This is a genomic window from Streptomyces sp. NPDC048751 (assembly GCF_043198595.1).
In the GTDB taxonomy this organism is placed as follows: Bacteria; Actinomycetota; Actinomycetes; order Streptomycetales; family Streptomycetaceae; genus Streptomyces.
The window spans coordinates 1-54,666 of record NZ_JBICUX010000020.1 but is presented as its reverse complement, the minus strand read 5'-3'; the positions used below and the strand labels follow the sequence as shown (position 1 = coordinate 54,666).

At 70.2% G+C, this 54,666-nt stretch carries 54 protein-coding genes, 2 tRNA genes and 2 pseudogenes (1 of these 58 only partly in view); 27 read left to right on the top strand and 31 right to left on the bottom strand.

Features of this window, described 5'->3' with window-relative positions; translation table 11 throughout:
• Both ACGFNV_RS41100 and ACGFNV_RS41095 read left to right on the top strand, forming a co-directional pair.
• Window positions 1–74, top strand: partial view of a hypothetical protein gene (locus ACGFNV_RS41100; RefSeq protein WP_393630047.1) — the end only. The gene continues 376 nt to the left of window position 1, outside the view; 74 of the gene's 450 nt are visible here — the last part of the coding sequence; its start codon lies off the left edge, out of view; it ends in the stop codon at window positions 72–74.
• A gap of 219 nt (window positions 75–293) precedes the next feature.
• Complete coding sequence (locus ACGFNV_RS41095) at window positions 294–1,745, top strand: alginate lyase family protein (protein WP_393630045.1); 1,452 nt, start codon at window positions 294–296, stop codon at window positions 1,743–1,745.
• Window positions 1,746–1,908: 163 nt separating this feature from the next.
• On the opposite strand, the gene ACGFNV_RS41090 is transcribed toward ACGFNV_RS41095, so the two are convergent.
• Together ACGFNV_RS41090 and ACGFNV_RS41085 are read right to left on the bottom strand one after the other, a co-directional pair.
• The gene (locus ACGFNV_RS41090; protein ID WP_393630044.1) at window positions 1,909–3,453 is read right to left on the bottom strand and encodes an MFS transporter; all 1,545 of its coding nucleotides are present in this window, start codon (window positions 3,451–3,453) and stop codon (window positions 1,909–1,911) included.
• 52 nt (window positions 3,454–3,505) lie between these two features.
• Window positions 3,506–4,837, bottom strand: coding sequence for a DUF445 domain-containing protein (locus ACGFNV_RS41085; RefSeq protein ID WP_393630042.1), 1,332 nt, complete (start codon window positions 4,835–4,837; stop codon window positions 3,506–3,508).
• Between the two features lie 196 nt (window positions 4,838–5,033).
• Between ACGFNV_RS41085 and ACGFNV_RS41080 the strand changes: the two genes are divergently transcribed.
• Window positions 5,034–6,368 (top strand): SGNH/GDSL hydrolase family protein, encoded by a 1,335-nt coding sequence (locus ACGFNV_RS41080; protein ID WP_393630040.1) that lies wholly within the window; start codon window positions 5,034–5,036, stop codon window positions 6,366–6,368.
• Window positions 6,369–6,465: 97 nt separating this feature from the next.
• Here ACGFNV_RS41080 and bcp read toward each other — a convergent pair whose 3' ends face one another.
• Entirely contained in the window at window positions 6,466–6,933 is a 468-nt protein-coding gene (gene bcp / locus ACGFNV_RS41075; RefSeq protein WP_393630039.1) for a thioredoxin-dependent thiol peroxidase, read from the bottom strand.
• A 130-nt stretch (window positions 6,934–7,063) separates the two neighbouring features.
• Between bcp and ACGFNV_RS41070 the strand changes: the two genes are divergently transcribed.
• Window positions 7,064–7,393: a DUF3618 domain-containing protein gene (locus tag ACGFNV_RS41070; protein WP_393630037.1), complete on the top strand. Its 330-nt coding sequence runs from the start codon at window positions 7,064–7,066 to the stop codon at window positions 7,391–7,393.
• Between the two features lie 44 nt (window positions 7,394–7,437).
• Window positions 7,438–7,794 carry a GroES family chaperonin gene (locus tag ACGFNV_RS41065; protein ID WP_393630035.1) on the top strand — a complete coding sequence of 119 codons (357 nt, stop codon included), beginning with the start codon at window positions 7,438–7,440 and terminating at the stop codon, window positions 7,792–7,794.
• A 104-nt stretch (window positions 7,795–7,898) separates the two neighbouring features.
• Here ACGFNV_RS41065 and ACGFNV_RS41060 read toward each other — a convergent pair whose 3' ends face one another.
• On the bottom strand, window positions 7,899–10,283 hold the full coding sequence (locus tag ACGFNV_RS41060) for a transglycosylase domain-containing protein (protein ID WP_393630034.1): 2,385 nt from the start codon (window positions 10,281–10,283) through the stop codon (window positions 7,899–7,901).
• Between the two features lie 227 nt (window positions 10,284–10,510).
• Between ACGFNV_RS41060 and ACGFNV_RS41055 the strand changes: the two genes are divergently transcribed.
• The 5 genes from ACGFNV_RS41055 to ACGFNV_RS41035 all read left to right on the top strand — a co-directional run bounded on the left by ACGFNV_RS41055 (window position 10,511) and on the right by ACGFNV_RS41035 (window position 14,223).
• The gene (locus tag ACGFNV_RS41055; protein WP_393630032.1) at window positions 10,511–11,311 is read left to right on the top strand and encodes an ABC transporter permease; all 801 of its coding nucleotides are present in this window, start codon (window positions 10,511–10,513) and stop codon (window positions 11,309–11,311) included.
• A 49-nt stretch (window positions 11,312–11,360) separates the two neighbouring features.
• Window positions 11,361–12,125, top strand: coding sequence for an ABC transporter permease (locus tag ACGFNV_RS41050; RefSeq protein ID WP_393630206.1), 765 nt, complete (start codon window positions 11,361–11,363; stop codon window positions 12,123–12,125).
• 26 nt (window positions 12,126–12,151) lie between these two features.
• Window positions 12,152–13,129 carry an ATP-binding cassette domain-containing protein gene (locus ACGFNV_RS41045; RefSeq protein WP_393630204.1) on the top strand — a complete coding sequence of 326 codons (978 nt, stop codon included), beginning with the start codon at window positions 12,152–12,154 and terminating at the stop codon, window positions 13,127–13,129.
• Between the two features lie 33 nt (window positions 13,130–13,162).
• Window positions 13,163–13,945 (top strand): DUF1707 domain-containing protein, encoded by a 783-nt coding sequence (locus tag ACGFNV_RS41040; RefSeq protein ID WP_393630030.1) that lies wholly within the window; start codon window positions 13,163–13,165, stop codon window positions 13,943–13,945.
• A 195-nt stretch (window positions 13,946–14,140) separates the two neighbouring features.
• Window positions 14,141–14,223, top strand: a tRNA-Leu gene (locus tag ACGFNV_RS41035).
• Between the two features lie 41 nt (window positions 14,224–14,264).
• Here ACGFNV_RS41035 and rdgB read toward each other — a convergent pair.
• The 4 genes from rdgB to ACGFNV_RS41015 form a co-directional block, all read right to left on the bottom strand.
• Window positions 14,265–14,867, bottom strand: a complete 603-nt coding sequence (rdgB, locus tag ACGFNV_RS41030) for an RdgB/HAM1 family non-canonical purine NTP pyrophosphatase (RefSeq protein ID WP_393630028.1) — start codon at window positions 14,865–14,867, stop codon at window positions 14,265–14,267.
• A 46-nt stretch (window positions 14,868–14,913) separates the two neighbouring features.
• Window positions 14,914–15,318 (bottom strand): hypothetical protein, encoded by a 405-nt coding sequence (locus tag ACGFNV_RS41025; RefSeq protein WP_393630026.1) that lies wholly within the window; start codon window positions 15,316–15,318, stop codon window positions 14,914–14,916.
• 143 nt (window positions 15,319–15,461) lie between these two features.
• Entirely contained in the window at window positions 15,462–16,199 is a 738-nt protein-coding gene (gene rph, locus ACGFNV_RS41020; protein WP_393630024.1) for a ribonuclease PH, read from the bottom strand.
• Between the two features lie 86 nt (window positions 16,200–16,285).
• Window positions 16,286–16,519, bottom strand: coding sequence for a glucose PTS transporter subunit EIIB (locus tag ACGFNV_RS41015; protein ID WP_393630022.1), 234 nt, complete (start codon window positions 16,517–16,519; stop codon window positions 16,286–16,288).
• Between the two features lie 243 nt (window positions 16,520–16,762).
• Between ACGFNV_RS41015 and ACGFNV_RS41010 the strand changes: the two genes are divergently transcribed.
• Window positions 16,763–18,013, top strand: a complete 1,251-nt coding sequence (locus tag ACGFNV_RS41010; RefSeq protein WP_393630021.1) for a PTS transporter subunit EIIC — start codon at window positions 16,763–16,765, stop codon at window positions 18,011–18,013.
• A gap of 74 nt (window positions 18,014–18,087) precedes the next feature.
• On the opposite strand, the gene ACGFNV_RS41005 is transcribed toward ACGFNV_RS41010, so the two are convergent.
• Entirely contained in the window at window positions 18,088–18,840 is a 753-nt protein-coding gene (locus ACGFNV_RS41005) for an MBL fold metallo-hydrolase (protein ID WP_393630019.1), read from the bottom strand.
• A 214-nt stretch (window positions 18,841–19,054) separates the two neighbouring features.
• On the opposite strand from ACGFNV_RS41005, the gene ACGFNV_RS41000 reads away from it, so the two are divergent.
• Entirely contained in the window at window positions 19,055–19,579 is a 525-nt protein-coding gene (locus ACGFNV_RS41000; protein WP_393630017.1) for a type II toxin-antitoxin system PemK/MazF family toxin, read from the top strand.
• Between the two features lie 13 nt (window positions 19,580–19,592).
• On the opposite strand, the gene ACGFNV_RS40995 is transcribed toward ACGFNV_RS41000, so the two are convergent.
• From ACGFNV_RS40995 to ACGFNV_RS40970, 6 genes are all read right to left on the bottom strand, one after another.
• Window positions 19,593–20,543 carry a cysteine synthase gene (locus tag ACGFNV_RS40995; RefSeq protein ID WP_133931365.1) on the bottom strand — a complete coding sequence of 317 codons (951 nt, stop codon included), beginning with the start codon at window positions 20,541–20,543 and terminating at the stop codon, window positions 19,593–19,595.
• A 5-nt stretch (window positions 20,544–20,548) separates the two neighbouring features.
• Entirely contained in the window at window positions 20,549–20,827 is a 279-nt protein-coding gene (locus ACGFNV_RS40990; protein WP_393630014.1) for a MoaD/ThiS family protein, read from the bottom strand.
• Between the two features lie 127 nt (window positions 20,828–20,954).
• Complete coding sequence (locus ACGFNV_RS40985) at window positions 20,955–21,050, bottom strand: putative leader peptide (protein ID WP_324606136.1); 96 nt, start codon at window positions 21,048–21,050, stop codon at window positions 20,955–20,957.
• A 113-nt stretch (window positions 21,051–21,163) separates the two neighbouring features.
• The gene (locus ACGFNV_RS40980) at window positions 21,164–22,207 is read right to left on the bottom strand and encodes a LacI family DNA-binding transcriptional regulator (RefSeq protein WP_393630012.1); all 1,044 of its coding nucleotides are present in this window, start codon (window positions 22,205–22,207) and stop codon (window positions 21,164–21,166) included.
• 36 nt (window positions 22,208–22,243) lie between these two features.
• Window positions 22,244–22,666: a M67 family metallopeptidase gene (locus ACGFNV_RS40975; protein WP_133931368.1), complete on the bottom strand. Its 423-nt coding sequence runs from the start codon at window positions 22,664–22,666 to the stop codon at window positions 22,244–22,246.
• Between the two features lie 136 nt (window positions 22,667–22,802).
• Entirely contained in the window at window positions 22,803–24,227 is a 1,425-nt protein-coding gene (locus ACGFNV_RS40970) for an amino acid permease (RefSeq protein ID WP_393630010.1), read from the bottom strand.
• Between the two features lie 70 nt (window positions 24,228–24,297).
• Here ACGFNV_RS40970 and ACGFNV_RS40965 point away from each other — a divergent pair, with 70 nt between their 5' ends.
• A complete protein-coding gene (locus tag ACGFNV_RS40965) occupies window positions 24,298–24,450 on the top strand; it encodes a hypothetical protein (protein WP_393630008.1) in 153 nt (50 codons plus the stop codon).
• Between the two features lie 118 nt (window positions 24,451–24,568).
• Here the strand turns inward: ACGFNV_RS40965 and ACGFNV_RS40960 are convergent, their stop codons facing one another.
• Together ACGFNV_RS40960 and clpS are read right to left on the bottom strand one after the other, a co-directional pair.
• Entirely contained in the window at window positions 24,569–25,171 is a 603-nt protein-coding gene (locus ACGFNV_RS40960; RefSeq protein WP_393630006.1) for a DUF2017 domain-containing protein, read from the bottom strand.
• Window positions 25,172–25,212: 41 nt separating this feature from the next.
• The gene (gene clpS / locus ACGFNV_RS40955) at window positions 25,213–25,530 is read right to left on the bottom strand and encodes an ATP-dependent Clp protease adapter ClpS (RefSeq protein WP_393630203.1); all 318 of its coding nucleotides are present in this window, start codon (window positions 25,528–25,530) and stop codon (window positions 25,213–25,215) included.
• A gap of 56 nt (window positions 25,531–25,586) precedes the next feature.
• Between clpS and ACGFNV_RS40950 the strand changes: the two genes are divergently transcribed.
• The gene (locus ACGFNV_RS40950; RefSeq protein WP_393630004.1) at window positions 25,587–26,933 is read left to right on the top strand and encodes a nicotinate phosphoribosyltransferase; all 1,347 of its coding nucleotides are present in this window, start codon (window positions 25,587–25,589) and stop codon (window positions 26,931–26,933) included.
• Between the two features lie 126 nt (window positions 26,934–27,059).
• On the top strand, window positions 27,060–27,644 hold the full coding sequence (locus ACGFNV_RS40945) for an isochorismatase family protein (protein ID WP_393630002.1): 585 nt from the start codon (window positions 27,060–27,062) through the stop codon (window positions 27,642–27,644).
• Between the two features lie 292 nt (window positions 27,645–27,936).
• Here the strand turns inward: ACGFNV_RS40945 and ACGFNV_RS40940 are convergent, their stop codons facing one another.
• Together ACGFNV_RS40940 and ACGFNV_RS40935 are read right to left on the bottom strand one after the other, a co-directional pair.
• A complete protein-coding gene (locus tag ACGFNV_RS40940) occupies window positions 27,937–28,284 on the bottom strand; it encodes a hypothetical protein (protein WP_393630000.1) in 348 nt (115 codons plus the stop codon).
• Window positions 28,285–28,405: 121 nt separating this feature from the next.
• On the bottom strand, window positions 28,406–30,757 hold the full coding sequence (locus tag ACGFNV_RS40935) for an immune inhibitor A domain-containing protein (protein ID WP_393629998.1): 2,352 nt from the start codon (window positions 30,755–30,757) through the stop codon (window positions 28,406–28,408).
• Window positions 30,758–31,057: 300 nt separating this feature from the next.
• Here ACGFNV_RS40935 and ACGFNV_RS40930 point away from each other — a divergent pair, with 300 nt between their 5' ends.
• Entirely contained in the window at window positions 31,058–31,345 is a 288-nt protein-coding gene (locus tag ACGFNV_RS40930; protein WP_393629996.1) for a hypothetical protein, read from the top strand.
• A gap of 2 nt (window positions 31,346–31,347) precedes the next feature.
• Here ACGFNV_RS40930 and ACGFNV_RS40925 read toward each other — a convergent pair.
• The 3 genes and pseudogenes from ACGFNV_RS40925 to ACGFNV_RS40915 all read right to left on the bottom strand — a co-directional run.
• A pseudogene (locus ACGFNV_RS40925) lies at window positions 31,348–32,579 on the bottom strand (RNA-guided endonuclease InsQ/TnpB family protein); the annotation flags it as partial.
• A 116-nt stretch (window positions 32,580–32,695) separates the two neighbouring features.
• Window positions 32,696–33,355, bottom strand: coding sequence for an RDD family protein (locus ACGFNV_RS40920; RefSeq protein WP_393629994.1), 660 nt, complete (start codon window positions 33,353–33,355; stop codon window positions 32,696–32,698).
• Between the two features lie 67 nt (window positions 33,356–33,422).
• The gene (locus ACGFNV_RS40915; RefSeq protein ID WP_393629992.1) at window positions 33,423–34,976 is read right to left on the bottom strand and encodes an RDD family protein; all 1,554 of its coding nucleotides are present in this window, start codon (window positions 34,974–34,976) and stop codon (window positions 33,423–33,425) included.
• Window positions 34,977–35,253: 277 nt separating this feature from the next.
• Between ACGFNV_RS40915 and ACGFNV_RS40910 the strand changes: the two genes are divergently transcribed.
• Window positions 35,254–35,667, top strand: a complete 414-nt coding sequence (locus tag ACGFNV_RS40910; protein ID WP_393629990.1) for an SsgA family sporulation/cell division regulator — start codon at window positions 35,254–35,256, stop codon at window positions 35,665–35,667.
• Window position 35,668: 1 nt separating this feature from the next.
• Here ACGFNV_RS40910 and ACGFNV_RS40905 read toward each other — a convergent pair whose 3' ends face one another.
• Window positions 35,669–37,084: an FAD-binding oxidoreductase gene (locus tag ACGFNV_RS40905; protein ID WP_393629988.1), complete on the bottom strand. Its 1,416-nt coding sequence runs from the start codon at window positions 37,082–37,084 to the stop codon at window positions 35,669–35,671.
• Window positions 37,085–37,176: 92 nt separating this feature from the next.
• Between ACGFNV_RS40905 and ACGFNV_RS40900 the strand changes: the two genes are divergently transcribed.
• On the top strand, window positions 37,177–38,610 hold the full coding sequence (locus tag ACGFNV_RS40900) for a tetratricopeptide repeat protein (protein WP_393629986.1): 1,434 nt from the start codon (window positions 37,177–37,179) through the stop codon (window positions 38,608–38,610).
• 12 nt (window positions 38,611–38,622) lie between these two features.
• Here ACGFNV_RS40900 and hppD read toward each other — a convergent pair whose 3' ends face one another.
• The gene (gene hppD / locus ACGFNV_RS40895; RefSeq protein ID WP_393629984.1) at window positions 38,623–39,768 is read right to left on the bottom strand and encodes a 4-hydroxyphenylpyruvate dioxygenase; all 1,146 of its coding nucleotides are present in this window, start codon (window positions 39,766–39,768) and stop codon (window positions 38,623–38,625) included.
• Window positions 39,769–39,891: 123 nt separating this feature from the next.
• On the opposite strand from hppD, the gene ACGFNV_RS40890 reads away from it, so the two are divergent.
• The 5 genes from ACGFNV_RS40890 (at window position 39,892) to ACGFNV_RS40870 (ending at window position 44,070) form a co-directional block, all read left to right on the top strand.
• Window positions 39,892–40,371 (top strand): Lrp/AsnC family transcriptional regulator, encoded by a 480-nt coding sequence (locus ACGFNV_RS40890; protein WP_393629982.1) that lies wholly within the window; start codon window positions 39,892–39,894, stop codon window positions 40,369–40,371.
• A gap of 31 nt (window positions 40,372–40,402) precedes the next feature.
• Complete coding sequence (locus ACGFNV_RS40885; RefSeq protein WP_393629980.1) at window positions 40,403–41,050, top strand: ABC transporter permease; 648 nt, start codon at window positions 40,403–40,405, stop codon at window positions 41,048–41,050.
• Window positions 41,043–42,290 (top strand): betaine/proline/choline family ABC transporter ATP-binding protein, encoded by a 1,248-nt coding sequence (locus tag ACGFNV_RS40880; RefSeq protein ID WP_393629978.1) that lies wholly within the window; start codon window positions 41,043–41,045, stop codon window positions 42,288–42,290. The genes ACGFNV_RS40885 and ACGFNV_RS40880 overlap by 8 nt, the downstream gene beginning before the upstream one ends.
• A complete protein-coding gene (locus tag ACGFNV_RS40875; RefSeq protein WP_393629976.1) occupies window positions 42,287–43,114 on the top strand; it encodes an ABC transporter permease in 828 nt (275 codons plus the stop codon). Before ACGFNV_RS40880 ends, ACGFNV_RS40875 begins: the two co-directional genes overlap by 4 nt.
• A 74-nt stretch (window positions 43,115–43,188) precedes the next feature.
• On the top strand, window positions 43,189–44,070 hold the full coding sequence (locus tag ACGFNV_RS40870) for a glycine betaine ABC transporter substrate-binding protein (RefSeq protein ID WP_393630201.1): 882 nt from the start codon (window positions 43,189–43,191) through the stop codon (window positions 44,068–44,070).
• A 24-nt stretch (window positions 44,071–44,094) separates the two neighbouring features.
• Here ACGFNV_RS40870 and ACGFNV_RS40865 read toward each other — a convergent pair whose 3' ends face one another.
• From ACGFNV_RS40865 to ACGFNV_RS40855, 3 genes are all read right to left on the bottom strand, one after another.
• Entirely contained in the window at window positions 44,095–44,886 is a 792-nt protein-coding gene (locus ACGFNV_RS40865) for a PDZ domain-containing protein (RefSeq protein WP_393629974.1), read from the bottom strand.
• A gap of 166 nt (window positions 44,887–45,052) precedes the next feature.
• Window positions 45,053–45,694, bottom strand: coding sequence for a helix-turn-helix domain-containing protein (locus ACGFNV_RS40860; protein WP_133931387.1), 642 nt, complete (start codon window positions 45,692–45,694; stop codon window positions 45,053–45,055).
• Between the two features lie 338 nt (window positions 45,695–46,032).
• Entirely contained in the window at window positions 46,033–47,835 is a 1,803-nt protein-coding gene (locus ACGFNV_RS40855; RefSeq protein WP_393629971.1) for a DEAD/DEAH box helicase, read from the bottom strand.
• Between the two features lie 222 nt (window positions 47,836–48,057).
• Between ACGFNV_RS40855 and ACGFNV_RS40850 the strand changes: the two genes are divergently transcribed.
• Window positions 48,058–49,365 carry an MFS transporter gene (locus tag ACGFNV_RS40850; protein WP_393629969.1) on the top strand — a complete coding sequence of 436 codons (1,308 nt, stop codon included), beginning with the start codon at window positions 48,058–48,060 and terminating at the stop codon, window positions 49,363–49,365.
• Here ACGFNV_RS40850 and ACGFNV_RS40845 read toward each other — a convergent pair.
• Window positions 49,309–50,751, bottom strand: coding sequence for an MFS transporter (locus ACGFNV_RS40845; RefSeq protein WP_393629967.1), 1,443 nt, complete (start codon window positions 50,749–50,751; stop codon window positions 49,309–49,311). The genes ACGFNV_RS40850 and ACGFNV_RS40845 overlap by 57 nt on opposite strands.
• Window positions 50,752–51,004: 253 nt before the next feature.
• Here ACGFNV_RS40845 and ACGFNV_RS40840 point away from each other — a divergent pair.
• Window positions 51,005–51,076: transfer RNA gene (locus ACGFNV_RS40840), tRNA-Cys, on the top strand.
• Between the two features lie 140 nt (window positions 51,077–51,216).
• On the opposite strand, the gene ACGFNV_RS40835 is transcribed toward ACGFNV_RS40840, so the two are convergent.
• Window positions 51,217–52,191, bottom strand: a complete 975-nt coding sequence (locus ACGFNV_RS40835) for an LLM class flavin-dependent oxidoreductase (protein WP_393630199.1) — start codon at window positions 52,189–52,191, stop codon at window positions 51,217–51,219.
• A gap of 86 nt (window positions 52,192–52,277) precedes the next feature.
• Here ACGFNV_RS40835 and ACGFNV_RS40830 point away from each other — a divergent pair, with 86 nt between their 5' ends.
• Window positions 52,278–53,042 carry a helix-turn-helix domain-containing protein gene (locus ACGFNV_RS40830; RefSeq protein ID WP_393629965.1) on the top strand — a complete coding sequence of 255 codons (765 nt, stop codon included), beginning with the start codon at window positions 52,278–52,280 and terminating at the stop codon, window positions 53,040–53,042.
• Between the two features lie 156 nt (window positions 53,043–53,198).
• On the opposite strand, the pseudogene ACGFNV_RS40825 reads toward ACGFNV_RS40830, so the two are convergent.
• Window positions 53,199–53,501: pseudogene (locus ACGFNV_RS40825) on the bottom strand (leucine zipper domain-containing protein); the annotation flags it as partial.
• Window positions 53,498–54,130, bottom strand: a complete 633-nt coding sequence (locus ACGFNV_RS40820) for an NAD(P)-dependent oxidoreductase (protein WP_393629963.1) — start codon at window positions 54,128–54,130, stop codon at window positions 53,498–53,500. The pseudogene ACGFNV_RS40825 and the gene ACGFNV_RS40820, both read right to left, overlap by 4 nt.
• A gap of 54 nt (window positions 54,131–54,184) precedes the next feature.
• Between ACGFNV_RS40820 and ACGFNV_RS40815 the strand changes: the two genes are divergently transcribed.
• The gene (locus ACGFNV_RS40815; RefSeq protein ID WP_393629961.1) at window positions 54,185–54,565 is read left to right on the top strand and encodes a winged helix-turn-helix transcriptional regulator; all 381 of its coding nucleotides are present in this window, start codon (window positions 54,185–54,187) and stop codon (window positions 54,563–54,565) included.
• Window positions 54,566–54,666: the final 101 nt, after the last annotated feature.

The window sequence follows — 54,666 nt, the reverse complement described above, 5'->3', positions numbered from 1 at the left end:
GTGTGTTCAACCTGCTGTGGGCCACGGTGACGGTCCTGATGATCATCCGGCCGGGGTCCACCACCGGGGCGTGAGATGCCCCAGCACGTTCACCACCTTCCCGTTCGGGGCCCGCACGAAGAAGCGCCGTACGCGCCTTCGACGGGCACCGAACTCGACGGGCCTCGGTCTCGGCGAGCATCGGTCTCGGCGGGCACCGGTCTCGGCGGACCCCAGTTTTCGTTATCCTCGCCCGCCCCGTCCGTCTCCCAGGCATGCACCTGACTCGACCTGGACAGATCAGCCGCCGCGGCATGCTGAAGGCCGCGGGCGTGGCGGCCGGGGCCACCGCCATCGGTGCCGCCGCCGCCCCGTCCGCGTCCGCCGCCGGCTACGCGCACCCCGGCCTGCTGCACACCGGCGACGACCTGGCCCGTATGGCCGCCAAGGTGAAGGCCGGCGCCGCCCCCTACACGGCCGGGTTCGCCAAGCTGACCGCCAACCGGCACGCGCAGAGCGGGTGGACGCCCAATCCGCAGGCGATCGTGTACCGAGGTGCGGGCAGTCCGCAGAACTACGCGATCCTCTACAACGACGTCCACGCGGCCTACCAGAACGCCCTGCGCTTCCACGTCAGCGGCGACACCGCGCACGCCGACACCGCCGTCGCGATCCTCAACGCCTGGTCGGCGAAGCTCACCTCGGTCCAGGGCTCCGCCGACCGGTTCCTCGCGGCCGGGCTGTACGGCTACCAGTTCGCGAACGCCGCCGAACTCGTCCGCGACCACGACGGCTTCGACCTCGCCCGCGCCCAGAAGGTGCTGCGGGACGTCTTCGCCCCGGTCAGCGAGTCCTTCCTCAAGGACCACAACGGCGCCGTCGTCACCAACTACTGGCCCAACTGGGACCTGGCCGCCCTCGCCTGCGTCCTCGCCGTCGGCATCTTCTGCGACGACAGCACCAGGGTCGGCCGGGCCGTGCAGTACTTCAAGCACGGCGCCGGGCTCGGCTCCGTCAAGAACGCGATCCCCGTCGTGCACGACGACGGGCTCGGCGAGTGGCTCGAGGCCGGCCGTGACCAGGGCCACGCGCTGCTCGGCGTGGGCCTCATGGGCACCGTCTGCGAGATGGCCTGGAACCAGGGCATCGACCTCTACGGCTACGACGACAGCCGCTTCCTCAAGGGCGCCCAGTACGTCGCCAAGTGGAGCCTCGGCGGAGCCGTGTCGTACACCGCCAACACGCGCCGGAAGGGCGCGATCGGTGGCTGGTCGGGGACGGAGACCGCCGCCGACGCCGCCGGTGTCGATCCGGCCATGGTCCGCCCCATCTGGGCCATGATCGCCAACCACTACGCCAAGCGCCGTGGCCTGTCGGCGACGTACCTGACCCGTGCCGCCGCCAAGGCCGCGCCCGAGGGCGGCGGCGGGGACTACGGGCCCAACAGCGGCGGCTACGACCAGCTCGGGTTCGGGACGTTGGCGTACACGCGGGACAAGGCGAAGGACCCGTCGGCGGCGCCGCGCCCGGCGGCCTCGGCCTCCGCACCCGCCGCCCCGGGACCGCGGCCGCAGAGCGCGTCCACACCGTCCGCGAGCGCGTCGACTGCCACCGCCGCGGCCACCGGCGCGAAGAACGGTGACCTCGCGGCCACCGGCTCCGCCGACCTCGTCGGCTGGACCGCCGCCACGGGGATCACCGCCCTCGCCGGGGGGCTGCTGTTGCTGCGGCGGCGGGGCAAGGTCCGGGGAGAGTCCCCCCAGTAGACGGCGAGGGGTGCCGCCGAACCCCAGGGGGCACCCCTTGCTTCGTCACACCGCCCCCGGTAGACGGCGAGGGGCGCCCCCACCGCCCAGGGGGCGCCCCTTGCTCAGTCGCACGGCGCTGCGACGCCGCACGCGACGCCCTGCGCCTCGCCCCGTCGCGCCGCTACACCGTCCGGGTCGCTCGCGAGTCCTGCTGGTCGCCCCGCGTCGCCGACTGCGAACCCGACTTGGACTTCGACTTCGACCTCGCCTTGGTCGCCGCCGCCGTCAGCGGCTTGGCGATGTCCTCCAGGGAGCGTCGCTCGGCGTTCACGGCCAGCAGCGCGGCCACCACGCCGGCGACGCACATCAGTGCCGCGCCGATCTGGAAGGCGAGGACCGTGTCGCCGACCTTGCCCGTGCCGGTGAGGTCGGCGAACAGCAGGGGGCCGCTGATGCCGCCGGCGGCGGTGCCGAGGGCGTAGAAGAAGGCGATGGACATCGCGCGGGTCTCCATCGGGAAGACCTCGGAGACGGTCAGGTACGCGCTGGACGCGCCCGCGGAGGCGAAGAACAGCACCGCGCACCAGCAGGCCGTCAGTGTCCCGGCGCTCAGGGAGCCGCGGTCGAACAGCCAGGCCGTGGCGAAGAGCAGCAGGCCGGAGAGGAGGTACGTGGACGAGATCATCACCCGGCGGCCCACCGTGTCGAAGAGCTTGCCGAGCAGCAGCGGGCCGAAGAAGTTGCCGACGGCGATGACGGCGAAGTAGTAGCCGGTGTTGCCGCTCGGCACGTCGAAGAACGTGGTGAGGATCGCGCCGAAGCCGAAGGTGATCGCGTTGTAGAGGAACGCCTGGCCGATGAAGAGGGCGAAGCCGAGGGTGGCCCGCTTGCGGTAGTCGGAGAAGACCGTGCGGGCGATCTCGAGGAACGTGACGCTGCGGCGCTGGTGGATGGTGATCTCGCCCTCGGCGGGCGGCAGCTCCTCGCCCTTCTCCTCCGCCACCCTCCGCTCGATCGAGGACACGATCCGTTCGGCCTCGCCGTCACGGCCGTGGATCATCAGCCAGCGCGGACTCTCGGGGACGTGCCGTCGTACGAGGAGGATCACCAGGGCCAGTACGGCGCCCAGGGCGAACGTCAGCCGCCAGCCCACATTGGCCGCGAAGATGTCCGTGTTCAGCGCGAGGATCGACAGCAGGGAGCCGCCGACCGCGCCCAGCCAGAAGCTGCCGTTGATCATCAGGTCGACGCGGCCGCGGTAATGGGCGGGGATCAGCTCGTCGATGGCGGAGTTGATGGCCGCGTACTCGCCGCCGATGCCGAAGCCGGTGAGGAAGCGGAAGAGCAGGAACCACCAGGTGTCGAAGGAGACCGCGGTCAGGGCGGTGGCCGCGAGGTACACCGCGAGGGTGACCATGAAGAGCTTCTTGCGGCCCCAGATGTCGGTCAGGCGGCCCCAGAAGAGGGCGCCGACGCAGGCACCCGCCACGTAGAGCGCGGCCGCGATGCCGGTGACCTCCCCGGACGTGATCGGCAGTCCGCTGTCGGGTTCCGACAGACGGCTCGCGATGTTGCCGACGACCGTGACTTCCAGGCCGTCGAGGATCCATACGGTGCCGAGTCCGATGACGATCGTCCAGTGCCAGCGGGACCAGGGCAGGCGGTCCAGGCGGGCGGGAATGTTCGTGGTCACGGTACGGCCGGTCGCGGCTTGCGCGGTGGTCATGGGCTCCCTCCCCATCGAGCGAACCCCGGTCGAGTGCCCTGCGGCGGCGGGACTACGCCCCCAGCACCCGCGACACCGTGTAGATCACCAAGCCGGCCAGCGAGCCCACGACCGTGCCGTTGATGCGGATGAACTGCAGGTCGCGGCCGATGTGGGCCTCGATCTTGCGGGTGGTGTGCTGGGCGTCCCACCCGGCGACCGTGTCGGTGATCAGGGAGGTGATTTCCTTGCGGTAGGTCGTCACGACGTGGACGGCGGCGTCCTCGACCCAGCTGTCGACCTTGTTCTGCACCTTGGGTTCGGTGGCCATGCGGGTGCCGAGGGAGAGGAACGAGGCGCGGGCGCGCAGGCGGAGTTCGCTGCGCTCGTCGTCGGCGGCCGACACGATCATGGCCCGTACGGCGGTCCAGGCGGAGGCGATGAGGTCCTGGACCTCGCCGCGGCCGAGCACCTCGCCCTTGAGCCGCTCCACCCGCGCGCGGGTGTCCGTGTCGGACTGCAGGTCGGAGGCGAAGTCGGTGAGGAAGCGGTCGAGGGCGCCGCGGGCGGGGTGGGAGGGCATGTCGCGCATCTCGGCGCAGAAGCGCAGCAGCTCCTTGTAGACGCGCTCGCCGACCTTCTTGTCGACGAAGCGCGGGGTCCAGCCGGGCGCGCCGCCCTGCACGGCGTCCATCACGGAGTCGCCGTGCAGCACCAGCCAGTCGTGCGCGCGGGAGACGATCAGGTCGACGGCGCGCCGGTGGCCGCCGTCGAGGACGATCCCCTCCAGCATCTTGCCGATGCCGGGCCCGATCTCCTTGGCGTTGGCCCGGCGGGTGATCGCCTCACCGACCACGGCCTGGACGTCCGAGTCGCGCAGGACCTTCAGCGCGCCCCTGAGGGCGGTCGACAGCTCCGCGGTCACCCGGTCCGCGTGCTCCGGTTCCGCGAGCCAGGCGCCGAGGCGGCTGCCGATGCCGACGGCGCGCAGCCGCTGTCGTACGACGTCCTCGGAGAGGAAGTTCTCACCGACGAACTCGCCGAGGGAGACGCCCAGCTGGTCCTTCTTGTTCGGGATGATCGCGGTGTGCGGGATGGGCAGGCCGAGCGGGTGACGGAAGAGGGCGGTGACGGCGAACCAGTCGGCGAGCGCGCCGACCATGCCGGCCTCGGCGGCCGCGGCGACGTATCCCGCCCAGGGCCCGGCGCCCTGGTTCCTGGCCCATTCCGCGAGGACGTACACCAGCGCCACCAGGAGCAGCATGCCGGTGGCGGTCAGCTTCATCTGGCGCACACCGCGCCGCTTCTCCTCGTCGGCGGCGCTGAAAACGGTCATCGCGCGGGCGGGCGGCGTCGCCCTGCCCGCTCCCACAGCGTCCGTTTCACCTGGATTCGTACGCTTCATCCGCTCCACCCGTCACGTGTTACCGCACACATTGTCCCTTCCTGCCTTACTCCTGGAACAGATCGAGAGTTCCCTGCGTCTGATAACGGGGGCCCAATGGGGGGTCCTGCTCAATCCTCCCCCTACCTCATGTCGCATCATGAGGTGATCATTTTCGGAGCCCTGGGCTCCCCTCCTCTAGGAGACGCACACCCGCATGACCAAGCGTCACGGTTATGCCCTGCTGTCCGCGATCGTCGCCGCGATCGTGGCCATCTCCGCCGCGATATACGTCGGGGTCGCAGCGGACAACGGCACTGGCGAGGACACTCTCGCCGCACCCCGCACCATCCACAACTCCGCCGCCCCCGCCTCCACAGGCGTCTGGGTCGGCACCTGGGCCGCCTCCCCCGTGGGGGCCGAACCCGGCACCGAGGTGAACGGCCTCGCGGGCCGCTCGGTCCGCAACGTCGTCCACACGAGCGTCGGCGGTACGAGTGCCCGCATCACGCTGTCCAACCTCTACGGCACCCAGCCGCTGACCATCACCCACGCCTCCGTCGCCGTCGCCGCCGTCGACAACAGCGCCGCGGCGGCCGCTGCGACCATGCGGCGCCTCACCTTCAACGGCGGCAACCCCGCGGTCGTCATCCCGGCCGGCGACCAGGTGATCAGCGACGCCGTCGCCGTGCTGATCCCGCGCGACACCGACGTGCTGGTGACGACCTACTCCCCCACGCCGTCCGGCCCGGTGACCTACCACCCGCACGCCCGCCAGCTGTCCTACCTGGCCGAGGGCGACCGTACGGAGGACGCCGACGCGGGCGCGTTCACCGCGCACGCCGAGTACTGGCGCTACCTCACCGCGCTGGACGTGCTGAGCAACGAGTCCGACGGCACGGTCGTCGTCTTCGGCGACTCCATCACCGACGGCGTGACCTCCACGCTCGGCACCAACCGCCGCTGGCCCGACGTCCTCGCGGACCGGCTGCGCTCGGCGGTCGAGCAGCGGGAGGACGCGCCGCGCTACAGCGTCGTCAACGAGGGCATCAGCGGCAACCAGGTCCTCGCCGACGGACGGGGGCGACCGGCCGAGAACCCCAGCGGTCTGAAGCGCTTCAGCCGCGACGTCCTCGCCCGGACCAACGTCAAGGTCGTCGTCATCGACCTCGGCGTCAACGACATCCTGCGCAACCCGCGTCTCGCCGACCCCGACCGGATCCTCACCGGCCTGCGTCACCTGGTCGGCCAGGCTCACGCCCGCGGCATCAAGGTCGTCGGCGCGACCCTCATGCCCTTCCAGGGCCACCGCGGCTACACCCCGGCCCGCGAGGCCGTCCGCCAGGAGATCAACGCCGAGATCCGCTCCGGCGACGTCTTCGACGCGGTCGCCGACTTCGACAAGGCGCTCCGCGACCCCTACGACCCCCGCCGCTTCCGCCCCGAGTACGACTCGGGCGACCACCTCCACCCCAGCGACAGGGGCTACGCCCGGATGGCGGAGGTCTTCAACCTGACCGCGCTGAAGGGGGCGGCTCCGGCGGAGCTGTAGGGCACGGCGCCGATGCCGACAGTGGGCGGCGGCCTGCTACGAGCGATCCCCAGCGACGAGGCCACCGTTGCAGGCCGCTGCCTGCCGCGACGCGTCCTCAGACCCCCAGGTCCTTGATGATCTTCGCCACGTGGCCCGTCGCGCGGACGTTGTACAGGGCGCGTTCGACCTTGCCCGCCTCGTCGACCACGATGGTGGAGCGGATGACGCCCATGTACTTCTTGCCGTAGTTCATCTTCTCGCCGAAGGCGCCGTAGGCCTGGAGGACCTGCTTGTCGGGGTCGGCGAGGAGGGTGACCTTGAGGGATTCCTTCTCGCGGAACTTGGCGAGCTTCTCGGGCTTGTCGGGGGAGATGCCGAGGACGTCGTAGCCGGCGCCGGCGAGGAGGTCGAGGTTGTCGGTGAAGTCGCAGGCCTGCTTGGTGCAGCCGGGGGTCAGGGCGGCCGGGTAGAAGTAGACGATGACCTTGCGGCCCTTGTGGTCGGACAGGGACACCTCGTTGCCGTCGGCGTCGGACAGGGTGAACGCGGGGGCCTCGTCCCCGGGCTGAAGTCGCTCGGACATCGGTGTCATCTCCTCGTAAGCGCGGCTGTGCGGTGTCGGTCCGAGCCTAACGGGGGGTCCTGACGGTGCGATGGGGTACAGAGCTGACAGACTGTCCCGAACAGCATCAGCAGACTTCGGAGGCCGTACGGTGGCGGACACGTCGGACACCAGAACCCCGGCGCAGATCGAGGCGGACATCAAGCGTCGCCGCGAGGTGCTGGCCGAGACGCTCGACGAGATCGGGGTGCGGGTGCATCCGAAGACCATCGTCGGGGACGCGAAGGCCAAGGTCGCGGCCAACATCGATCACACGGTCGGGCGGGCCTATGTGCAGGTCAACCGTGCCGTGACGCAGGCGAGGGCGCAGTTCGTGGACGAGAACGGCGCGACGCGGCTCGACCGGGTCCTGCCCGTCGCGCTCGCCGTGGTCGGCGTCGTGGGGCTGCTCGCGCTGAGCACGCGGCGGCGCAAGGGCTGACCCGGCGGCGTACGGATCCGTTTCAGGCAGATAGGTTCTAAGGCGTGAGCGCCAACAGAAACGAGCAGAGCACCCACCAGGACAAGCTGCCCATCCGCATGCTGCACGACCGTGTACTCGTGCGGCAGGACACCAGCGAGGGCGAGCGGCGTTCCGGCGGCGGCATCCTGATCCCCGCCACGGCGGCCGTGGGCCGTCGGCTGGCCTGGGCGGAGGTCGTGGCGGTGGGACAGAACGTACGCACCGTGGAGCCGGGCGACCGGGTCCTCTACGACCCGGAGGACCGCGCCGAGGTCGAGGTGCGCGGGGTCGCGTACGTGCTCATGCGTGAGCGTGATCTGCACGCCGTGGCCGCCGACCGCTTCGAGGGGTCGGAGGACTCGACCGGGTTGTACCTGTAGAGCGACCAGAGCGACGCACGTCGTACCTGTGAACAAGGAGAAGGGCTGGTGGCCATCGCCACCAGCCCTTTCTCATGCGCCTGCCGTCGCTCCAGCCGACCGCGCTAACCGCGTGTCGGCGGGAATCCCGGGCCGCTCGTCGTCCCCGTGGTGGTGCCGGTGCCCGCGGTGGTTCCCTCCGTCGTGCCGTCGTTGGTTCCGCCGTCGGCCGTGCCCTCGGTGGTGCCGCCGTCCTCGGTGCCGCCCGTGGTGGGCGTGCCGGCCGTGGAGCCGCCGTCCTGCGTGCCGCCGCCGGTCGTGGGCGATTCGGGCGTGGTGGCGCCGGTGGTGCCGCCGTCGGTCTGGCCCTGGGTCTGGCCCTGCGTGCGGCCCTTGTCGGGGTCCTCGCTGCTGGGGGTCTTCTCCTCGTCCTCGTCCTCGCCGGCGCTCGGGTCGGGGCTGGACTGGGCCGGGGGCTCCTGGATCTGCGCGGCGCCGTCCTCCAGGACCAGGTCGAAGTCCTTCACCGGCTTGCCCTTGAGGGCGTCCTTGGTGAACTGGGCCCAGATGTCCGCGGGCGGGCCGCCGCCGTTCATGCGGGCCACGCCCAGCGCGTTGTACAGCGGCTTGTGGGCGGCCGTGACCGGGTCCTGGCCCATGACGGCGACGACGGTGGCCAGGTCGGGCGTGTAGCCGGCGAACCAGGCCGCGGTGTCCTCCTCGGCGGTGCCGGTCTTGCCGGCCGCGGGGCGGCCGGCGGCCAGTGCGCCGGTCGCGGTGCCGTTCTGGACGACGCTCTGCAGGATCGAGGTGGTGGTGTCGGCGGCCTCGCGGGGGACGGCCTGGCGGGTGCTGCGCTTGGGCAGCTCCACCACTTCCTTGCCCTCCTTGGTGATCTTCTCGATCAGGGTGTACGTGCCGTGCTTGCCGTGGTTGGCGAGGGTCGCGTACGCCTCCGCCATGTCGAGGACGCTGGCGGTGGCGGTGCCCAGGGCGATGGAGGGGTAGGGGTTGAGGTCCTTGGTGTTCGCGGGGATGCCGAGGTCGATCGCGGTCTCGCGGACCTTCTCGGCGCCGACGTCGACCGCCATCTGCGCGTACACCGAGTTGACGGACTTGTCGGTGGCGGTGCGCACCGTGATGTCGCCGTAGGAGCGCTGGTCCTCGTTCTCGGGGTCGTAGGTGCCGCCGCTCCAGCCCTGGACGGGGCGCTTGTTGGTGCCGTCGTAGATCGTGTTCGGGGTGATGGTGCGGCCGTCCTGGGTGACGGAGCCGTTCTGGACGGCGGAGGTGAACACGAAGGGCTTGAAGGTGGAGCCGACCTGGAAGTCACCGCGGGTGGCGTTGTTCGTGTACTGCTTGACGTAGTCGACGCCGCCGTACATGGCGACGACCTTGCCGGTCTTGGGGTCCACGGAGGCGCCGCCCGCACGGACGTAGTTGTCGACCTTGCGGTTCTTCTTGTCCAGCTTGGACATCAGCTGGTCGTTGACGGCGTCGACGAAGGCGTCCTGCTTCTTCTTCTGGATGCTGGTGGTGATGCGGTAGCCGCCCGCGGTCAGCTCGTCGGTGGTGAGGATCTTGTTCTTGCTCAGGTCCTCCTTGATCGCCTCGACGAGGTAGCCGCGCTGGCCGGACAGGCCGGTGGAGACGGTCTGTTCCTTCGGCATGGGGAACTTCATGCCCTCGCGCTTGGACTCGGCGAGCCAGCCCTTCTTGACCATGCCGTCCAGGACGTAGTTCCAGCGGGCCTCGGCGGCGGCCTTGTTCTGCGGGTGGGCGACGACGTCGTACTCGCTGGGCGCGTTGAGCAGGGCCGCGAGGTAGGCGCCCTGGGCCGGGGTGAGGTCGATGGCGTCGACACCGTAGTAGGCCTGGGCGGCGGACTGGAGGCCGTAGGCGTTGCGGCCGAAGTAGCTGGTGTTGAGGTAGCCCTGGAGGATCTGGTTCTTGCTCTGGGTGCGGTCCAGCTTGATCGAGATGAAGAACTCCTTCACCTTGCGCGTGACGGTCTGTTCCTGCGCGAGGTAGTAGTTCTTGACGTACTGCTGGGTGATCGTGGAGCCGGACTGCTTGCCCTTGCCCAGGGCGGTGTTCCAGCCGGCGCGCACCATCGCCTTGGGGTCGATGGCGGACTCGGTGTAGAAGTCGCGGTCCTCGGCGGCGAGGACGGCGTGCTGGGCGTCCTTGGAGATCTGCGCGAGGGTGACGTTCTCGCGGTTGACCTCGCCGTCGCGGGCGATCTCGCTGCCGTCCGCGTACAGGTAGACGTTGCTCTGCTTCATGGCGAGCGCGTTGGCCGGCGGGATCTTGACCATCGAGTAGCCGAGGAAGAACAGGCCGACGAGGAGCAGCGCGCCGAGGACGAAGGTGGCCAGCACCATGCGCCAGGTCGGGATGATCCGGCGCCAGCCGGTGCGCTTGGGTCGCTTCGCCTTCTTGCCGTCCCCCTCGGGCTCGCTCGGTGGCAGGCTCTGTGTCGCCTGCTGCGGCTGCGGCTCGTCACTCATCTCGTGCACGGACTCCTGTTTCGCGTCGTACGTTCCCGTACGCCCTCGTACGCCTTCTGCGTCCCCAGTTGAAGACTGTCGCACCATGCGTTCCGTTCCCGGCCGGTAGTCACGCGTTCGTCACACGCGTCCTGCCCGGAAAAGGCGTGGCACGCCAGGTCACCCGAGGGCTAGGCTCCTGCGCTTCGGTGTCGGGCAGGCTTCGGGCGGCGAGGAGGGCGGTTGCCGTGGGTTCGGCGCGGTTGTACGCGGCCGTAGCGGCGGGTGGTTTCCGACGGTACGCGACGTATCGGGCGGCGACTGCCGCCGGGGTGTTCACCAACACGGTCTTCGGCCTGATCCTCGTCTACACATATCTCGCCCTGTGGGACGAGCGGCCGCATCTGGGCGGTTACGACCAGGCGCAGGCCGTCACCTACGTATGGCTGGGGCAGGCGTTGTACTCGACGCTGGCCGTCCAGGGAGGCGGCTTCGAGAATGATCTCATGGCGCGTATCCGCACCGGAGAGGTCGCCGTCGACCTGTACCGGCCGGCGGACCTCCAACTGTGGTGGCTGGCGAGCGACTTGGGGCGGGCGCTGTTCCAGCTGATGGGGCGGGGCGTGGTCCCCTTTGCCTTCGGGGTGCTGTTCTTCCCGATGGCGCTGCCGGACGACTGGCTGACCTGGGTGGCGTTCCTGGTCGCGGTGGCGCTCGGATGGACCGTCAGCTTCGCCGTCCGGTACCTGGTCGCACTGAGCGCGTTCTGGCTGCTGGACGGCACGGGCGTGACACAGACGCTGATGGTCACCGGCCTGTTCTGCTCGGGGATGATGCTGCCGCTGAACGTGTTCCCCGGGGCGATGGGCGAGGTCGTACGGGCATTGCCGTGGACGGCGATGCTCCAGTTGCCCGCCGACGTCCTGATGGGAGAGGCCGCTCCCCTGGGCACATACGTCTTTCAGGTGACCTGGGCGGCCGCGCTGCTGACGGTGGGGCGGCTGTTGCAGTCGGCGGCCACGCGGCGGGTGGTGGTGCAGGGTGGGTGACACCCATCGCCTGGCGGAGGGGCTGCGCGCCTACCGGCTGATCGCCGTGATGTGGATCCGCTCCACCATGGCCTACCCCCTCTCCTTCGCCCTGACCGCGGTCGGCGGCCTGATCGTGAACGGGCTCGATTTTGTAGCAATCTTGTTGATGTTCTCGCGGATCGACGCGCTCGGCGGCTACGCGCTGCCCGAGGTCGCCTTCCTCTACGGCCTGTCCGCGCTGGCGTTCGGCTTCGCGGACCTCGCGATCGGCTCGATGGACCGGCTGGGCACCCGCGTCCGCGACGGCACCCTCGACACGCTGCTCGTACGGCCCGCGCCGGTGCTGGCGCAGGTCGCCGCGGACCGCTTCGCACTGCGCCGGATCGGCCGGATCACGCAGGGCACGATGGTGCTGGGCTATGGCATCGCCGCGTCCGAGATCGCGTGGACCCCGCTGAAGGTGCTGCTGATGCCGGTGATGCTGGCCAGCGGCGGGGTGATCTTCTGCGCGGTGTTCGTGGCGGGCGCGGCCTTCCAGTTCGTGGCGCAGGACGCGTCGGAGGTGCAGAACGCGTTCACGTACGGCGGGACGACGCTGCTGCAGTATCCGCCGACCGTGTTCGGCAAGGAGCTGGTGCGCGGGGTGACCTTCGTGCTGCCGCTGGCCTTCGTCAACTGGGTGCCGGCGGCTTACGTGCTGGGGCGGCCGTACCCGCTCGGCCTGCCTGAGTGGGCGGCGTTCGCGCCTCCGCTGGTGGCGGCGGTGTGCTGCGTGCTGGCGGGGGCGGCGTGGCGGGCGGGGCTGCGGTCCTATCGGAGTACAGGGAGTTGAGCGTGACCGAGAGCGCCTTCATCGAGATGGACCGCGTCGAGAAGGTCTTCGACGTGCGCAAGAAGACCGGCTTCCTGAAGCGGGAGGTGCGGCGGGTCCGGGCGGTCGACTCGCTCTCCTTCACCGTCCCGCGCGGGGAGATGGTCGGCTACATCGGGCCGAACGGTGCCGGGAAGTCGACGACGATCAAGATGCTGACGGGGATCCTGACGCCGAGCGCCGGCCGGCTGCGGGTGGCCGGCATCGACCCGTCCCGCGAGCGCACCCGTCTCGCGCACCGTATCGGGGTGGTGTTCGGGCAGCGTACGACCCTGTGGTGGGACCTGCCGCTGATCGACTCCTACCGGCTGGCGCACCGCATGTACCGCATCCCCGACGGCCGTTACCGCGAGAACCTCGACCGGCTCGTCGAACTCCTCGGCCTGGGCGACCTGCTGGACGTCCCCGTACGGCAGCTGTCGCTGGGTCAGCGGATGCGCGGCGACATCGCGGCGGCCCTGCTGCACGACCCGGAGGTGCTGTACCTCGACGAGCCGACGATCGGCCTGGACGTGGTCTCCAAGTCCAAGGTGCGGGAGTTCCTGCGCGAGTTGAACACCGAGCGCGGCACGACAGTGCTGCTGACCACCCACGACCTCCAGGACATCGAGCAGTTGTGCTCGCGCGTGATGGTCATCGACCACGGGCGGATGATGTACGACGGTCCGCTCGCGGGGCTGCACGAGGCGGGGGAGAGCGAGCGGACGCTGGTGGTGGACCTGGAGCGGGAACTGCCGCCCATCGAGGCGCCCGCGCCCGCGCGCGTGGTGCGCGTGGAGGGGCCGCGGCAGTGGCTGGCGTTCCCGGCGTCGCAGTCGGCGGCGCCGCTGGTGGCGCGGATCGCGGAGGCGTATCCGCTGGTGGATCTGTCGGTGCGGGAGCCGGACATCGAAGCGGTCATCGCGAAGATGCTGCACTCAATGGGGGACACCCCCAAACCCCCGCCGGAGCGCGCGAGTGCGTAGTGCCGTGCACCAGGAACTCGTAGGCTGCTGTACATGACCGACAACGCACCGGAACTGCGTGCCTCCGACGCCGATCGTGAGCGAGTCGCCGAGGTCCTGCGGGACGCCCTCGCGGAGGGGCGTCTGGACATGGCGGAGTTCGAGGAGCGGCTGGAGGCGACGTACCAGGCGCGTACCTACGGTGAACTGGCGCCGATCACCCGTGATCTGCCGGTCGCGGGGGTCACGCCGCCGTCCGTGTCCCTGGCGAAGGAGCCTGCGGGCGGGCCCGGGTGGGGTCGGCGGATCGTGGGCGGCGAGGGGTCGTCGACGTGGGCGGTGGCCGTGATGTCGGGGTTCCAGCGCAAGGGGCGCTGGACCGTGCCGAGGCGATTCAACTGCTTCGCCTTCTGGGGCGGCGGGGAGATCGATCTGCGCGAGGCGAACTTCGCGGACGGCGAGGTCGAGATCAACTGCGTCGCGATCATGGGCGGCGTGAACATCGTCGTGCCGCCCGGGGTCGAGGTCGTGGTGCGGGGCATCGGTGTGATGGGGGGCTTCGACCACCGTGAGGTGGGCGTGCCGCCGGAGCCGGGAGCGCCTCGGGTGGTGGTCACCGGGTTCGCCTTCTGGGGCGGCGTCGGCGTCGAACGCAAGCTGACGAAGGCCGAGCGGCGGCAGGCCAAGCTGGACCGCAAGGCCGCGATGAAGGAACTCCACGAGTCCTTCCACGAGGACGTGCGGGACGCCCACCGCAAGATGCTGGACGGACACCGGGACGTGATGCGGGAGCGGCGCGAGGAACGCCGGGACCGGCACCGGCACCGGGAGCACTGATCCGGCCCCGACGTGAGCCGCTTCACGCTCTTCGACCGCTACTGCCCGACAGCACCTTCGTTACTCCGTACGAGCCACGCACGGGTGGACGAGAACGGAGGGGGCTCGATGAGGGCCAGCGCATACACCAGGGAGCGGCTGGAGCTGGAGCGGCTTCCGCGCAACGACCACTAGCCCGCTACCATGGCTGGGCTGGCGGCCGTTGCTGAATGGTATAAGCAGAGGTTTTAGGTGCCTCGGGGCATTTGCCCATGTGGGTTCGACTCCCATCGGCCGCACGCACAGAGGGGCCGCCGACAGGCGGCCCCTCTCCCATGGCTCAGCCCAACAGCTCCCGCACCACCGGCACCAACGCCCGGAACGCCTGCCCTCGATGGCTGATCGCGTTCTTCTCGTCCGGGGTCAGCTGGGCGCAGGTGCGGGTCTCGCCGTTCGGCTGGAGGATCGGGTCGTAGCCGAAGCCGTTGGTGCCGGCGGGGGTGTGGCGGAGGGTGCCGTTCAGGCGGCCCTCGACCACGCGCTCCGTCCCGTCGGGCAGCGCCAGGGCCGCCGCGCAGGCGAAGTGGGCTCCCCTGTGTTCCTCGGCGATGTCGGAGAGCTGGGCCAGCAGGAGTTCCAGGTTGGCGCGGTCGTCGCCGTGGGTGCCGGACCAGCGGGCGGAGAAGATGCCGGGGGCGCCGTTGAGGACGTCGACGCAGAGGCCCGAGTCGTCGGCGACGGCGGGGAGGCCGGTGGCCCGGGCGAGGGCGTGGGCCTTGAGGAGGGCGTTCTCCGCGAAGGTGACTCCCGTTTCCTTGACGTCCGGGATGTCGGGGAACGCGTCCGCGCCGACGAGGTCGTGCGGGAGACCTGCGTCGGCGAGGATCGACCGGAGTTCGGTGATCTTTCCGGCGTTGCGGGTGGCGAGGATCAGGCGGGTCATGGGTCCAGTATCCCGACCCGCCGGCTCCGGCCGTTCGCCGCTTCCCTTACGGGGTGCAGACCTTCGTCAGTTCGCCCGCCGCGTCCGTGATGGGCGTGAGGTCGGGGGTCTTGTCGCCGTTGTCGACGGACGTACGGACGTTCTCCACCGCCTTGCCGAGGTTCTCGACCGCCTTGTTGACGTCGGCGTTGTCGGTCTTGTCGCCTATCTTGTCGAGGTTGTTGTCGATGGAGGTGAGGGACTCCTCCAACTGCGTCGGGTCGTTGGCCGCGTTGCTGACGGCCTGCTGGAGGTCCGTGACGCTGTCGGCGATGGCGTCGGCGGTCTGGACGCAGTCGAGTGCCTTGCTGACGGCGTCGCAGCCGGTGGTGAGACCGGCGGTCAGGGCGACGGCCGCCAGGGTGGCGGCAACAGCGGCGGTGCGGCGTCCGCGTCGGCGGCTCGCGGCCATGGAACGGTCCCTCCTCGTTCGGGCCCTGTCGGAGCCCCGTGTAATGGCCGGGCGCACGGCGGTGAGCCGTGCGCCCGTACTTCTGGAGACGCTGCGGCGGACGGTGTGGTTGCCGCCGTCGATCGTCTGTTTTGGCGTGCCCTTTACTTTTCGAGGGCGGTGTCGAGGGCCTTGTGCTGGAGTGCGGCCAGTTCGGTGCAGCCGGAGACGGCGAGGTCGAGGAGGGAGTCGAGCTCCTCGCGGGCGAACGGCTGGGCCTCCGCCGTGCCCTGGACCTCGACGAAGCGGCCGTCGCCGGTGCAGACGACGTTCATGTCCGTCTCGGCGCGGACGTCTTCCTCGTAGCAGAGGTCCAGGAGCGGTACTCCGCCGACGATGCCCACCGAGACCGCGGACACCGTTCCCGTCAGGGGCTGGCGGCCGGCCTTGATCAGCTTCTTGCCCTGCGCCCAGGAGACCGCGTCGGCGAGGGCCACGTACGCGCCGGTGATGGCCGCGGTGCGGGTGCCGCCGTCGGCCTGGAGGACGTCGCAGTCGAGGACGATGGTGTTCTCGCCGAGTGCCTTGTAGTCGATGACGGCGCGCAGGGAGCGTCCGATGAGGCGGCTGATCTCGTGGGTACGGCCGCCGATCTTGCCGCGGACGGACTCGCGGTCGCCGCGGGTGTTGGTGGCGCGGGGCAGCATGGAGTACTCCGCGGTGACCCAGCCCTCGCCGCTGCCCTTGCGCCAGCGGGGGACGCCTTCGGTGACGGAGGCGGTGCAGAAGACCTTCGTGTCGCCGAAGGAGACGAGGACGGAGCCCTCGGCGTGCTTGCTCCAGCCGCGTTCGATGGTGACCGGGCGGAGTTGTCGGGGGGTGCGGCCGTCGATTCGAGACATGCGCTGAGCCTAGCCGCAGAAGGAGAGAGGCCCCTCCCACGGTGGGGAAGGACCTCAGCCCACGACCGCCCAGGTGACCCCGGGTGTCACATCATGTCTTCGATCTCCGCGGCGATCGGGTCGGCGTCCGTGCCGATGACGACCTGGATCGCGGTGCCCATCCTGACGACTCCGTGGGCGCCGGCGGCCTTCAGGGCGGCGTCGTCGACCTTGTCGGCGTCGACGACCTCGGTGCGCAGGCGGGTGATGCAGCCCTCGACCTCTTCGATGTTGTCGATGCCGCCGAGCCCGGCAACGATCTTCTCAGCCTTGGTGGCCATGTTCCTTCTCCCTGATCCGGACCGCTGGGTCGCGGTAGCGTCCCGAAACTGGTCTACACCACGCGACCGAGGGGCGCCAAGCCCGCAGCTCGAGGGGGTCGAGAGGACGCGAGAAGGGTCAGTCGCCGCCACGGAGGGTAGCGCTCCGGTTGCGGGATTCGACGGGTTCCTTATCTCGCCTTCATCGTGCTACAAACAGGTCTACACCACTTAGTGGTATAGACCATCACCGATGGAGGACGTATGAGCACCGCCACCGCAACGGCGGCCCCCGCGAAGAAGCGGGGTTCCGGTCTGTTCCAGGGCCTGCAGAAGGTCGGCCGCAGCCTGCAGCTCCCGATCGCCGTACTGCCGGCGGCGGGCCTCATGGTCCGGCTCGGCCAGGACGACATCTTCGGCAAGGACGGGCTCGGCTGGGACAAGGTCGCGGCCGTGTTCAACGCCGCGGGCGGCGCCATCACCGGCAGCCTGCCAATGCTGTTCTGCATAGGCGTGGCGATCGGCTTCGCCAAGAAGTCGGACGGTTCCACCGCGCTGGCCGCGCTGGTCGGCTTCCTCGTCTACAGCAAGGTGCTCGAGGCGTTCCCGCTGACGGAACAGCACATCGAGAAGGGCGCGATCGTCGAGGCGACGTACAACAACCCCGGTGTCCTCGGCGGCATCATCATGGGTCTGCTGTCGGCCGTGCTGTGGCAGCGCTACCACCGGACCAAGCTGGTCGACTGGCTCGGCTTCTTCAACGGCCGCCGTCTGGTGCCGATCCTGATGGCCTTCGTCGGTGCCCTGGTCGGTGTCTTCTTCTCCCTGGTCTGGGAGCCCATCGGTGACGGCATCACCAGCTTCGGCGAGTGGATGACGGGCCTCGGCGCCTTCGGCTCCGCCCTGTTCGGCCTGGTCAACCGCGCCCTCATCCCGATCGGCATGCACCAGTTCGTGAACACCGTGGCGTGGTTCCAGCTCGGCGAGTTCAAGGACGCCGCCGGCCAGGTCTTCAACGGTGACTACAACCGCTTCCTGCACGGCGACCCGTCCGCCGGTATGTTCATGTCCGGCTTCTTCCCGATCATGATGTTCGGTCTGCCGGCCGCCGCCCTGGCCATCGCGCACTGCGCCCGCCCCGAACGTCGCAAGGCCGTGACGGGCATGATGATCTCGCTGGCGCTGACCTCGTTCGTCACGGGCGTGACCGAGCCCATCGAGTTCTCGTTCATGTTCATCGCCCCGCTCCTCTACGTGATCCACGCCGTTCTGACCGCCGTGTCCATGGCCGTGACCTGGGGGCTGGGCGTCCACGCGGGCTTCAACTTCTCCGCGGGCGCGATCGACTACGCCCTGAACTGGAACCTGGCGACCAAGCCCTGGCTGATCATCCCGATCGGCCTGGTCTTCGCGGCGATCTACTACGCCCTCTTCCGCTTCGCCATCACCAAGTTCAACCTCCCCACCCCGGGCCGCGAGCCCGACGAGGAGGTCGAGGACCTCACGAAGGCGTGAGCCTTGTCCGTACGGCGTGACGAAGGCCCCGGGACCGATCAGGTTCCGGGGCCTTCGTGCGGACGTACGGGCGTCTAGATCGCGTACGAGACCCGCGGTACCGCCAGTTCGACCGGGCCGTCGTACACCGCGCGGGCGTCGGTGAGGTTGACCTGGGGGTCGGTCCACGGGGGGATGTGGGTGAGGACCAGGCGTCTCGCGTTGGCGCGGCGGGCCGTCTCGCCGGCCTCGCGGCCGTTGAGGTGGAGGTCGGGGATGTCCTCCTTGCCGTGTGTGAACGCGGCCTCGCAGAGGAACAGGTCGGCGTCCCGGGCGAGTTCGTCGAGGTGCGCGCTGACGCCGGTGTCGCCGGAGTACGTCAGTACCTTGCCGCCGTGCTCGACGCGGATGCCGTACGCCTCCACCGGGTGGGCCACGCGTTCCGTGTGCACCGTGAACGGGCCGATCTCGAAGGTGGAGGGCTTCACCGTGTGGAAGTCGAAGACCTCGCTCATCGAGGAAGCGGAAGGGGTGTCGGCGTAGGCGGTGGTCAAACGGTGCTCGGTGCCCTCGGGGCCGTAGACCGGGAGGGGGGCGCAGCGTCCGCCCTCGTGCCGGTAGTAGCGCGCGACGAAGTAGGCGCACATGTCGATGCAGTGGTCGGCGTGCAGGTGGCTGAGGAAGATCGCGTCGAGGTCGTAGAGACCGCAGTGGCGCTGCAGCTCGCCCAGGGCACCGTTACCCATGTCGAGAAGCAGCCGGAAGCCGTCGGCCTCGACGAGGTAGCTCGAGCAGGCCGATTCCGCGGACGGGAACGACCCCGAGCAGCCGACGACGGTGAGCTTCATGAAACAGAAACCTCCGCTGGCGGGAAACGAGAGAAGGGGCGTCGGGGGGTCGTGCGGTCCGTCGAGCGTAAGGCGCAAAACTCCCGGTCGCTCCTCCGCAAAGGGCTGTTGTGGGCGAACTCACCTGTGCTGTCACCGGTTCGGCTGGCCTAGGGGCGCACAGGGTGTGAGGGAGGGCGCACACCGGGCCGCGCGCCCGGTAACGTCCTCCAGTATGGACACGTCCTGGTGGCTCGCGGTCGCGGCGGTGGCTCTGCTGGCGCTGGTCGCCACGCTCGTCGACGGCTGGGGGCGCGGACGGCGTCCCGAGGGGCGCAGGACACGGCCGCCGGGGCGGCCCGGGAGGCGGCCGTCCGAACGGCCTGCGGGGCGGCCCGGGAGGCGGCCTGAGGGTCGGCCTTCGAAGGCACCGGTGGCGCGGCCGTCCGGGCGGCCGCAGCCCGCGGAGATCTGGTGGGCGAACGTGCCGTTCGAGGACGGGCCGGGCGCGAAGGACCGGCCGTGTCTGGTGCTGACGGTGCGGGGCCGGCACGCGACCGTCGCGAAGATCACCAGCAAGTTCCACGACGACCGGGCCGGGGTGATCCCGCTGCCGCCGGGTGCCGTGGGGGACGCGCGGGGCCGGGCGAGTTTTCTGGAGACGGACGAGCTGCGCCGCGTCCCGGTGGGCGACTTCCGCCGCCGGGTGGGTGTGGTGGACCCGGTCCTGTGGGACCAGGTCCGTCACCTGACGAGGTAAGAGGCCGGGGGGCTCACGCCCAGAGCTGGCCCTGGAGCGTCTCGATCGCTTCCTCCGTGGTGGCCGCGGTGTAGACGCCGGTGGAGAGGTACTTCCAGCCGCCGTCGGCGACGACGAACACGATGTCGGCGCTCTCGCCCGCCTTCACGGCCTTGTTGCCGACGCCGATCGCGGCGTGCAGGGCGGCGCCGGTGGAGACGCCCGCGAAGATGCCCTCCTGCTGGAGCAGTTCCCGGGTGCGGGTGACGGCGTCCGCCGAGCCGACGGAGAAGCGGGTGGTGAGGACGGAGGCGTCGTACAGCTCGGGGACGAAGCCCTCGTCGAGGTTGCGCAGGCCGTACACCAGGTCGTCGTAGCGCGGTTCGGCGGCGACGATCCTCACGTCCGGCTTGTGTTCGCGCAGGTAGCGGCCGACGCCCATGAGGGTGCCGGTGGTGCCGAGGCCCGCGACGAAATGGGTGACGGAGGGGAGGTCGGCGAGGATCTCCGGGCCGGTCGTGGCGTAGTGGGCGCCCGCGTTGTCGGGGTTGCCGTACTGGTAGAGCATCACCCAGTCGGGGTGCTCGGCGGAGAGTTCCTTGGCGACGCGTACGGCGGTGTTGGAGCCGCCGGCGGCCGGGGAGGAGATGATCTCCGCGCCCCACATGGCGAGCAGGTCCCGGCGCTCCTGGGAGGTGTTCTCGGGCATCACGCAGACGATGCGGTAGCCCTTGAGCTTGGCCGCCATGGCCAGGGAGATGCCCGTGTTGCCGCTGGTCGGCTCCAGGATCGTGCAGCCGGGCGTGAGGCGGCCGTCCTTCTCCGCCTGCTCGATCATGTGCAGGGCCGGGCGGTCCTTGACGGAGCCGGTGGGGTTGCGGTCCTCCAGCTTGGCCCAGATGCGGACGTCGGGGGACGGCGACAGCCGCGGCAGGCGCACCAGAGGGGTGTTGCCCACCGCGGCCAGCGGGGAGTCGTAGCGCATCTCGATCAGGCCATGCCGCCGGCCACGGCCGGCAGGATCGTCACGTTGTCGCCGTCGGTCAGCTTGGTGTTGATGCCGTCGAGGAAGCGGACGTCCTCGTCGTTGAGGTAGACGTTGACGAAGCGGCGCAGCTGGTCGCCGTCCACGATGCGGGCCTGGATGCCCGCGTGCCGGGTCTCGAGGTCGTTGAACAGGTCGGCGAGGGTGTCACCGTTGGCCTCCACCGCCTTCTGACCGTCGGTGTAGGTGCGGAGGATGGTGGGGATGCGGACCTCGATGGCCATGGCTCAGGACTCCTGTCGGATGGTGTCTGGTCGGTGGGCGCGCGGCAGCGCAGGTACAGCGGGAACAGCGGGTGCAGCAGGAGTGGACGCGCCGCGGCTCACGGGCCGTACGGCGGCAGGGCCGGCGTCAACAGATGGCGCTGGCGAGCCTGCACAGGTCGACGTGCAGCCGCGCGACGAGCAGCGGGCCCGGCGTCTTGTCGCTCACGTCATGGAAAACCATGGGCTCATCGTATCGATTCCCGGTCCGGCTTCCGGAATGTGATCCCACATCGCGGACTGTTTCCGGCCGTGGAGTGAGACCCCACAGCTCAACGCCCCCGCTGGCGGCTCGGCTCAGGCGGACGCTCGTCGCACCAGCCTGGTCGGTACGACCACGGAGGACACGTCCGTCACATCGGTCCCGGCGGTGCGGTCGAAGAGCAGGCCGGCCATCAGGCGACCCATCTCCTCGACGTCCTGGTGGACGGTGGTCAGGGGCGGGTCGGTCGCCTCGGCGATGGCGGTTAGGTCGTCGAAGCCGACGACGGCCACGTCGTCCGGGACCCGGCGCCCGCGCTCCCGCAGCGTCTGGAGCGCGCCGGAGGCCATGAGGTCCGAGGCGACGAAGACGGCGTCGAGGTCGGGACACCTGCGGAGCAGCGCGGCCATCGCGTCGGCGGCGCCCTGCCGGGTGTAGTCGGCGCGTTCGACGAGGTGGGACGAGGTGTCCGGGAGGACGTCCCGGTAGCCGGCGAGCCGCTCGGCGGCGGAGTTCTCCTGGTCGTAGGGCCCGGTGACGGTGGCGATGCGGGTGCGGCCGAGGGAGACGAGGTGCTGGACGGCCTGCCGGGCGCCGCCGCGGTTGTCGCCGTCGACGTAGGGGTGGCGGCGCGCGGTGTCGCGCTCGCGCAGGAGCGGGCGGCCGCCGAAGACGGCGGGCAGGCCGACCCGGTCGATCATCTCCGGCAGCCGGTCGCCGGGGCGCAGGGAGAACAGCAGGGCGCCGTCGACATGGCCGCCGCCGAGGTAGTCGGCCACGCGCGCGTGGTCGTCCGCCTCGTCGAGGAAGAGCAGGACCGGCTGGGCGCCGTGCCGGGCGAGTTCCCGGCGGATGCCCCGTAGGAGGCAGTCGAAGAACGGGTCGAGGAAGAGCCGGTCCTGGGGCTGGGTGGCCACGACGGCGACGGCGTTCGTGCGGCGGGTGACCAGTTGGCGGGCGGCCTGGTTGGGCACGTAGCCGAGTTCGGCGATCACCTCGCGGACGCGTTCGACGACCTCGGCGCGTACCTTCGGCTCCTCGTTGATCACCCGGGACACCGTCGACTTCGACACCCCCGACCGGCGTGCGACGTCCTCGAGCGTGGGGCGCCGTCCGTTCGACCGCTGCGTCAACACCATCTCCGTTAGGGCGAGTTGGACCAAGGCGTACGACGGTCAGTATGCCTCGACGACCTTGACGTCCTCCTCGGTGACCACGCCCTCGACGATGGTGAAGGAGCGGAACTGGAACTCGCCGGCGCCGTCGGTGTCGGCGGTGGAGACCAGGACGTAGTGGGCGCCGGGCTCGTTGGCGTAGGAGATGTCGGTGCGGGAGGGGTAGGCCTCGGTCGCGGTGTGGGAGTGGTAGATGACCACCGGCTCCTCGTCGCGGTCGTCCATCTCGCGGTACAGCTTGAGCAGGTCCTGCGAGTCGAACTCGTAGAACGTGGGCGAGCGGGCCGCGTTCAGCATGGGGATGAAGCGCTCGGGACGGCCGGAGCCCGCCGGACCGGCGACGACTCCGCACGCCTCGTCGGGGTGGTCCTCGCGCGCGTGGGCGACGATCTGGTCGTGGAGGGCCTGGGTGATGGTCAGCATGCTGGTCAGGATAAGCATGAGGGCCGCCCTGTACCGAGGGATGGTACGGGGCGGCCCATATGCCGGACGTCCTGAGCGGCTGCCGCAGGGGGTGCCACGAGTACTCCCTACGGCCGGACGTCCCGTCCGGTGCTGGTCAGCCGACCTTCTCGAGCTCCGGGTCGCGGCGCTGGGCGACCTGCGGGTTGCTCGCCTTGAGGACGTACCAGCCGATGGCGAGGGCGGCGGCCCAGCCGGCCATGACGTACAGGCAGACGCGCGATTCGCTGTCGTAGGCGATGAGGCCGGTGACGAAGAGCAGGAAGACGATGGCGACGTACGAGCACTTCGCGCCGCCCGGCGCCGGGAAGGAGGAGGCGGGCAGACGGCCCGCGTCGACCGCGCGGCGGTAGAGGACGTGGCTGACCAGGATCATCAGCCAGGTCCAGATGCCGGCCGCGGTGGCGACGGAGGTGACGTAGCCGAAGGCCTTCTCGGGGACGATGTAGTTCAGGACCACGCCGATGCCCATGAAGAGGACCGAGACCGTGATGCCGAAGGCCGGCGTCTTGGACGCGGAGAGCTTCTTGAACACGGCGGGGGCCTCACCGCTGTCGGCCAGGTTCCGCAGCATGCGGCCGGTGGAGTACATGCCGGAGTTGCAGGAGGACAGGGCCGCGGTCAGGACGACGAAGTTGACGATGCCGGCGCCGGCCGGGATGCCGATCTTGGCGAAGGCGGCGACGAAGGGGCTGACGCCCGGCGCGAACTCGGTCCACTTCACGACGCAGAGGATGACGGTGAGCGCGCCGACGTAGAAGAGGGCGATGCGCCACGGGAGCGTGTTGATCGCCTTGGGCAGGGTCTTCTCGGGGTTCTCGGACTCGCCGGCCGTGACACCGACCAGCTCGACGGCGAGGTAGGCGAACATGACGCCCTGCAGGGTCATCAGGGACGAGCCGATGCCCTTGGGGAAGAAGCCGTCGAAGGCCCAGAGGTTGGAGACCGCCGCGGTGTCGCCGGCGGAGCTGAAGCCGAAGGTCAGCACACCGAGGCCGATGACGATCATGCCGATGAGGGCGGTGACCTTGACCATCGAGAACCAGAACTCCAGCTCACCGAAGAGCTTCACGGAGATCAGGTTCACCCCGAAGAGGATCACCAGGAATACCAGTGCCGTCACCCATTGCGGGATGGCGGGGAACCAGTAGTTGACGTAGATCGCGGCGGCGGTGAGTTCCGCCATGCCGGTGACGACCCACATCAGCCAGTACGTCCAGCCGGTGAAGTAGCCGAAGAACGGGCCGAGGAATTCGCGCGAGTACTCCGCGAAGGAGCCCGAGACGGGGCGGTAGAGCAGGAGCTCACCGAGCGCCCGCATGATGAAGAAGATGATCACGCCGGCGAGGGCGTACATGAAGATGAGGCTGGGACCGGCCTTGGCGATGTTCGCCCCGGCTCCCAGGAAGAGGCCGACGCCGATGGCGCCGCCGATCGCGATCATCTGGACCTGGCGGCTGCCGAGTCCGCGCTCGTACCCCTCTTCGGGGGTCGTGTCCTTGTCGACCTGCGCTGAGGTCATGTGTGGTGCGCCTTTCTCCATGCCGATCCGGGCCTCTCGTCGGCCTCGGATCGGGTCTCGATCCCCCCGGATGATGGAGTTGAGCGGGCTGCTCGGCCCGCTCGTGCCTGGCCGACGATCCGTCGGCTCGGTGGCGCACCCGGCCGAACATTTGGGTGGTGTTCGCCGGGCGGTCGTGAAGATTTATCACGGCCGCAACATTGATCACGCGGGCGACATGTGACGCATGCCTCAAGGAGAACCGGACAAAACGCTTACCGGCACGCCAACGGGGCCGTCACGGTGACGGGATCGTTATCCGGATTTGAGCGCCCTCTGAGCGAACACAAAACCCTTACATCTCAGGGCATAAGCGTCGCGATCAGTGTCTCCTGGAGTCCGCCCAGCCACAGGTATGCCATGACCATCGGCTTGCGCGGGTCCTCGTCCGGGAGCCGGTAGAGCAGATCGGTGTCGTCCTCGTCGGTGATCTCCAGCCGGGAGCCGATCGCCAGGCGCAGGTCGTTGAGGGCGCCGAGCCACTGCTGGGCCTCGTCGGCCGACAGCTTGAGGACCGCCCCGCCCTCCCCCGCCGACGCGAGCGCGTCCAGGGAGCGGATCACGGCGAGGGCGTTGTCGCGCTTGCCGGCGCGCAGGTCGTTCTCGGTGTAGCGGCGGAACTCGGCGGAGTGCGCCCGCTGCTCCTCGGCCTGCTGGGGGCCCGGGGTGGCCTCCGGGTCGATGTAGGCGTCCGGGAAGAGCCGGCGCAGCACCGGGTCGGCGGGCGGTTCGCTCGGCCCCTCGGCGAAGAGCTCGGCGAGGGGGTCGTCCGGGGCGTCCTCGGCGGGGCCGGGGCCGATGAGCTCCAGGAGCTGGACGGCCAGCGAGCGGATGATGGAGATCTCGACGTCGTCGAGGGCGACGGCCGCGCCGCCGCCGGGGAGCGGTTCGAAGGTTCCTGGCATCAGGGGTTGTCGCTACTTCCGGTCCTGCGGGCGGGGTCGGGTCATTTCCGGTCCTGCTGGAGGGTGGCCCACAGGCCGTAGCCGTGCATGGCCTGGACGTCGCGCTCCATCTCCTCGCGGCTACCGCTGGAGACGACCGCACGGCCCTTGTGGTGCACGTCGAGCATGAGCTTGGTGGCCTTGTCCTTGGAGTAGCCGAAGTACGTCTGGAAGACGTACGTCACATAGCTCATGAGGTTGACCGGGTCGTTGTGGACGATGGTGACCCAGGGGACGTCCGGCTCGGGGACGGCGAAGACCTCCTCCGCCGACTCGGTACGTTCGATCTCCAGGGGCGCGGGTGACGTCACACGGTCAATGCTGCCACGCATCGCAGATATCGTCACACCGACGAAAAAGGAGTACGATCAGTGCCATGAACACAGCGGACCTTGGGCTGCCGGTGGACGTCCCCTCCACGGCGCTCTTCACGGACCAGTACGAGCTGACGATGCTGCAGGCCGCGCTGAAGGCGGGCACCGCCGCGCGACGGTCGGTGTTCGAGGTCTTCACCCGGCGGCTGCCGGAGGGACGGCGCTACGGCGTCGTCGCGGGCACCGGGCGTGTCCTGGACGCCGTGGAGAACTTCCGGTTCGACGCGGGCGTCCTCGGCTTCCTGCGCGAGCGGAAGATCGTGGACGAGGCGACCCTCGAATGGCTCGGCTCGTACCGCTTCTCGGGTGACATATGGGGCTACCCGGAGGGCGAGGTGTACTTCCCCGGCTCGCCGATCATGCGCGTCGAGGGCTCCTTCGCCGAGTGCGTGCTGCTGGAGACCGTGATCCTTTCCATCCTCAACCACGACTCCGCGATCGCGGCCGCCGCCTCCCGGATGTCCTCGGCCGCCGGGGAGCGGCCGCTGATCGAGATGGGCGCCCGCCGCACCCACGAGCTGGCCGCCGTGGCCGCCTCCCGCGCCGCGTACCTCGGCGGCTTCGCCACCACCTCCGACCTGGCCGCCGGCTTCCGCTACGGCATCCCGACCGTCGGCACCTCCGCCCACGCCTTCACCCTGCTGCACGACACCGAGCGGGACGCCTTCACGGCCCAGGTCGACTCGCTGGGCCGGGGCACGACGCTCCTGGTGGACACCTACGACGTCGCCGAGGCCGTACGGACGGCCGTGGAGGTCGCCGGGCCGGAGCTGGGCGCGGTGCGCATCGACTCCGGTGACCTGCTGCTCGTCGCCCACCGGGTGCGCCAGCAGCTGGACGAGCTGGGTGCGACCGACACGAAGATCATCGTGACGTCCGACCTCGACGAGTACGCCATCGCCTCGCTGGCCGCGGCGCCCGTGGACGCGTACGGCGTGGGCACGCAGCTGGTGACCGGCTCCGGGCACCCGACCTGCTCGATGGTCTACAAGCTGGTCGCCCGCGCCGAGTCCGACGACCAGAAGGCGCCTCTGCTGCCGGTGGCGAAGAAGTCGTCCGGCGGCAAGACCTCCATCGGCGGCCGCAAGTGGGCCGCGCGGCGGCCGGACGCGTACGGGGTGGCGGAGGCCGAGGTCGTGGGCACCGGGCCGGTGCCGGCCGAGCTGGCCGACCGGCAGCTCCTCGTCGAACTGGTCAAGGGCGGCGAGGTCGTCGCCCGCGAGCCGCTGGACGTCGTCCGCGACCGGCACACCGCCGCCCGCGCCGGCCTGCCGATGTCGGCGACCCAGCTGTCGCGCGGGGAACCGGTCATTCCGACGGAGTATGTACAAGCGCGGTCGGGTAGCTAGGGGAAGTGCCCGCGTACGCCCCCTTGACGCCCCCTCCCGTACCGCGCGGGAAGTCTCTAGGCTCGGAAGCTTGCGGCCGGGCCCGCAGCCTCATCACCGAGATCCCATAGTCGAAGGACACCGACCATGCGCCGCGCCTTGATCGTCGTAGACGTTCAGAACGACTTCTGCGAGGGGGGCAGTCTCGCGGTGGCCGGGGGTGCCGATGTCGCCGCCGCCATCACCGAGCTGATCGGGCAGGCGCCCGCCGGCTACCGGCATGTCGTGGCCACCCGCGACCACCACATCGCACCCGGCGGCCACTTCGCCGACAACCCCGACTTCGTGCACTCCTGGCCCGCGCACTGCGTCGCCGGGACGGAGGGCGTGGGGTTCCACCCGAACTTCGCTCCCGCGGTCGCGTCCGGCGCGATCGACGCCGTGTTCGACAAGGGCGCGTACGCGGCCGCCTACAGCGGGTTCGAGGGCGCCGACGAGAACGGGGTGAAGCTGGGCGACTGGCTGCGCGCCCGGGAGATCGACGAGGTGGACGTCGTCGGCATAGCGACCGACCACTGTGTGAAGGCCACCGCCCTGGACGCGGCCCGCGAGGGCTTCCGCACCCACGTCCTGCTGGACCTCACCGCCGGAGTGGCCGAGGAGACCACCGAGCGGGCCCTGGTCGCCCTGCGCGAGGCCGGGGTGGAGCTTTCCGGCAAGCCCGTGGTGTAGCGGGCCCCGGGCCTACGGGGATCTGCCCCGGGGGCTCATACGAGGGCCCACCGGGACTCTCCCGGAGGCTCATGCCGTACCGACCGGGAGCCGCAGGAACACACCCCAGGCCCGCCGGGCTCACGCGGGCGCGGGCCCACCGGCGGTTCGCCGGGGCTCGTGCGGGGCTCGGCCGGACGTCGCCGGAGGCGTGGGGCCGCCCTGCCGGACCCCGGGGGGGCGCTCGTGAGGGCCAGCCCAGAACGCGCCGAGGCATGCCCGGAGCCGCCGGACCCGCTCGGGCTCGCCCGGCTCATGCCTGGGGCGTGGGCCTCCTCAGGAGGGAGCGGATCGGGCGCCAGAGCTCGATGACCGTGACGCCGTTGTCGGGGGCGGTACGCCATATCAGGCCGTCGGGGTGGTGCAGGACGGCCGTGATCTCGTCCGGGGTGGGCGGGGCGGCGTTGCCCCGCAGGTAGATCGCGCGCATACCGAGGTTGCGGAGCCTGGTCAGGGCCCGGGCGCGGTTCTGCGCGTGGACGAGCACGCGCACTCCCCCGGGAGCGGTGCTCCCGGCGAAGCCGTCGGCGGCGGGGCTGGGCAGGTTGAGTGCCACCACCACCGAGCCGTTCGGCAGCTTGCAAAAGCCTCCTGCGGCCATGCGGTCAGACCCCCGTGTGCGTCGGTGTCAATAAGAAAACCACAGGAGGCACCTAAACACGATCGGCGGCGACCCGCCAGGGGGTCACCGCCGATGCGCTTCTGACCTGCGAAAACGTCGACTACTTCGCGGACGGTCCCACCTGGAGCGAGATCGTCGAGCCGTCCACCGGCTCCTGCGTGATCTTGATCCGGGTGTTGGTGTCAGTGACCTTGACGCCCGCGAGCGGGGTCTTCGCGTCGTAGTACGTCGACGTGCCGTCGTCGAAGACCGGGATGCCGATCCGCGAGATGACCTTCGTCTCGACGCCCGCCTTGTGCAGCGTGAACGCGTCGGTGGCGTAGCGGCTGAAGGTCGAGTCGAAGGACTGGATCCGGCTCGGCATGAACGTGCCGTCGGACCACTTCATCGCCTGCGGGTGGGCGTCGACCGGAAGGATCAGGCCCCGCCCGGGGTGCTGGCTGGTGTTGTCGTCCGCCTGGGAGGTGTCCCACTTCCAGATCAGCAGACCGTTCTGGTACGGGTAGTGCTCGACCCAGGACGGCTTGGTCGACGAGAAGCCGAAGTTGTACGGGCCGACCTTGAGGGTCTTGTCGTACGACACGTACTGGCGGTTCTCGGCGAGGTAGTACTGCGGGTAGTCGCCCGTGATGGACGCGCCGATGCGGTTGAAGCCGTTCGCCGTCCAGGCCGCGTCCTGGGACTCGGCGTTGTCGGAGAAGAGGGTCGCGCCGTCCGCGGTGACGGTGATCTCGTCGGCCGCGAAGCCCTGCTGCGCCACACCGGCGTCGGTCTGGTAGCGGAAGCGCAGGTCGACCTTCTTGCCCGCGTAGGCGTTCAGCGAGTACGTCAGCTTCTGGTACGCCTCGACCGTGCCGGTGAGGGCGGGCTTGCCGCTGCCGTCACGGGTGATGGCGTTGCCGTCGGCCAGCTTGCCGTCGATCGGCGTCCAGTTGGCGCCGCCGTCGGTGGACACCTCGGTGTAGAGGTAGTCGTAGTCCTTCTCGATGTCCCACCAGCCGTCGAGGGTGAGGCTCGCGGCGGTCTTGCCGGTCAGGTCGACCGAGCGGGAGAGGGAGTTGCGCAGGTCGTTGCCGCTGCCGCTCCACCACTGGGTGGCGCCCTGCGCCGGGGTGACGACCTTGGTGGTGACCTTCTTGTCCGGCAGCTGGACCACGAGGGCCTGCGGGTTCTTGGTGTTGTACTCCGCCACGCCCAGCTTGTGGTTGGAGCGCACACCGGCCTTGGCGACGTCGTAGTCGAGCCAGCCGAGCTGCATCTTGTCCCAGGCGTTCATGTCGCCGGGCAGGTCGCCGATGGCGTCCTTGCCGGTGCCGAGCCAGGAGCCGGACGACATCAGGGTCCAGAAACCGGTGGAGTTGTCGCCGCCGCCGGAGGTGTCGTACTCGTCGGGCAGGCCGAGGTCGTGGCCGTACTCGTGGGCGTAGACACCGAGTCCGCCGTTCTCCGGCTGGATGGTGTAGTCGCCGACCCAGATGCCGGTGCTGCCGACCTGGGTGCCGCCGAGCTTGTTGGAGGCCGGGCCGGTGGTTCCGGCGTCGGTGCCGAAGGCGTACGAGCGGTGGGCCCAGATCGCGTCCTCGCCCTGGGCGCCGCCGCCGGCGGACTCGTCCTCACCGGCGTGCACGATCTGGAAGTGGTCGATGTAGCCGTCGGGCTCGTTGAAGTCGCCGTCGCCGTCGAAGTCGTAGCGGTCCCACTGGTCGAAGGCGGCCAGGTCCTTCTTGATCTTCGCGGGGGTGTCGCCGGCCGCCTTGCGCTGGGCGACCCAGGCGTTGACGCCGTCCTGCACCGCGTACCAGGCGCCGGTGGCGGCGTCGTTGGAGCCGTAGCGGGCCTCGTTGTAGGGGACCTTGACCCAGTCGGTGACCTTGCCGTCGACCGAGTAGCGGCCCGAGGACTGCTTCTCGTAGTACTTCTTCAGCGACTCGGTGTTGGTGCCGGTGCCGAAGTACAGGTCCTGGAAGTGCTTCTGGTCGTAGTCCGCCTGCCAGGCCGTGCTGTTGTCCTGCTTGCGGTCGGGCTTGGCTATCTGGTTGTGCAGCGGGCCGGGGGTGCCGCCGTAGCGGCTGTCGACCTTGTTGCCGAACTCCACGAGGATCGTGAAGATCTTGTCGGTCTTCTCGCGGCCGAGCTCGACGTACTTGCTGTCACCCTTGGCGCTCTTGAGCTGGACGACCTTCGAGCCGGCACGGTCCTTGACCTTGGCCTTGCCCGAGATGACCTGCTTCAGGGCCTCTTCCCGCTGGGCGTCCTGAGTCTTGCTCAGCGGCCCGTCGAAATCGTGTTCCTTCATCTTGGCCGGCTGCGGGTCGTGCCGGTCCACTGCGGGGGTCCGCGACGACGTGCTGTCGGCGGCCTGTGCCACGGCGAACGTCGAGAACGTCGCCGAGGCCGCCGCGAGCGCGACGACCGTCGCGGCGGCCCTGAAGGTCCAGGGTCTGCTGGTCACTTGCTGTCCTCCCCTGACGCGCGGGTATACGCGTGTAGTCAAGTGACGTCATTTGACTACTGGTTGGCGAGAAAAGACAGATCTTGACTTGAGCAGGTCAAGTGCATTATTGGGAGACGACGTCCGCATTACGGACACGTGACCTTGGCATAACCGGCGCGCACACCCGTCCACTTGCTGGACGGCATGACTCCGTGCGCCCCCTGTGCACCGGTAGTGTTGGTTAGGTCACGCTTACTGTTCGATCTGTTCGGGCATGCAGCCGAATAGGACACCCCCACCTTCGAGGACACGATTGCCATGCCTCGTCCGACTGCTGCACAGATCGCCTACGGCTCGTGCACCGTGATCTTCTCGACACTCGCCATGCTGCTGCTGTCGCAGACGAGTTCGGGGGCGGGGATCACGGTCATCGCCGTGGCAGCGCTCGCCCTCGGGCTCCTGGTCGCCATGACGGTGCCAGTGCCCAGGCAGACCCCGAAGGCCGTCGCCCAGGCCCCGGTCCAACAGCCCGTGGCGGTTTCGGTCGCGGCGGGCGCGCCGGAGCCCGTGCGCGAGACCTCCTCCCCGTCAACTACCCGTCGCTGAAGCGACGTGCTTGCACAGCGGGCACCACTGGTTGTGGTGCTGCGCTTGCGTCCCGTCCCGCCCTCGGGTGTCGGGGGCGGGTCTGGGGCGGTTGACTGCGCCCCGCGTCGCCACAACTCTTCCGCACGTTGTCGGATGTTGCGGGAGCCGTTCCGGTCCGCGTGATCAACGAATCCGCACGACCGGCACGCGAACCAGGCCTGCGAGACCCGGCTCGCCTTGTCTGCGTGGCCGCATTCGGCGCAGGTGCGGGAGGTGTACGCCGGATCGACGTACACCACCGGACCCCCGCCCGGCGGGCCTTGTACGCGATGAACGACCCCAGCTGGGCGAAGCTCCAGCTGGAGTGGGTGGCCCGTTGGGGCTTGCGAAGCCGTACCCGCTCGCGGATGCCCGTCAAATCTTCCAGGGCGATTCCGCGACCGGTGCGTTCTGCCTCGGCCACCACATGTTTTGCGATCTTGTGGTTGATGTCCTTGGCCCGCCGCGCCTCCTTGCGCCGCCGTTTCTTCAAGCGGCGCCTGGCGGACGGGGTGTTCTTGCGTTGCAGTTTGGTGCGCAGGGCGCGTTCGCGCAGCCGTCCCCGGTTCAGGGCACGCCCGGCCATGATCTGGCCGTCCGAGGTGGTCGCGATGTTCACGATCCCCAAGTCGATGCCGAGGAAGCCGTCCAAAACGGCGTTCGGCTCGGCCTCGGGGACCTCGCAGGTGGCGCTCAGGAACCACATGCCGTCCCGGTACAGCAGGTCGGACTCGCCCTTGCGGTGCAGGGCCAGGCGGGCCAGCTGTTCCGGGGAGGCGGTGAACGCCACCCCCTTCATCCGCCCGGACAGGGTCCACAGGGGCACGGTCCGGTCGGTGATCTGCCAGGACAGCATCCGGTCGTCATAGGGCTGCGCACCCCCGGGCCGGAACGTGATCGGTTTCTGCGTCGCCCGCCGGTACCGCCTGGACCACGGCTTGCCCAGGTTCTGGGCCTTCAGGTTCGCCCTGAGGGTGGTGTACGCGTCACAGGTCTTCTTGATGACGTGCTGGGCCGCCTGCGCACCCAGCCCCCACCGCTGCCTGATCTCGGCGTAGGTGTGCTCGCGCAGCGCGAAGTTCCGCTGCACACCCTTGGCGAAGGCGACCTCGGACGCCCAGGACGCCGCCTCGTCGCAGGCACGCAGGGTCACCTCGAGCGCCGACGCCTGTACAGGCGTCGGCAACAGCTTGACCTGCACCACCAGCTTCATGACACCCGAACGTACACAGCCGCCCGCACGAACAGACGACGTCCGTACATCAGTCCCACCATTCAGCGACCCGTCAATCACGCGTTCGACACCGTCCGACTGTGCGCTGCCCGCCGTCAGGCCGCGGTGACCACCACGGTCTTCGCCGCCTTGTCGTGCAGCCCCTGCTTGTAGGGCTTGTCGAAGTAGCTCCAGCCGCCCGCGATGATGGTCCAGACGCAGGCACAGCAGTACGCGAACGGCAGCCACAGCACCAACGCGCGGACCAGTGAGGTCTGCACGGAGGGCGTGGAGCCGTTGTCGAGGTTCGCCACCCGCATGCCCAGCCACTTCTTGCCGAGCGTCTGCCCCGACCTGCTGATCAGGAAGGTGTCGTAGGCGACGTAGAGCACGGCGGCGACGGTGGACTGCCCTAGGGATTTGCCGACCTCGATCCGGTCGCTGTCCACGCTGTACTCGTGGACGTCGAACCCCCAGGTGACCAGCCAGACCACGATGCCGACGAGGATCATGTCGATGATGCGCGCGAGGGTGCGCTTGCCGCTGTCGGCCAGCGGGGGCATGCCGGCGAGCGGATCACCCTGGTAGGGGCCACCGCCGAGGGGGCCGCCTCCGTAGGGGCCACCGCCCTCGCCGTACGGAGGCGGCGGCGGTTGACCTCCGCCGTACGGGGCGTCGTACGGCGAACCGGCGCCCTCGCCCTGCGGGGGCCGCTTCCTGAAGCGATCGTCCTCCGGTGGCTGGTCTCCGGAGCCGGGAGGCGGTTCGGTGGTCATGGCCCGAGTGCACCCCGAACCCCCTGTCTCCGCATCCGGCGGGCCGCCGTCCGGAGTAGCGGTTCGCTCAGGCGCGGCCCGCCACGAAGGTACGTGCGGCCTTGTCGTGCCAGCACTGGTGCCACGGCCGGTCGAACAGGCACCACAGGACGCCGAGGACACCGATGCCGAGCAGGCCCGGGACGCTGTAGACCAGCCAGCGGCGCAGGGCGGCGCCGAACGTCGGCGGCTCGTGCGCCTCGATGTCCCGCACTTCCAGACCCAGCAGCTTCTTGCCCAGGGTGCGGCCCCACTTGGCGGTGGGCAGCGCCTCGTAGAGGACGCCGAAGACGAGCAGGACGGCGAGGACGATGCCGAGGTACGTCGACGTCGTGCCGTCGAGCAGCCACACCGTGACGGTGCGGCCGGAGAGCTTGGCCTCGTCGATCTTCTCGTTGACGTGGTCGAGCGCCTTGAGGCCGAGCGGTACGGCGGCCGCGGCGGTCACCGCGCCGAGGACGACGGTGTCGACGAGCCGGGCCAGGAGGCGTCTGCCCATCCCCGCGGGCCGGGCCGCCGCCTGCCGGCGCGCGGCCGCCTGGAACGGGTCCTCGACGGGCGGCTTCCAGGGCGCCACCCGCTGCTCCTCCTCACCGGACCCCGCCAGCCGGTGCACCTGCTGCGCCCAGGACTGCTGGCCACCTCCGACACCGACGGCCATGGGGGCCGCCGCCTGGGCGGGGGTGGCCTGTTGGGGAACACCCGCGCCCTGCTGGGGCACGCCCGCGCCCTGTTGGGGGATGCCGACACCCTGTTGGGGGTCACCGGGGATGCCGGGAACGCCCGGGGCACTCGGCGCACTCGGAGCGGCCTGCTGCGGACCGGACAGGGCGGACGGTACGGCGGCGGACGACTGGGCTCCCACGGCGGGCTGAGCACCGCCCACCGGACCGGCGACCCCGCCCGCACTCGCACCGGCCTGCGCCTGCGCCGCACGTTCGGCCGCGGCCTTCCCCGCACCGAACCCGTGCCCGGCGGCGGCCCCCGCACCCCCGCCGGACGCCCCGCCCCGCTGTCCCGCTCCTGCCCCCTGCGGCCGGAAGGTCATGGTGCCGTCGTCCCGGGAGGGCGGCGTGTCGGTCCTGGGGCGGCGGAAGACGAACGTGCCGTCGGAGGGCAGGTCGGCGGCGGCCGGGGCCGGTTCGGGTTCCGTGGGCGGGATGGTCGCCGTGCCGTCCGTGTGGGCGGAGTGGCCGTCGGGCTGGGACGGGGGGTCGGCCGGGACCCTGGGGTCGGCCGACTGCGGTGACCCCCATGACACCCGCCGGTCCTGGTCGCCGCCGAAGCCGGTCTGCCGGGAGCGGTCGGCGCCCCATGCGGACGCCGGTTCGGGACGGCTGCCGTACTGCTGCTCGCCGCCCGCGGCCGGCGCCGGCTGCGGGTCCTCGTCGAAGAAGTGCGGGCCGGTCTCCTCCACGGAGCCCGGGGGCGCGAGCGGTTCACCGTCGGACGGCGCCGGACGGCTGGTGCCCGGTACCCAGGAGGCACCGTTCCAGTACCGGACGTATCCAGGAATGGACGGGTCCGGGTAATACCCTTCGCGGGGCCTGTCGTCGCCGGGGGCCGGGGTTGGGGCGCTCATGTCCGTCGTCCCGTATCTGCTCGGGGGTCGTCTGCGGGGCTCCACATCTATCATCCCGGCGCGCGCCCCAACGCCTGTCCCGCCGCACCCACTCCTTTCCGGGCAACCTCGTACACGTACTTCACACGAGTGGAACGCCAAGCGGAACCTCCGCGGAACCTCACTGGACAAAAGTGCGGTGCAAAAGTTCCGCGAACCCGCGTAATGCCCGGCGCCGAGCCCCCTCTCTCCCGGTACGGGCCCGCCGACAGGGCCGTAGGAGAGAGGACGTACGACCATGCAGCACACCGTGGTGGAACGTGAGTTGGAGATCAGACTCGTGCTGTCGCCGGAGCTCAGCATCCCGGTGCCGGCCAGGCTGGACTACCGCAGCGACGACCCCTTCGCCGTCCATGTCACCTTCCACATCGACTCCGAGCACCCGGTGGAGTGGACGTTCGCCCGTGAGCTCCTGGTGGAGGGGGTGTTCCGGCCGTGCGGGAACGGGGACGTGCGGGTGTGGCCGACGAAGGTGGACGGGCGCAGCGTCGTGCTGATGGCGCTGAGTTCACCCGACGGGGACGCCCTGCTTCAGGCGCCCGCCGCTCCGGTGTCGGCCTGGCTGGAGCGGACGCTGCGGGTGGTGCCGCCGGGGAGCGAGGGCGAGCAGCTGGGGATGGACGACGCCCTGGCCCAGCTGCTCGCGCGGTGAGTCAGAACAGCTTGCCGGGGTTGAGGATGCCCAGCGGGTCGAAGACGTGCTTGACGGCCCGCTGCATCTCCACGCCCACGGGGCCGATCTCGCGCGCCAGCCACTCCTTCTTCAGGACGCCCACGCCGTGTTCGCCGGTGATGGTGCCGCCGAGTTCCAGGCCGAGCGCCATGATCTCGTCGAAGGACTCGCGGGCGCGCCGGGACTCGTCGGGGTCCTGGGCGTCGAAGCAGACGGTGGGGTGGGTGTTGCCGTCACCCGCGTGGGCGACGACTCCGATGGTCAACCGGTGCTTCTCCGCGATGCGCTCGACCCCTTCGAGCATGTCGCCGAGGCGGGAGCGGGGCACGCACACGTCGTCGATCATCGTCGTGCCCTGGACCGCCTCCAGCGCGACCAGCGACGACCGCCGTGCCTGCAGGAGCAGTTCGGACTCGGCCGCGTCCTCGGCCGGTACGACCTGGGTGGCGCCGGCGGCCTCGCACAGCGCGCCGACGGCGGCGAGGTCGGCGGCCGGGTCGGTGGTGTCGAACGCGGCGAGCAGCAGGGCCTCGGTGGTGTCGGGGAGGCCCATGTGGGTGAGGTCGTTGACGGCCTTCACGGTCGTACGGTCCATCAGTTCGAGGAGGGACGGTACGTGTCCGCCCTCCATGATCCGGCACACCGCGTCGCAGGCGGCGGCGCCGGTGGCGAACTCGGCGGCCAGCACCAGCTGCGCGGGCGGCTGCGGCTTGAGGGCCAGGGTCGCCCGGACGACGATGCCGAGGGAGCCCTCGGAGCCGACGAAGAGGCGGGTGAGGTCGTACCCGGCGACGCCCTTCGCGGTGCGGCGGCCGGTGGACATCAGCCGCCCGTCGGCCAGCACGACGTCGAGGCCGAGGACGTACTCGGCGGTCACTCCGTACTTCACGCAGCACAGCCCGCCGGACGCGGTGCCGATGTTGCCGCCGATGGTGCACATCTCCCAACTGGAGGGGTCGGGAGGGTAGGCGAGTCCGTGCTCGGCGACCGCGCGGGAGAGGGCGGCGTTGACGACGCCCGGTTCGACGACGGCGATGCGGTCGACCGGATTGATCTCCAGGATGCGGTCCATCCGGGTGAGCGAAAGGACGATGCAGCCATCAGAGGCGTTCGCGGCGCCCGACAGACCGGTGCGGGCGCCCTGGGGGACGACCGGGACGCGCAGCGCGGTCGCGACGCGCATGACGTGCTGGACGTGTTCGACCGTGCGGGGCAGGACGACGACCGCGGGGGTGCCGGCCGGGCAGAAGCTTGCCATGTCGTTGGCGTAGGAGACGGTGACGTCGGGGTCGGTGAGGACGGCCTCGGCGGGCAGGCCGCTCAGCAGACGGTCGACGAGATCGCCCGTTGGCGCCGTGTCTTCGGTGGGGGGCGCTTCGATACGGCTCATGATCACAGGTTCGCACCCGGGGCCATCGGTGTGAACCCCGTCCGCGGCACCCTTGGGCCGCCGGGGTGTGCTCGTCGTACTGGCGCACAGTGAGCGCCATGGAGAACGAAGTGGGCGCGGTGAGACAGGGGCGCGGGCGGGTTCTCAAGCGGGTGCTGATCACCCTGCTCGCGGGGGGTGTCGTCGCCGGCGGGGTGATGTTGTTCCCGCACGGCGGACGGCAGGTCCCCCGGCCGGTGCGACCGGCGCCGGGCGCGCAGGCGGATTCGGCGGTACGGGCCGGGGTGCCGGCCGCGCTGCCCGACCTGGCGGTGCTGATCGGGGAGCGCGAGGCGCATCTGCGGACGCATCCCGGGGACGCGCGGTCGTGGGCGGTGCTCGGAGCGGCGTACGTCGAGCAGGGGCGGCGGACCGCCGACGCGGCCGCGTACTACCCGAAGGCGGAGCGGGCGCTGCGTACGTCGCTGACGGTGCGGCCGGCGCGCAACCCCGAGGCGCTGGGCGGCATGGCGGCGCTGGCCGACGCGCGCCGGGACTTCCGGTCGGCGCGGGCCCTGGGCGAGGCCGCGCTGAAGGCGGACCCGAAGCGGTGGACGACGTACCCCCCGCTGATCGACGCGTACACGGGGCTGGGCGACCACGAGGCCGCCGAGCAGACGCTGGACCGGCTGCTCGAACTGCACTCCGGGCCGGCTGTTCTGGCGCGGGCCGCGGCCGTCTACCGGGACCTGGGCCGGCGGGAGGACGCGGCGGCCGCGCTGTCCGACGCGGTGGCGGGAGCGCAGGCGCCGGCCGAACGGGCGGCCTGGCTGGAGCGGGCCGGGCAGCTCGCGTGGGAGCGGGGTGAGCGGGAGGCCGCCCTGCGGCACTTCGAGGAGGCGGTGCGGCTCGACCCGGACCAGCGGGCCGCGCAGGCCGGGCAGGCTCGGGCGCTGGCGGCGCTGGGGCGGACGTCGGAGGCGCTGAGCGCGTACCGGGCGGCGCTCACCAAGCAGCCGGTGCCGCAGTACGCGCTGGAGCTGGGCGAGCTGTACGAGTCGCTGGGGCTCGCGCAGGCCGCGAGGGTGCAGTACGACCTGCTGCGGGACCGGGTCCGGCGGGACGCGGCGGGCGGGGTCGACGGGGATCTGGTCCTCGGCGCGTTCGAGGCGGACCACGGCGACCCGCGGGCGGCAGTGCGGCTGCTGCGTCAGGAGTGGGCGCGCCAGCCGGGAGTCGAGGTCGCGGACGCGCTGGGGTGGGCGCTGCACCGGTCCGGGGAGACCGAGGAGGCGCTGCGCTTCGCGACGGTGGCGACGGACCGGGCCCACGCGGGCACGGTGCGCAGCGCGTCGTACCTGTACCACCGGGGCATGATCGAGCGGCGGCTGCGGCTGGACGGGCCGGCCCGCAGGCACCTCGAGGAGGCGCTGCGGATCAACCCGTACTTCTCGCGGCTGGGGGCGCCGGCGGCACGGACGGCCCTGGCGGAACTGGGTGAGGCGCCGTGGACGGACGTGCCGGTGATGGACGACGAGGAGGAAGAGGAGTAGGAGCGGCCCGGCTCACAGATTGCCGCGTTTGGCCTGCTCCCTCTCGATCGCCTCGAACAGCGCCTTGAAGTTGCCCTTGCCGAAGCCCATCGAGCCGTGGCGTTCGATGAGCTCGAAGAACACGGTCGGCCGGTCCTGGACCGGCTTGGTGAAGATCTGCAGCAGGTAGCCGTCCTCGTCGCGGTCGGCGAGGATCTTCAGTTCGCGCAGGGTCTCGACGGGGACGCGGGTGTCGCCGACCCACTCGCCGAGGGTGTCGTAGTACGAGTCGGGCGTGTCCAGGAACTGCACGCCGGCCGCCCGCATCGTGCGTACCGTCTGGACGATGTCGTTGGTGTTGAGGGCGATGTGCTGGACGCCCGCGCCGCCGTAGAACTCCAGGTACTCGTCGATCTGGGACTTCTTCTTGGCGATGGCGGGCTCGTTGATCGGGAACTTGACCTTGAGGGTGCCGTCCGCGACGACCTTCGACATCAGCGCGCTGTACTCGGTGGCGATGTCGTCGCCCACGAACTCCTTCATGTTGGTGAAGCCCATGACGTTGTTGTAGAACTCCACCCACTCGTTCATGTGGCCGAGTTCGACGTTGCCGACGCAGTGGTCGACGGCCTGGAAGGTGCGGTGGGCGGGCGGCTCGACCAGGGGGGCGGCGGTCACGTGGCCGGGGAGGTAGGGGCCGTCGTAGCCGGTGCGCTCGACGAGGGTGTGCCGGGTGGTGCCGTAGGTGGCGATGGCGGCGAGGACGACCGTGCCGTGCTCGTCCTTCAGCTCGTACGGCTCGGCGACCGAGCGGGCGCCGTGTTCGATCGCGTAGGCGTACGCGCGGCGGGCGTCCGGGACCTCGATGGCGAGGTCGACGACGCCGTCGCCGTGTTCGGCCACGTGCTCGGCCAGGAAGTGGCCCCAGGGGGTGACGGGCCTGATGACCGAGGTGAACACGAAGCGGGCGGAGCCGTTCTCCAGTACGTAGCTCGCGGTCTCGCGGCTGCCGTTCTCCGGTCCGGAGTACGCGACCAGCCGCATGCCGAAGGCCGTGGAGTAGTAGTGCGCCGCCTGTTTGGCGTTGCCCACGGCGAAGACGACCGCGTCCATTCCCTTGACCGGGAAGGGGTCTGCCTGCCGGGCGGTGTCGGGAGTGTGGTGTGTGGTCTGCGTCATGACGAAAGCGTCGCGCCGGAAGGCAAGGTGCGCAATAGTTCGTGCATTCGCTGGGCAACCTGTACAGCGAAGAACCGATAATGCCGGTCTTTGTGTACATGATGACCATCCCTGGAGGGTGCCGTGGCGATCGATCAGTTGGACGGCCGGATCATCGCGCTGCTGGCGCGCGAGCCACGCGCGGGTGTCCTGGAGATGTCGCGGCGGCTCGGGGTGGCCCGGGGGACCGTGCAGGCGCGGCTGGACCGGCTTCAGTCGAATGGAGTCATCCGGGGGTTCGGGCCCGAGGTGGACCCGGCGGCGCTCGGCTATCCCGTGACGGCGTTCGCGACGCTGCAGATCCGGCAGGGGCAAGGGGCCGACGTACGGGCGCACTTGACGACCGTGCCGGAGGTGCTGGAGCTGCACACGACGACCGGCAGCGGGGACATGCTGTGCCGCCTGGTGGCCCGTTCGAACGCCGATCTCCAGCGGGTCATCGACCTGGTCGTCGGTTTTGATGGGATCGTCCGGGCCTCCACCGCGATCGTGATGGAGAACCCCGTTCCGCTGCGGATCATCCCGCTGGTGGAGCAGGCGGCGGAGGACTCGACGACGACCTAGCGTGCAGGCCGGCGGAGCGGGGTGAGCGGGTGTGAACTTCTGGGAGTACCTGGGCAACCGGCACCAGCAGCTGCTCGTGGACGCGTACCAACACGCCAGCGTCGTCTTCCAGTGCATGGTCGTGGCGACCGCGCTCGGCGTGCTGATCGGTGTCGTCACCTACCGCAGCGAGTGGGCCGGCGGCCTCGCCCAGACCACCACCGCCACCTTCCTCACCATCCCCTCCCTCGCCATGATCGGTCTGCTGATCCCGGTGGTGGGCCTGGGCGTGGAGCCCACGGTCATCGCGCTGACGCTGTACGCGCTGCTGCCGGTCGTACGGAACTCGATCGTGGGCCTGCGGGGCGTGGACCCGGCGCTGGTCGACGCGGCCGACGGCATCGGGATGTCCCGGCCGGGGCGGCTCGCGCGGGTCGAACTGCCGCTGGCCTGGCCGCCGATCCTGATCGGGATCCGGGTCGCGACCCAGATGCTGATGGGCATCGCGGCCATCGCCGCCTACGCCTCCGGGCCCGGCCTCGGCAACGAGATCTTCCGCGGACTCGCCTCCCTCGGCAGCGCGAACGCGCTCAACCAGGTCCTCGCGGGCACCCTCGGGATCGTCGTCCTGGCGCTGCTGTTCGACGCCGCGTACGTCCTGATCGGGCGGCTGACCATTCCGAGGGGGATCCGTGCCTGAGAAGCCTGGGAACCGTGCCACGGGCGCCACGATCGAGCTGGAGAACCTCTCCAAGCGGTACCCGGGCAGCCCCAGCCCCGCCGTCGACAACGTGAACATGGAGATCGGGGCGGGTGAGACGGTCGTCTTCGTCGGCCCGTCCGGGTGCGGCAAGTCGACCACCCTGAAGATGATCAACCGGCTGATCGAGCCGACGGGCGGCCGCATCCGCATCGGCGGCGACGACGTCACCCACATCGACCCGGTGAAGCTGCGCCGGAAGGTCGGGTACGCGATCCAGTCGTCCGGGCTCTTCCCGCACATGACCGTCGCCCAGAACATCGCGCTGGTGCCGAGGATGGTCGGCTGGCCGAAGGAACGGGTCTCGGCGCGGGTCGAGGAGATGCTCGACCTCGTCGGGCTCGACCCCGGCGAGTTCCACGGCCGCTACCCCCGCCAGCTCTCCGGCGGCCAGCAGCAGCGCGTGGGCGTGGCCCGGGCGCTCGCGGCCGATCCGCCGGTGCTGCTGATGGACGAGCCGTTCGGGGCCGTCGACCCGATCACCCGGGACCACCTCCAGGACGAGCTGATCCGCCTCCAGCACGAGCTGCACAAGACGATCGTGTTCGTCACCCACGACTTCGACGAGGCGATCAAGCTGGGCGACCGGATCGCCGTGCTGCGCGAGCACTCGCACATCGCGCAGTTCGACACACCGGAGGCGATCCTCACCAACCCGGCCGACGACTTCGTGTCCGGGTTCGTGGGCGCGGGCGCCGCCCTGAAGAGGCTGAACCTCACCCGCGTACGGGACGTGGGCCTCACCGACTACCCGACGGTGACCATCGACGACCCGCTGCAGGAGTTCTTCAACAGGCTCCGGGACAGCGGTACGAACGAGATCCTGCTGCTCGACCGGCGCGGCCGGCCCTACAAGTGGCTGCGACGCGGCGACCTGATGCGCGCCAGGGGCTCGCTGGCCCGCGCGGGCACCCTGGTGACGGACACGGTGCCCCGGGACGCGACACTGCGGGACGCGCTGGAGGCGGTGCTCACGGACAGCGCGGGGCGGGTCCCGGTCACCGGGCGGCGCGGGGAGTACCTGGGGGTGGTCGACGTGGAGACGCTCATGAACTCCGTGCACGAACTGATGGAGGCCGACCGGCTCGAGGCCGCCGCGCACCGGCACGCGCTGGAGGAGCTCCGGGCCGCGCAGACGCACGCGGAACAGGAGGGCGTCGGCGGGGAGGAGAAGGCGTGATCGCGCCCGAGGTCCAGGACCGTACGGCGGAGGATCCGCCCCACGAGGAAGAGGAGGAGGCTCCCCCGCCTCCGGGTCCGGAGCGCCGGCGGATCAGCTGGCAGAAGCTGACGTTCCTGCCGCTGTTCCTGGTGGCCCTGCTGCTCGCGACCTGGCTGTGGTTCCGGCAGGCGGACCTGGACCAGATCTCCGAGAACGCGCTGTCGAACGGCCAGGTGTCCAAGGCGTTGTGGCAGCACGTGCAGCTGACCGTGATCTCGACGTTCTTCGTGCTGATCATCGCCATTCCGCTGGGCGTCCTGCTGACCCGCCGGTTGTTCCGTGCGGCGACCCCGCTCGCGGTGACCCTCGCCAACATGGGTCAGGCGACCCCCGCGATCGGTCTGCTCGCCCTGCTGGTGATCTGGCTGGGCATCGGCCGCAGGTCGGCCCTGATCGGCATGATCGCCTACGCCGTGCTGCCCGTGCTGTCGAACACCGTCGCGGGCCTGAGGGCGAACGACCCGACGCTGTTGGAGGCCGCACGGGGCATCGGCATGTCCCCGACGGAGGTGCTCAGGAGGGTCGAGCTCCCGCTGGCCGTCCCGCTGATCCTGGCGGGCGTGCGCACGGCCCTCGTGCTGAACGTCGGCACCGCGACCCTGGCGACCTTCGGCGGGGGCGGCGGTCTGGGCGTGCTGATCACCACCGGCATCACCAACCAGCGGATGCCGGTGCTGGTGCTGGGCTCGGTCCTCACCGTCGCCCTGGCGCTGCTCGTCGACTGGCTGGCCTCACTGGCCGAGGTGCTGCTGCGGCCGCGGGGCCTGGAGGTGGGGAGGTGAGACGGCTCACCCGGCCGACGGCGGCGCTGCTGTTGCTGTTGCTGTCGGGCTGCGGACTGACCAGCGGCTCCCCCATGGTCGACGACGTCGAACCCGGCACGATCGGGCGGGGCCAGCCACTCAAGGGCGCCGACCTCACCGTGACGTCCAAGTCGTTCACCGAGAGCCTCATCCTCGGCGCGGTCATGGGCATCGCCTTCCAGGCGGCCGGCGCGGACGTCCTCGACCGCACCGGCATCCAGGGCTCCATCGGCGGACGCGAGGCGGTCCTCAAGGGGGACGCGGACGCCATGTACGAGTACACGGGCACCGCCTGGATCACGTACCAGGGCAACAGCGAGCCCATCGACGACCCGCACCGTCAGTGGGAGGCGGTGCGCGACGCCGACCTGAAGAACGGGGTCACCTGGCTGCCGCCCTCCCGGCTGAACAACACCTACGCGCTGGCCATGAACCAGGCCAACTTCAAGAAGTACGGCACGAAGACCCTCTCCGACGTCGCCGCGCTGTCCCGGCGCGACCCGGGCGCGGTGACCCTGTGCGTGGAGGGCGAGTTCGCCAACCGCGCGGACGGGCTGCCGGGGATGCAGAAGGCGTACGGCATGAACGTGCCGCTGGACCGGATCACCCAGATGGACACCGGGATCATCTACACACAGGCCGCGAAGGGCAGCTGCGTGTACGGGGAGGTCTTCACCACCGACGGGCGGATCGCCTCCATGGACCTGGTGGTGATGGACGACGACAGGAAGTTCTTCCCCAACTACAACGCGGCCCCCGAGATCAACACCAAGACCCTGAAGAAGTGGCCGGCGATCGCCGAGGTCCTGAACCCGATCACCGCGAAGCTGGACAACACGGTGGCGCGGCGCCTGAACGCGCAGGTGGACGTCGACGGGGAGGACCCGCATCAGGTGGCGTTGGACTGGCTCAAGGAGGAGGGGTTCGTGAAGTAGGGCCGTGCGCCCGGTGCGCGGGGTTCAGCAGCTCGGTACGGAACCCTTGCCCTTCTCCAGGGACACGAGGGCGTCGACCGCGCCCTTCAAGGTGGTCACCGGGACCAGGCGCAGGCCCTTCGGCAGGTCGGACCTGGCGTCGGAGCACTCGTCCTTCGGTACGAGGAAGACGGTCGCGCCGTCCCTGCGGGCGGCCTGTGTCTTCAGCGCGACGCCTCCGACCGCGCCCACCTTCCCGTCGGCGTCGATGGTCCCCGTACCGGCGATGGTGCGGCCACCGGTGAGGTCGCCGCCGCTGCCGTCGCCGTCGAGCTTGTCGATGATGCCGAGCGTGAACAGCAGTCCGGCGCTGGGGCCGCCGACGTCGGCGAGCTTCAGCGTGACCTTGACGTTCTTGCCGTCGAGGTGGAGGTAGTCGAGCGCGGCCTCGGTCGCGGTGTCCTGCGACTCCTTCATCTGCTGGGTGTTGTGCTGCTCGATCTCCTTGGTGGACTTGCCGCTGGGGTACACCGCGTCGCGCGGCATGATCGCCTGGTCGGTGCGGAACCAGCCGTCGATCACGTCCCCCAGCGAGACGTCCGCGTCCGGGGAGGTCGCCTCGATCGTCGTCATCCGCAGCTGACCGGTCGTCTTCCGCGTCGGCGCCCCGGAGATCGTGATCACCGCCTGCCCCTGGTTCGCCCCCAGCACATTCGCCGTCATCCCCGGCTCGGCCACGGAAAACGGCAGCGGCACGAACACAGCCGTGGCGACCAGCCCGACAACGGGCAGGGCACAGACGGCGAGGGCCTGGGGGCGGGTGAGGCGAGTGAGCACGCAATCAATCTACTCAGCCTGCGGGCATGCGTGCCGCCAGGGGCGGCACGGGTGGGCGCAGGCGGCACCCGGCAAGCGCGGGCGAGCGTACCCCACCCGCCCGCGCACCAGCACGCGGCACCAGTCAGCGCAGGGCACCTGCAAGGCACCGCACACGGCACAGCGCTCAGCGCAACGCCTCCGCCACCTCCCGCGCCGCGTCCACGACCCGCGGCCCCACCCTCTCCGGCACCGCGTCCGCCAACATCACGACCCCCACACTCCCCTCGACCCCGGTGACCCCCAGCAGCGGCGCCGCGGCCCCGCTCGCCCCCGCCTCCAGTTCGCCGTGCGTCAGGGTGTACCCGGGGTCCTCCAACGACTGCCGCCGCGCGGCGAGAATCGCCCGCCCCGCCGCCCCCCGGTCCAGCGGATGGCGAAATCCCGCCCGGTACGCCACGTGGTAGTCCGTCCAGGACGGCTCGACGACCGCGACCGCCAACGCCTCCGCCCCGTCCACCAGGGTGAGGTGCGCGGTCGCCCCTATGTCCTCCGCCAGCGACCGCAGCGCCGGCAGCGCGGCCTCCCGCACCAGCGGATGCACCTGCCGGCCCAGTCGCAGCACCCCGAGGCCCACCCGGGCACGTCCGCCCAGATCACGTCGTACGAGTGCGTGCTGTTCGAGTGTGGCGAGCAACCGGTACACCACGGTCCGGTTCACGCCCAGTTTGTTGGATAGCTCGGTGACGGTCAGCCCATGGTCCGTGTCGGCCAGCAGCTTGAGGACCCGTAGCCCTCGGTCGAGCGTCTGAGAGGTCTCCGCGGTCACGACGCCCACTCCTCCAAGTGGTGAGGTCGGCAGCCCCCTCGCGAAATGATGCGTCGCCGAGTCCCGTCGGCGACGCGCTTCAGAGGCCGCCGATCGGCCGCGGCCCGGTCCACCCGGGCCGAGTCGCTTCACGGCTGCGCTCCGCGGCGGCGCTGCCACGGGGCGTGTGCGTAGCGGGACAGTAGCGAAGCAGGTTCGCTAAGCGGAAGGCTCCGTCCAGAATCCGGGCAACGACTGGGATGGAGTACCTGCATTTGTCCCGAAACGTACGGCGCGCACAGCAAACACACAGCGCACACGCGCCGCCACGGGTCCTCGCAACATGCCCTACCCGCCGGTCACTTCATCCGGGTGGCCCACTCCTGCACCTTGGCGATCCGCTGCCGCAGCTGCCCCGCCGTCGCCTCCGCGCTGGGCGGTCCCCCGCACACCCGGCGCAGCTCGGTGTGGATCACGCCGTGGGGCTTGCCGCTCTGGTGGACGTACGCGCCGACCATCGTGTTGAGCTGCTTGCGCAGCTCCATCATCTCCTTGTGCGAGACGACCGGCCGCCGCTCCGCGGGCACCTCCAGCAGGTCGGCCTCCGCGTCCGGCTTCTTCTTGCTGTGCGCGATCTGCTTGGCCTGCCGCTTCTGGAGCAGCAGCTGCACCTGGTCGGGCTCGAGGAGGCCGGGGATGCCGAGGTAGTCCTGCTCCTCCTCGCTCCCCGGGTGGGCCTGCATGCCGAACTCGGCGCCGTTGTACATCACCCGGTCGAAGACGGCCTCGGACTCCAGCGCCTCGAAGGCGAACTGCTCCTGCTCACCGGTGTCCTCGTCCTGCTCCCGGTTCGCCTCGTCCATCTCCTTCTCGGACTCGGCGTACGGGTCCTCCTCGCCCTCCTTCTTGGGCTTGTCGAGGACGTGGTCGCGCTCGCGCTCCATCTCGTTGGCGAAGCCGAGCAGGTCGGGCACGGTCGGCAGGAACACCGAGGCGGTCTCGCCGCGCCGCCGGGACCGTACGAAACGGCCGACGGCCTGCGCGAAGAACAGCGGCGTCGAGATGGTGGTGGCGTACACCCCGACCGCGAGCCGGGGCACGTCGACGCCCTCGGACACCATGCGGACGGCGACCATCCAGCGGTCGGTGTTGCCGCTGAACTCGTCGATCCGACTGGACGCGCCGGCGTCGTCGGAGAGGACCAGGGTCGCCTTGCTGCCCGTGATCTCCCGGATCAGCTTGGCGTACGCCCGCGCGGAATCCTGGTCGGAGGCGATGACGAGCGCACCGGCGTCCGGGATGGCCTTCCTGACCTCGGTGAGCCGCTGGTCGGCCGCGCGCAGCACGCTCGGCATCCACTCACCGCGCGGATCCAGCGCCGTACGCCAGGCCTGGCTGATCGCGTCCTTGGTCATCGGCTCGCCGAGCCGCGCGGCGATCTCGTCGCCGGCCTTGGTGCGCCAGCGCATGTTGCCGCTGTAGGAGAGGAAGATCACCGGGCGCACGACGTTGTCCGCGAGGGCGGAGCCGTAGCCGTAGGTGTAGTCGGCGGCGGACCGCCGGATGCCGTCGTTGCCCTCCTCGTACGTCACGAAGGGGATCGGGTTGGTGTCCGAGCGGAAGGGCGTACCGGTGAGGGCGAGGCGGCGAGTGGCGGGCTCGAACGCCTCCAGGCAGGCCTCACCCCAGGACTTGGAGTCACCGGCGTGGTGGATCTCGTCGAGGATGACGAGCGTCTTGCGCTGCTCGGAGCGGTTGCGGTGCAGCATCGGCCGGACACCGACACCCGCGTACGTCACGGCGACACCGTGGTAGTCCTTGCCGAGCGGGCCCGCGCTGTACTCGGGGTCCAGCTTGATCCCTATCCGCGCGGCGGCCTCCGCCCACTGCTTCTTCAGGTGCTCGGTGGGCGCGACGACGGTCACCTGCTGCACGACATGGTGGTGCAGCAGCCAGGACGCCAGCGTCAGCGCGAAGGTCGTCTTTCCGGCGCCGGGCGTGGCGACGGCGAGGAAGTCACGCGGCTGCTCCTGGATGTACTTCTCCATCGCCCCCTGCTGCCAGGCGCGCAGCTTGCTGGCGGTGCCCCACGGCGCCCGGCCGGGAAAGGCGGGCGACAGGTGGTGGGAGTGGGAGGCGGAGGAAGCGGCGGTGGTAGTCACGGTCTCCGTACGGGGTCGGGCTGGCTCGGGGGCGGGGTCGGCTACGTATGACAACCGGGCCACCCTACCGGCGGCACGGAGGCGTCAACGCGCGAACAGCGCCGGGGCCCGGGGAGGTGGGATTCACGTCACAGCGGACCCGGCCGGGCGGCTTCGGGGCGTCGACGAAGCTGTCCGAAGATCGCATGGACGAGGCGGAGACGGCCCGCCTAGCGTGCGGGAGTGACGAGAGAACGCAGGTACCGGATCCTGATCGGGGGCTACGCGCTCTCGTCGTACGGCACCTACCTGAACATGGTGGCGCTGAACCTGTACGTCTACGCCGTCACCGAACGGGCCGTGGCCGTCGGCGCGTTCATGGCCGTACGGCTCGCGGCGGGGTTCGTGGCGGGGCTGGTCGTCGGCCCCGTGCTGGCCCGCTGGTCGGCGCGGGGCGTCATGTTCTGGGTGAACGTGGTGCAGGCGGCCGTACTGGTGGTCCTGGTGACGGTGCCCGACGGGCTGCGCACGGCCACGCTGTTCGTCGTCTCGGCGGTGGGCGGCGTCACGGGCACCGTGTTCGTGGTGGCGCTGCGCGGCTCGGTGATCCCGGAGATGGTGGCCGAGGAGCGCCGTACGTGGGCCAACTCGCTGATGGTGAGCTGGCGTTCACTGGCGATGGTGGCGGGCTTCGCGTCGGCCGGTGTGGTGGTGTCGCTGCTCGGGTACACAGCGGCGTTCCTGGTGGACATGGTGACGTTCCTGGTGTGCGCGGTGGCGGTGGCGCAGTTGCCGGTGTCGTCGGCGGAGCCGGAGGCTTCCGGGGAGACTGTCGAGGAGGACGGCGCGGGCCGGGAAGACCGACGCCGGGTGCCCCGCGCGCTCGTGGCGCTGGCCGCCGCCCCCGTCCTCGGTCTGATGGTGCTGCTGCGGGCGGTGGACGCGCTGGGCTCGTCCTCCCACAACGCCGCCCTGCCGGTCTACTCGACCGAGTTGGACACCGACAGTCCCGCGGTGTTCGTGAGCGTGTTCTGGTGCGTGTGGGCGGTCGGCAACGTCCTGGTCCAACAGGTGATCCAGCGCTGGACCAGCCGCTCGGGCCGGGCCGTCGGCGCGCTGGGCTTCGGCTTCGGCACCATCGCGATGTCCGCCGGGTTCATCCTGGCCTTCGCCGGGCTGCCGTGGGCGGCGACGGTGCTGGTGGGGCTGGTGGCGGGTGCGGCCGACGGTCTGACCGAGGTGTCGTACACCTCCCATCTCCAGACCCTGCCGGACGCCCTGCGCACGCACGCCTTCGGCCTGTCGGCCACGGTGGAGAGCCTCGGCTTCGGCGTCGGCATGGTGGCGGTGGGCGCGGCGTTGGAGGCGTACTCGCCGCTGGTGGTCGTCGCGGTCGCGCACGGTGTGGCCATCGCGATCGCGGTGGTGTTCGTGGCGATGGTGCTGAGGGAGCGGGCGGGGGCGAAGGCGGAGAAAGGGGCGGAGTCTCCCCGCTCACTGCTTCCGTTCGCGCAGTCGGGTGGTCACCCACGCGCCCAGGAGGGCGACTGACGCCATCGGCAGGAAGACGGCGACGAAGGCGGCGGGATGGGAGGCGGCGGAGGCCGCGGTGGCGTTATGGGTGACGCCGTGGGCGATGTCACCGCCGCCGAGCGCGGCGAAGGCGGCGCCCCCGGCCGCGAGCAGCAGCACATTGGAGAGCCCGTCGGAGATCTGGAGCGCGGCGGAGTTGGTACCGGCTTCCTCCGGCGCGGAGAGGTGGAGCAGGAGCACACTGGTGGAGGAGATCACCAGCCCCATCCCGAAGCAGCCGAACGCCCATGCCACGGCGACGACCCACACGGGCACGGCGGGGAGCAGCACACTCGGCGCGGTGGCGATGGCCGCCGCCACCAGGACCATCCCGACCGTCATCAGCCTCTCCCGGTACGGCTCCACCCGCGACCGTGACTGCACCCACGAAGCCAGCGCCCAGGTCGCCCCGCCCGCCGCGAGCGACAGCCCGGCGAGCGTCGGCGCGAGGCCCCGCTGGGTGACCAGCATCAGCGGTACGAAGGACTCGGCCCCGATGAAGGATCCCGCGGCCACGCCCCTCAACAACACGACCGACGGCAGCCCACGCGCCGCCCGGTAGGTACCCCGCGGCAACAGCCCCAGCACGGCCGGCACGAGCAGCGCGGCGCCGACGGCCCCGGGCACGAGCGAGACCCAGCGCAGGTCCTGGGCGGCGTACTGCAGAAGCCCGGCGCCGACGGAGATCCCGAACGCGAGCCGGATACGACGCCGATCGAACGCGCCGACCTCCTGGCCCGCCACGGGCCCGGCGGCCCGCCGCCGTATCTGCGGCAGGGCGAGAGCGAGCGGAAAGACGACGAGGACGGGTGTCCCGACGAACACCCACCGCCAGCCCAGCTGCTCGGTCACGACACCCGAGACGAGCGGCCCGACGACGGACGGCACGACCCAACTCGCCGCGAACGCGGCCATGATCGCCGGCCGCAGGTGCTCCGGATAAGCGCGCCCCACAACGACGTACAGCGCGACGATCACGAGCCCACCGCCCAGCCCCTGCACGGCCCGCCCAAGGATGAACAGCCACATCACCCCGGCCGTCCCCGACACCACCAACCCCGCCGCGAACGCGGAGATCCCCCCGGTCAGCGCCCCCAACGGCCCCCGTCGGTCCGACCACTGCCCGGCCAGCACCATCCCGAACAAGCTGGTGGTGAAGTACCCGGAGAACGCGAACGCGTACAGGGACACCCCGTCGAGCTCCCGCGCGGCGACGGGCATCGCGGTCCCGACAGCGGTCGCCTCGAACGCGATGAGCAGCACAACGGAGACGATCCCGATACTGAGGGCCCGATACGACCGCCCCAGCACCCCCTCCCCGATCTCGCGGTGACTGGTGAGCTCGGAGTTGTCGAGGGCGGCCATGCAGCCCAGGGTAAGGTCCACAGCCACCTTTGACCCCTGTCGAAAGCCGCACCCACCCCTGCACCCTTGGTCCTACGACCACTCCTTTATGAACGCCGCATGGCAGTCCCATTGCAGCCCCACCGCCGCCCTTGAGCCCACCTTCCAGCCCGCCGTACGGTCATCTCACCGAGTTCGGCGGGGAGCCTCCACTCCCCCAGAACTCGGAGTTCGGTCGTGTGCCCGAGTGGTTCAGATGATGACGCAAAACCTTGGCCGTGTGCCCGAGTGGTTTAGGGGCTCGCCTGCAAAGCGAGTTACGTGGGTTCGATTCCCGCCACGGCCTCAAGTGCCTTGACCAGGCAAGAAGAAGGGCGGCACCCCTGAAGGGGTGCCGCCCGGTCATTCTTCCGTCTCAGTTCCCGTCTCAGTTGAACACTGCTAAGGGCTGTCCCGCAATCATCACTCGGAGCCGTCGGGCCAAGCTCAGGAGCCTGCCGAGGCAGCGGCGTGATCCGCTGCCTTCTGAACAGCGGGGATCAGATCTGCAATCCGTTCGAGTTGGTCACGTTGAGAGCGCAGGTCCAGGGCGCCGAGTCGTGCGACGATGTGCCGGACACCGGCGGCGACGTACTGTCCCAGGCGCTGGAGCACTTGGTCGGCTGAGCCGGTGACAACGGCCTGTATCCTCTCCAGTTCCTCCAGCGGCATGCCGTAGGTGGCCCGTGCGTAGGCGTCCAGCGCTCGGCGGCCGCTCTCAATGTCGTCGTCGATCAGTACCGAGACGAACAGCGCGGGGGTGATGTCTTCGGCTGCACGCCCGGCGTCGGCTGCCGCTTGGCGTACATTGCGAAGGCCGGATGCGTAGTCGGCGGGGTCGGGCGGGTAGGGCAGCCACCCGTCGTACGTCCGGCCGGTGCGGGCCTGCGCTGCGGGGGTCGCGCCACCGAGCCAGATGGGCGGACCGCCAGCTTGGGACGGCCTGGTCGTGGGCGGGATGTCATCGAAACGGAGGATCTCGCCGTGGAAGGAGTCGGCGCCGTCCCACAGTGCCCGCCACAGCGCGACAGTCTCGTCCAGGCGGGCGAAGCGCCTTTCCCAAGGCAGCTCGGACAGCGTGTAGAGGGGCCGACCGAAGCGACCGGGGAAGCCGGCGCCGACGGTCACGGTGAGCCGGCCACCGGACAGCACGTCAATCGACCCAAGTGACTGCGCGGCCTGGATCGGCCGACGCAGGAACGGCATCAGTGCAGCCGTACCCAGCGTCACGGCCTCGGTCGCCGGGGCGAGCGCGGCCAGCATCGTGAGTGCCTCGATGCGCGGGCTGATCAGCGAGTCGTTGACGAAGAGCGAGCGGAAGCCCAGGCGTTCGGCCTGGCGCCCGAAGGCGACCAGCTCGCGAGGGCCGTCAGCCGCGCCCCACTGGGCGGTTCCGGTCGGAAGCAGTACACCGATGTCCATGTCGTTGATGTTCACGACCGGTGCGAGAGGCGACAATTCCCTGCGGGGAATAGCCTGGGACCCTCCGCCGCCGTTACAACAGGTCCGTGGACTTCCCTCGTGCGCTTCGCGAACGGCGTACCCGCCGTCAACTCAGCCAGCTCGACCTGGCGCTTCGGGCGGGCACCACGCAGCGCCATCTCAGCTTCATCGAAGCAGGAAGGTCCGTCCCCGGCCGGAACATGGTCGTGCGCCTGGCCGAGTCGCTGGAACTGCCGCTGCGGGAGCGCAACGAGCTGCTGTTGGCCGCAGGGTACGCACCCGCCTACCCCGAGAGCTCACTCGACGACCCGGTTCTGGCTCCCGTGCGCACGGCGATCGATCACATCCTCCGCGGGCATCTGCCGTATCCGGCGCTGGTTGTGGACCGCGGCGGCGACCTGATCGCCGCGAACACCGCATTCGACCTGATCACCGAAGGGGCTGCCCCCGAGCTGGTGGGCCCGGGCACGAACATCTACCGCCTTGCGCTGCATCCCGACGGCCTGGCTCCCCGCATCCGTAACCTAGCCGAATGGGCGCGCCACATCCTGGCCCGCCTCGGCCACCTGGAAGAGTTGCGCGCCGAGCTCACTGGGTACGTTCCCCAACTGGATCCGTCCGCCGGGCTGCTCGGTTTCGCAGTTCCGCTCCGCCTGCAGTCCTCGTACGGTGAGCTGCACCTGATGACGACCGTAACCACATTCGCCACCGCTGTCGACGTAACACTTGCCGAGCTGAAGCTGGAGGCGTTCCTGCCGGCCGACGCGGCGACAGCCGAGGCACTCTCAGCGGCCGCCGGGCCAATGGGTGCCTCTGCTGCTGCGGATTAGGCCCCCGGGAACATGTAATCGGCCTTGATCCGGCCGTCGTCGTCGAGCACGAGAATGTCCAAGCCGCCACCGACCACGTCATCGGTTTCGACAGACACCGTCTCCCAGCCGAGTACCCCTGAGCCTCCAGAGTGGTGTAGTCGAAGCCGAGTTTCTGATGGCGATGCCCTCCGCCTGAAGCTCGAACGCGATCCTTGCGGCCGACCACTTCCGGGCGCGACGGAGGTGTTCGATCCGAACGACCGCGTCGGTAGCCGTGGCAGTGGGCTGTCGTCGGGGCGTTGAAGAACGGTCCGGCAGCCCGAGCTCACCATGGCGGCGATAACGGTTCACCCCCTTGGATGCGCACGCACGGGAGATCCCCATCTCCGCTGCTACGTGGGCGATCGGCCGGCTCTTACACCGTTCGATCAGGCGACGGCGGCCTTCGGGCGACAGAGGAGCGTTGCGGTGCGTCACCGTTCGCCGTCCCCGACGGCAGCGGATGACTGCGCACCGGACGGAAGCGGGACCACGCCAAGATGCTCGCCGCGCAGGCCGGGCCGCTCGGCCAGGTCGACCAGCGCGCGGGCGTGGTCGGCGCGGGTGACGCGGCTCGTGAGATCACCAACCGCCGTGAAGGCATACCCGCTGGCGGGCGATGTGCCGGAGGCGAAGTCTCCCGCAGGGCTTACGGCCGCCCACTGCAGGCCGGACGCATTGATCACCTCCAATGCGATGCGGTGCCCCAGGGAGAACGGCCGGTACTCCGCCGGAAAACCGTCGGTGTCGACGGCCGGGATCCCGGAAGCACCAGGCAGCAACGAAGCGATGCTCACCCAGACCAGGCGGCCGACCACCGCATCCTGCAGACCGGTCACCAAGCCGTTTGCCGCGGCCGGGAAGAAGGCCCTCGGGCCGGCCTCGGCGGGCGCCACTGCTGCGATCGCGACATCGCGGCCCGCTGCGGCCCGAGCCACTGCTTTCGGGTCGGTGATGTCCGCCTCTGCGCTTCTTGGGGAAGTCACGCAGTGCTCGCGTGCGGTCGCCTCGGCCAACGCCATGCTGCCGGTACTGCCACCCGCTCCGAAGATCACAATCCTCATCATGCGCACGACGCTAGGCGGGCCCCTGGTTACCGATCGGGTACCTACACTTGGGCCATGCGCCAGCTCTCGTCCGAGACGTTTGACGAGCTGTGCCCCTCCTCGATGCTGCCGATTCGGATGCAGAACAAGTGGGCGCCGCTGGTCATGCGTCTGCTCGGCGAGGGTGCCCAGCCATTCAGCGAACTGCGCAGGGCACTGCCGAGAACGAGTTCCAAAGAACTCACCCGAGCACTGCGTTCCCTCGACCGTGACGGGTTCATCACCCGTGCCGCCGAGGCGGACTCCACCGGCTACAGCCTCACCCCACTCGGTCGAAGCCTTCTTGCCGTCCTCCTGGACGTCTACGCCTGGACCGCCGAGCACTGGGACGAAATCGTCGACGCCCGCGAGCGCGCAGATCACACAGAGACCGGCTCGTCTGTCACAACGCCTTGACCCGCAACACCTAGTGACCTGAGTCGGAGATTCGTCGTTGGTTCGGTATGAGTCGTCCGGGTCCGAAGATTCCGCCGCTGTCACTGACTGATACCCAACGG

Excerpts from the sequence above, each read along its gene's own strand:
- ACGFNV_RS41095 (WP_393630045.1), top strand. The coding sequence starts at position 294 with ATGCTGAAGGCCGCGGGCGTGGCGGCCGGGGCCACCGCCATCGGTGCC.
- ACGFNV_RS41090 (WP_393630044.1), bottom strand. The coding sequence starts at position 3,453 with ATGACCACCGCGCAAGCCGCGACCGGCCGTACCGTGACCACGAACATT.
- ACGFNV_RS41085 (WP_393630042.1), bottom strand. The coding sequence starts at position 4,837 with ATGAAGCGTACGAATCCAGGTGAAACGGACGCTGTGGGAGCGGGCAGG.
- ACGFNV_RS41080 (WP_393630040.1), top strand. The coding sequence starts at position 5,034 with ATGACCAAGCGTCACGGTTATGCCCTGCTGTCCGCGATCGTCGCCGCG.
- bcp (WP_393630039.1), bottom strand. The coding sequence starts at position 6,933 with ATGTCCGAGCGACTTCAGCCCGGGGACGAGGCCCCCGCGTTCACCCTG.
- ACGFNV_RS41060 (WP_393630034.1), bottom strand. The coding sequence starts at position 10,283 with ATGAGTGACGAGCCGCAGCCGCAGCAGGCGACACAGAGCCTGCCACCG.
- ACGFNV_RS41050 (WP_393630206.1), top strand. The coding sequence starts at position 11,361 with ATGTGGATCCGCTCCACCATGGCCTACCCCCTCTCCTTCGCCCTGACC.
- ACGFNV_RS41045 (WP_393630204.1), top strand. The coding sequence starts at position 12,152 with ATGGACCGCGTCGAGAAGGTCTTCGACGTGCGCAAGAAGACCGGCTTC.
- ACGFNV_RS41040 (WP_393630030.1), top strand. The coding sequence starts at position 13,163 with ATGACCGACAACGCACCGGAACTGCGTGCCTCCGACGCCGATCGTGAG.
- rdgB (WP_393630028.1), bottom strand. The coding sequence starts at position 14,867 with ATGACCCGCCTGATCCTCGCCACCCGCAACGCCGGAAAGATCACCGAA.
- ACGFNV_RS41025 (WP_393630026.1), bottom strand. The coding sequence starts at position 15,318 with ATGGCCGCGAGCCGCCGACGCGGACGCCGCACCGCCGCTGTTGCCGCC.
- rph (WP_393630024.1), bottom strand. The coding sequence starts at position 16,199 with ATGTCTCGAATCGACGGCCGCACCCCCCGACAACTCCGCCCGGTCACC.
- ACGFNV_RS41015 (WP_393630022.1), bottom strand. The coding sequence starts at position 16,519 with ATGGCCACCAAGGCTGAGAAGATCGTTGCCGGGCTCGGCGGCATCGAC.
- ACGFNV_RS41010 (WP_393630021.1), top strand. The coding sequence starts at position 16,763 with ATGAGCACCGCCACCGCAACGGCGGCCCCCGCGAAGAAGCGGGGTTCC.
- ACGFNV_RS41005 (WP_393630019.1), bottom strand. The coding sequence starts at position 18,840 with ATGAAGCTCACCGTCGTCGGCTGCTCGGGGTCGTTCCCGTCCGCGGAA.
- ACGFNV_RS41000 (WP_393630017.1), top strand. The coding sequence starts at position 19,055 with ATGGACACGTCCTGGTGGCTCGCGGTCGCGGCGGTGGCTCTGCTGGCG.
- ACGFNV_RS40995 (WP_133931365.1), bottom strand. The coding sequence starts at position 20,543 with ATGCGCTACGACTCCCCGCTGGCCGCGGTGGGCAACACCCCTCTGGTG.
- ACGFNV_RS40990 (WP_393630014.1), bottom strand. The coding sequence starts at position 20,827 with ATGGCCATCGAGGTCCGCATCCCCACCATCCTCCGCACCTACACCGAC.
- ACGFNV_RS40985 (WP_324606136.1), bottom strand. The coding sequence starts at position 21,050 with ATGGTTTTCCATGACGTGAGCGACAAGACGCCGGGCCCGCTGCTCGTC.
- ACGFNV_RS40980 (WP_393630012.1), bottom strand. The coding sequence starts at position 22,207 with ATGGTGTTGACGCAGCGGTCGAACGGACGGCGCCCCACGCTCGAGGAC.
- ACGFNV_RS40975 (WP_133931368.1), bottom strand. The coding sequence starts at position 22,666 with ATGCTGACCATCACCCAGGCCCTCCACGACCAGATCGTCGCCCACGCG.
- ACGFNV_RS40970 (WP_393630010.1), bottom strand. The coding sequence starts at position 24,227 with ATGACCTCAGCGCAGGTCGACAAGGACACGACCCCCGAAGAGGGGTAC.
- ACGFNV_RS40965 (WP_393630008.1), top strand. The coding sequence starts at position 24,298 with ATGATGGAGTTGAGCGGGCTGCTCGGCCCGCTCGTGCCTGGCCGACGA.
- ACGFNV_RS40960 (WP_393630006.1), bottom strand. The coding sequence starts at position 25,171 with ATGCCAGGAACCTTCGAACCGCTCCCCGGCGGCGGCGCGGCCGTCGCC.
- ACGFNV_RS40950 (WP_393630004.1), top strand. The coding sequence starts at position 25,587 with ATGAACACAGCGGACCTTGGGCTGCCGGTGGACGTCCCCTCCACGGCG.
- ACGFNV_RS40945 (WP_393630002.1), top strand. The coding sequence starts at position 27,060 with ATGCGCCGCGCCTTGATCGTCGTAGACGTTCAGAACGACTTCTGCGAG.
- ACGFNV_RS40940 (WP_393630000.1), bottom strand. The coding sequence starts at position 28,284 with ATGGCCGCAGGAGGCTTTTGCAAGCTGCCGAACGGCTCGGTGGTGGTG.
- ACGFNV_RS40930 (WP_393629996.1), top strand. The coding sequence starts at position 31,058 with ATGCCTCGTCCGACTGCTGCACAGATCGCCTACGGCTCGTGCACCGTG.
- ACGFNV_RS40920 (WP_393629994.1), bottom strand. The coding sequence starts at position 33,355 with ATGACCACCGAACCGCCTCCCGGCTCCGGAGACCAGCCACCGGAGGAC.
- ACGFNV_RS40915 (WP_393629992.1), bottom strand. The coding sequence starts at position 34,976 with ATGAGCGCCCCAACCCCGGCCCCCGGCGACGACAGGCCCCGCGAAGGG.
- ACGFNV_RS40910 (WP_393629990.1), top strand. The coding sequence starts at position 35,254 with ATGCAGCACACCGTGGTGGAACGTGAGTTGGAGATCAGACTCGTGCTG.
- ACGFNV_RS40900 (WP_393629986.1), top strand. The coding sequence starts at position 37,177 with ATGGAGAACGAAGTGGGCGCGGTGAGACAGGGGCGCGGGCGGGTTCTC.
- hppD (WP_393629984.1), bottom strand. The coding sequence starts at position 39,768 with ATGACGCAGACCACACACCACACTCCCGACACCGCCCGGCAGGCAGAC.
- ACGFNV_RS40870 (WP_393630201.1), top strand. The coding sequence starts at position 43,189 with ATGGTCGACGACGTCGAACCCGGCACGATCGGGCGGGGCCAGCCACTC.
- ACGFNV_RS40845 (WP_393629967.1), bottom strand. The coding sequence starts at position 50,751 with ATGGCCGCCCTCGACAACTCCGAGCTCACCAGTCACCGCGAGATCGGG.
- ACGFNV_RS40835 (WP_393630199.1), bottom strand. The coding sequence starts at position 52,191 with ATGGACATCGGTGTACTGCTTCCGACCGGAACCGCCCAGTGGGGCGCG.
- ACGFNV_RS40820 (WP_393629963.1), bottom strand. The coding sequence starts at position 54,130 with ATGATGAGGATTGTGATCTTCGGAGCGGGTGGCAGTACCGGCAGCATG.
- ACGFNV_RS40815 (WP_393629961.1), top strand. The coding sequence starts at position 54,185 with ATGCGCCAGCTCTCGTCCGAGACGTTTGACGAGCTGTGCCCCTCCTCG.